We start from the raw sequence: 45,785 nt of genomic DNA, 5'->3' as shown, positions 1-45,785 counted from the left end.
AACGCCGAGACGATGACTTCGTCATCGCCTACCGTGAATACCTGCTCGCCGCGTAGGCCACCTCGCCATGGTCGATCACCACCACCATGATCACGACCGGGCTTGACAACCTATAGGAGCATCACGGACCGAGCTGTGAAGAATATCATCGCCGCGGCTTCGGGTGGGGATCAGCGGCCTGCCGAATCGGACAATTCCATGCGTTTAGAATGAACGTATGGTGAACGCCGGTTGTAGCAGCCGGGCCCGCGCGCACCGCGCCAGGCCCGGAGTCCGTCGAACGGTCGACGCGACCCAGTGGAGTCTGGGACCCCAGCACGAAGGACGCCCGTGGATTTCATAGTTCTGGTCGTCATCCTGGTCATCGTCTTAGCGCTGTTCTTCGATTTCACGAACGGATTTCACGATACGGCCAATGCGATGGCCACACCCATCGCGACGGGAGCGCTCAAGCCCAAGGTAGCCGTCACCCTGTGCGCGGTCCTCAACCTGGTGGGCGCCTTCCTGTCCACGGAGGTGTCCAAGACGGTGTCCGGCGGCATCATCAAAGAGGATCAGATAGGCGCGGGACTCCTACCCGAGCTCATCTTCGCCGGACTCATCGGCGCCATTTGCTGGAATATGCTCACCTGGCTGTTCGGCCTTCCCTCGTCCTCATCCCATGCCCTGTTCGGAGGGCTCATCGGGGCGACCCTGGTGGGCTTCGGGGCCTCCGGGATCAACTTCGCCATGGTCGTGCAGAAGATCGTCCTGCCGGCCCTGCTCTCCCCTGTGATCGCGGGCATCGTCGCCTTCGTCGCTACGAAGATCGCCTACCAGATCACGCGCCGCTACGACAACAAGCCCGATGGTCGTGATGGGTTCCGAGTCGGTCAGATCCTGACCTCGTCGCTGGTCGCCCTGGCCCACGGCACGAACGATGCGCAGAAGACCATGGGCATCATCACGCTGGTGTTCATCGCGGTGGGCTGGCAGTCACCTGCCCACCATGAGCCACACATCTGGGTGGTCGTGTCCTGCGCCTCGGCGATCGCCCTGGGCACCTATCTGGGCGGTTGGCGCATCATCCACACTCTGGGCAAGGGCCTGGTCGAGGTCAAGCCGGCACAGGGCTTCGCAGCGGAGTCCTCGACTTCGGCGACCATCCTGGCCTCCAGCGCCCTGGGCTTCCCCCTGTCGACCACCCAGGTCGCCTCGGGCTCCGTGATCGGTTCGGGCCTGGGACGCCGAGGTGCCGAGGTCCGCTGGTCGACGGCCGGCAAGATCATCGTCGGCTGGGTACTGACCCTGCCGGCTGCCGCGATCGTAGGAGCCCTGGTCGCGCTGATCGTCGTGGGCATGGGCCACTGGGGGGTCCTGGTGGCGTTCGTCCTCGCCGCCATCGTCGTCCTGGGGATGTTCCTGATCTCCAAACGCCAGAAGGGCCACCCGGCCGATGCGATGAAGAGCGATGTGGCGGAGTCCGGCCATGCGGTGAAGGTCCCGCACCAGCTGCCACCCACTCCGCGCCAGGCACGTGCCGCGCGCAGACGGGCCGAGGCCAAGGCTGCGAGGAAAGCCGCCTCGCGTAACGCGCAGGCCGCTCACGCTGACGAGAGAGAGGGCGCCTGATGCACATCGCCTGGATCGATTTCATCCTCGTCTTGTGTGCTGCCCTGGTGGGGGCGAGCATGCTGGTCTTCTTCTACGGCTTGGGATTGCGCCTACTGGTCGAGGGCGGCCGTCCGCCGGTCGTCCACCCCGTCGACTTCCCCGATGCGATCACGAAGTTAACCCCGAAGCAGATCAGGAAAGCGGAGAAGAAGGCCGCGAAGGCTGCCAAACGCAATCCGCTGACACATCTGCAGAAGCGCGCCAGACTGACCGGGGCCTACGCCTGTTTCACCCTGTGCGGCCTGACGATTCTGGGGGCGGTCATTCTGATCGTGGCCCACTGAGCGATCGGTTTCCACGGCTACATGCGATGCTGGATTATGATGCCGCTCACGCTCAGCCGGCGATCGGGCTCCCCGACTTGGCAAAGGCGCTCGAACTGGACTAGAGTTAACGTCGTTGCCCGAACGTTCGGGTGATCCTTTCGGGGGTATGGCGCAGTTGGTAGCGCGTCTCCATGGCATGGAGAAGGTCAGGGGTTCGAATCCCCTTACCTCCACGGAATGTCCAATCGCAGACATATGCGGTCAGGGCGTCCGGACAATCGAATACAGACTCTTCGGGGGTATGGCGCAGTTGGTAGCGCGTCTCCATGGCATGGAGAAGGTCAGGGGTTCGAATCCCCTTACCTCCACCGAAGGTGACTAGACTGAAAACGTCCTGCCATGCGGCAGGACGTTTTCAGTTTATCTTGCGGGATTTCCGTGCGAAGAAGAGGAAGCCTCCCCATGATCGATCAGAACGTCACCGATGCACGAACACTGCGATTGGTGTGGCCTCAATGGCAAGGAGCCGGCCGTGACACCGTCGCAGAGCTACTGCCGGAGGTGCCCATAGACCGCGCACGGCGCTCATATGCTCTCGGTACCCGTGTGCTCCAGGCGATCCTTCCCGATCATCCAGGACCGACCGAGGTCGTCCCCGTCGATGGTGGAAACCCGGACGAAGGCTCGACCGGAGGCGTCGAATCGCGTTCGGCCATCCTCGCATCCTTGGCAGCCGCGCAGCGTGCGCTTGCCCGCCATGACTTCGACCGCGTGCTCACCCTTGGCGGCGAGTGCTCGGTCAGCGTAGCCCCATTCGCTGAGCTGGCTCACAAGTACGAAGACGATCTTGCCGTCATCTGGATCGACTCCCATCCCGACACCGATACACCGGATACCGGTTACGACGGTTTCCACGCTATGGCCGTCAGCGCGCTGACTGGACACGGCGACGGGGAAATCCTCAACCGGCTACCCGCCCACGTCGATTCCTCCCGTCTTGCGCTCGTAGGGCTGCACGACTGGGTCCCGGACGCATATGCTCACGTCGACCAGTGGGGACTGCGGGCATTCACCCCCACCGATCTTCGCAAGACCAGCTCCGGCCTGCTCGACTGGCTCGCGAGTACCGGAGCCGGCAAGGTGGCCGTCCACCTCGACGTCGACACAGTCGACTCCGCTGAAGCCGTCCTAGGCCTCGGGCAAGTTCCCGACGGGCTCAATCGAGCCCAGATCCGCCGTGTGATCGGCGATATCGCAGAAGTCGCCGATATAGTCGGACTGACCATCGCGGAGTTCATTCCGCGCGATGTGCTCGCCATTGAGGAACTCATCGACGGTCTACCCCTCACCCGGTAACGCTACCGGCCGCCTGGGCCCACGTAGGATGGAGCCATATGGATTTCATCGATTCAATGCGCCACGATCTGACCATCGCAGTCAACGGTGCCCCGCTCCAGGTGGCCACCTGGCATCATCACCGAGACCGCTCAGGCGCCCGTCCGGTCCTCCTGATCCACGGATTCCGCGGCGATCACCACGGGATGGATCTCATCGCCCACTACCTGCGACACCGGCCGGTCATCGTCCCCGACCTGCCAGGGTTCGGCAGCACCCCCGCCCCGGAGGGCGAACTGGATCTGGATTCCTATCTGGAGTGCCTCGACGGCCTGCACAGTGCGGTGGCCGAAGAGTACGGAGCGCCGCCCGTGGTGGTCGGGCATTCCTTCGGCTCGATTCTGGCCGCCCACTGGGCCGCCGCCAGGGCGAATGCGGGGAGTGCCCCCGATCGTCTGGTGCTGATCAATCCGATCGCCTCGGACCCGCTGGCCGGTCCCGCCAGTCTGCTGACCCGCGCGACCGTCGCCTATTACCGGGCGGGAGCCGCCCTGCCCGCGGGAGCCGCCCGAGCCCTGCTGTCGAGTCCGCTGATCGTGCGCGTGATGAGCGAGGTCATGGCCACCACAGACGACCCGGGGCTGCGTCGCTACATCCACGACCAGCATGCCCGCTATTTCTCCGCCTTCGCCGACCGCCGCACGCTGGCGCGCGCCTACGACGTGTCGATCTCGCACACCGTGGCCGAGGCCGCGGATGCCCTGACCATGCCGGTGGCGGTGATCGCCGGCTCGGCCGACCAGATCGCGCCGCTGCCCGCCACCGAGGCGTTCATCGCCTCCCTGCCCGCCGCCTCGGCCACGATCGTCGACGGGGTGGGCCATCTGATCCACTACGAGGCCCCTGAGACCGCGGCCGAAGGAATCGAGGCGTTCGTGGCATGAGACTGTTCTTCGACTCCCGCTTCACGCGCACGGACCGGCACGATGGGATCTCCCGGTACGGCGCCGAACTGCTGCGCGCCCTGCTGGATCTGACCCGCGGCACCGACGTGGAGGTCACGGCGATCATCAACGATCCCGCCCAGCTGGCCATGCTGCCGCAGACCCCCTACGTGCTGTTGAACGATCCGATCAGCCCGGCCGAGCCCTTCATCGCGCGCCGGCTCAACCAACTGGGCGCGGACGTCGTGTTCTCGACCATGCAGGTGATGGGGTCCACCGGGCGGCACTACAAGCTGATCCTGACCCTGCACGACCTCATCTACTACGACCACCCGACTCCCCCACGGGATCTGCCGGCCGTGGTGCGCGGCGCCTGGCGCCTGTATCACAAGGCGTATTGGCCACAACGCGTCCTGCTCAACCGGGCAGATGCCGTGGCCACGGTCAGCCGAACCACCGCCGAACTCATCGCGGAGCACCGGCTGACGCGTAAACCGGTCCACGTGATCGGCAATGCCGCCACTCCCCCGGCCGCCCTGCCACAGCGGGCCCAGGGTGATACGGCCAGGTCATTGGTCTACATGGGCGCCTTCATGCCGTACAAGAACGTCGAGACCATCGCCATGGCGATGCCCTTGTTGCCGGGCTGGACATTGCACCTGACGTCGAAGATCTCCCCGGTCCGGGAGGCCGAGTTGGCCCGCCTGGCCGGCCCCGCTGCCCACATCGAGTTCCACCACGGGGTCAGCGATGAGGAATACCATCGGCTGCTCGATTCCGCCACGGCGCTCGTCAGCGCCTCCCGCGCCGAGGGTTTCGGCCTGCCGGTGGTCGAGGCGCTGAGCCGAGGACTACCCGTGCTGTTGAGCGAACTGCCGATCTTCCGTGAGATCGCCGGTCCGGCCGGCGTCTACTTCGACCCGGACTCGCCCCGGTCCCTGGCCGCCGGCGCCAGACGCCTGGCCGATGCCGAAACCTGGTTACGGCTCTCGCAACTGGCGCCGGGGCAGGCTGCCACCTTCTCCTGGGAGGAATCGGCCCGACGACTGCTGGACCTGGCGCGCGAGCTCACGAACGGATAATGGGAGTAACGGCATCTTCGGATTCCGGCCGCAGCCGGCTCCGAACCCGGCAGCTCTCGAGTATCGAACTGGAAGTGGGAATATGGTCAAGCGCGACTCCGAACGCCGCAGAAGGATAGAGAGCGTCCGTGGGGCATCGGGGGCCGGTGCGACTCCCGATGTCAGTGGGGATCCTGACGACTCCGCCCGACGTGGTCCGTCCGCTCCCAGCCAGGTCGAGATCTGGAAGTCCGCCATGGTCAACAGCGCAGTGGAGCAGGCCATCGCCCGTGGAGAATTCGATGACCTGCCCGGACTCGGAAAGCCGTTGCCCGGCCTCGACGGGCGTCGTGACCCGGACTGGTGGATCAAGGGAAAGCTCGCCGACGAGGACATCCGTGGCGTCGGCCCCGCCGCACTCACTCTGCGTCAGGAGGCCGCCGATCTTCGCGGCAGGCTCGACGCGGTCGACGACGAAGACGAGGTCCGCAAGCTGCTCGAGGACTTCAACCGGAGGGTCCGCGATGCAGGGCTCGATCCGCACACCGGGCATCTGGTCGTCACCCCGATGCGTCGGGTCGAAGAAGAGATCGCAGCCTGGCGCAGTAGGCGCGCCTGAACCCCGGCCGCTCAGTCGACCGACCAGCCCCAGGCGTCTAAGTACCAGTGCTCGGAACGGTACTGCAGGGATGCATAATTGCAGTTCTTCAAGGCGCCCAACTGCCCCAGGGGTCCGTCGGAGTCCAGTCCCAGGAACATCTGGGTGGCGCCGCGAATCACCGCGCCGTGAGCCACGATCGCCACCACATCGTCATCGGCGCAGGTCTTGAGCAGGGTCCCAACCGTCGAGTAGACACGGCTGCCCGCCTCCTGCAGGGATTCCCCACGCGGCGGTCGAACGTCGCGCCCGGCGTTCCACAGCGCGAATTCCGCAGGCCAGCGCGGCGCGATCTCATCGCGGGTCAGGCCCTCCCAATCGCCCACTCCCACCTCACGCAGACCTGCATCGGTCACCGGCTCCAACCCGATGGCCCCGCCGATCGCCCGGGCGGTCTCATGAGCGCGGGACAGATCGGAGCTGAATAGGCGGGTGATACCGCGCCCCGCCAGATGGGTCGCGACGGCTTGGGCCTGGCCCCGGCCCGTCGCGTCCAGCGGGATATCCGCCTGGCCCTGGAAGCGACGCTGGAGATTATATGCGGTCTGCCCGTGACGGACCAGGAACACACGCTTAGGCATGATCGTCCGCTTTAGTCTGCGGTAGCCCCAGATCGGCGGTGACGTCGATCGTCGGGCAGTCCTTCCACAGGTTCTCCAGGCCATAGAACTCCCTATCCTCGGCAGCGAAGACGTGGACGATCAGGTCGCCGAAGTCCAACAGCACCCAGTGTCCCTCGCCCTTGCCCTCGCGCAGGCGCGCACGCTGCCGGCATTCCTTCAGCAGCGCTTCCTCGATCCCATCGACCACGGCGTTGACCTGCCTGTCGTTGTCGGCCGAGGCGATGAGGAAAACATCTGTGATGTAGAGCTGGTCGCTGACGTCGATGGCCACGATTTCGGTGGCGAGCTTGTCGGCAGCTGCCCTGGCTGCGATATGCGTCAGTTCCAGGGCGTTTTCGGTCGCGGTCACGCGATACCTTCCGGTTGTAGAGTCATTCGGTTCCGATACCCGGTCTGGGTCCGGCGGTTTACGGGTTAGAAGAGCATGGTCAGGGCCACCACGATGAGAGCGATCGCGACGACCAGGGCCGCGCCGAGGAAGATGAACGGTGTCCAGCTGAAGTGTTCGCCCATCAGGACCTCACCATCGGCATGTGTGACATCCGAGGCCCGCATGGGAGTGCCGGGAATCGAACCGGCGGGTGCGTCTTCCGGCCAGACCTCGTCCGTGATCTCGGCCTCGTCGTCGGAATGCTGGGCTGCGCGTACCGTCTCAATCGGCATCGTCTGCGGATGCGAGCCCAGGTCGCGCAGCCCTCCCGGCTCACCGGCTGTGTTCTTCTCGTCGCCCGAGACTACCTTGATCGCTTGAGATGAGGGAGGAGCGACGACGGGTGCTCTGCGCGGTTTGCGCGGTCCGCGGTCCATTCCGGCGGCGGTCTGCGCCTTCTTCGGTGCCGGCTCTTCTGACGGACGACCGGCAGCCGAGGCCTCCGGCTCGCTCGCCTTCTCCACCGGATCCGGCGCCTGCTGCGCCGGTTTGGGTGCTGGTTTCGGCGTGGGAGCCGGGTCGGGCTCGGGGCGTGCCGGCTCCGGCTGCGCCGCGGGTTTCGGTGCCGGCTTTGAAGTCTCCGCCTTCGGTTCGTCCACCGGGGCCTTCGCAGCCGCGGCGGGAACCGCCTTCGATTCTGGAGGGATAACCGGCTGAGCGGGTTTGGACGCGGTGGGTTCGGCCGGCTTGACCGATGGCTTCGGCTTGGCCTGTTGCTTGGGCGTGGCCGGCTCGTCCCGGCCGCTCGGCTTCGCCGGTTGCGCGGGCTCGGCCGACTTGTCGACGGGGGCTGCGGCAGGTGTTGCCGCCTTCCCCTTCGGACCAGGGGCCTGCGCCGTACGAGGCGCCGGATCGACCGGTGCATCGGCATGCGTGGCGATGGGCCGCAGGGTGTTCACCGGCGGGAGGTCGCCGGTTGCGACATCACTCGGATCCTCGGCCAATCCGTGCTCGCGCAGATAGCGGCGTCGCTCCGCGCGGCTGGCGAACACCGGTTCCTCGGCGGGTACCGCGGGTTCTGCAGGGTCAGCCGGAGCTGCGGGCGCGGCGGATGCTGCCGGCGATACGAACTCGGCACGGCCGGTCGGAGTGTCCCCGGGCATGGCAGCCGGAGGCTCGGCGGGGGCCGTGGGCTTCGCCTCCTCATGGCTCACCAGGGGTCGGGCTGCCGAGGGAGGGACCGATGTCCCGCCTGGGGCCTCGGCGACGCCTGCCGTCGAGTCCCCGTGTGTGGCGTCGAACTCGGCCTCAGCGGCCCGACGCTCTGCTTCGCGTCGTTCCCGGCGCGTCAAGAACTGCTCAGCCATGGGTACTCCTGTTGTACAGATTGTGTTTGGCGATGTGCTGTACCACCCCGTCGGGCACCAGGTACCAGACCGGCAGTCCCGCCTCCACCCGGTCTCGACAGTCCGTCGACGAGATGGACAGCGCCGGGATCTGCAGCAGGCTCAATCGTTCGCTGGGCAGACCATGACCGTCGAGTTCATGACCCGGCCTGCTCACCCCGACGAAATTGGCCAGTTCGAACAACGCCTCCACGTTCTTCCAGGTCAGGATCTGCGCCAGGGCGTCCGCTCCGGTAATGAAGAACAGTTCGGCATCGTCCCCGTAGACACAGCGCAGATCGCGCAGGGTGTCGATGGTATACGTCTGGCCGGGCCGCTCGATGTCGACGCGTGACACCGTGAAACGCGGGTTCGAGGCGGTGGCGATCACCGTCATGAGATACCGATGTTCCGAGTCGGTCACATTGCGGTCCGCCTTCTGCCACGGATGGCCGGTGGGCACGAAAACGACCTCGTCCAGGTCGAATCTTGCCTGGACTTCGCTGGCGGCCACGAGGTGTCCGTTGTGGATCGGATCGAACGTCCCGCCCATCACCCCGATCCGGCGTTTCCTGTCTGTCATATCAGTGACGGTACGAGATGCCCTTCCACGACATCGTCACAAACAGGCTCAGCAGGAAAACAGCGGCGGCTACACCGGCATAGACATACGGGGACACGGGCAATTCGACGGCGTGTTCACTGTGTTCGGCTGCTGCCAGCAGGATCGCGGTCTTCACGTGGGGCTCCTCTTTCGGTTACGGTCGCCCGCACGGTGCGGGCTTCATATCGATCTTATTGTGTCACCGACGAGATTACGAACGCCGGGGCGGGTGTCACTCGCGGACTTGGCCGGAACCGCGCATGACCCATTTCACAGTCGTCAGGGCGCGCAGGCCCATTGGCCCGCGCGCGTGCAGCTTCTGGGTCGAGATCCCCAGTTCGGCTCCCAGTCCGAACTCCTCTCCATCGGTGAAGCGGGTGGAGACATTGACTCCCACTGCGGCGGCGTCGACCGCGGAGACGAAAGCGTCGGCATTGGCCATATCGTTGGTGACGATGACCTCGGTGTGTCCCGAGGAATACGACCGGATGTGTTCGATCGCCTCATCCAGCCCCGCTACAATCTTCACCGCGATCTCCAGCCCCAGGTACTCCTTGGCCCAGTCCCGCCGTGCAACCCTGCGGATCGCGACCCCGTCCGGAGCCAGCTCGGCGACATCGGGCCCCGCGTGGACGACGACTCCGCGTTCACTCAGCGCGCCCAGGAGCTTGGGCAGCACGCGCTTCGCCGCCTTCTCGTGGACGAGCAGGGTCTCGACCGAATTGCACACGCCCGGCCGTTGCGTCTTCGAGTTGACGACGATGTTCGTGGCCATGCGCACAGGTGCCGACTGGTCAACGAATATGTGGACGTTTCCGACCCCGGTTTCGATGACCGGCACGATCGATTCGCGCACGACAGTGGAAATCAACTCGGCACCGCCACGGGGAATCAGCAGATCGACGTAGTCGCGTGCCGTCATCAACACCCTGGCGCCGTCCCTGCCCCATTCATCGACCGAGGACAGCGCCTCCTTCGGCAGACCCACCGCAACGATCGCCTGACGCATGAGTTCGAGCAGCAGGGAATTGGACGACTTCGCAAGATTGCCCCCGCGCAGCACTGCCGTGTTCCCAGATTTCAGGGCGAGTGCGGCGATATCGACCGTGACGTTGGGCCTGGCCTCGTAGATCGCGGCCACCAGCCCCAACGGAACCCGCTCCTGATAGAGCTGGATTCCATTGGTCAGGGTCCGGCCCTCCACCAGTTCTCCCACCGGATCGGGCAGCGCCGCCACGGTGCGCACCGAGTCGACGATGTTGGCGATCCGCTGTTCGTCGAGTGCCAACCGGTCCAGCGACGACTGCGGAATCTCCTTGCCCCTGGCCATGACCAGGTCCTCGGCGTTGGCCGCCAGCAGATCCTCGGTGTGTTCCTCGAGGTTGACCGCGATCGCCTCCAATGCGGCATCGCGCACCTTCGCCGAGGTTCCGGCGAGCACCGGGGCGACCGCTTTGGCCGCGGCGACCACCCGAGTCACCGCGCGCACGGTCTTCGGATGAATCTCCGCCTGGGTTGAAGTCATCGCATCCCCTTCGTCTAGAACACTGCGTCGGTCAGGACCAGATCGTTGCGGTGCACGACCTCCTTGCGGTAATCGCCCCCATACGCCTGGCCCAGTTCGTCTGTGGACATGCCGTACATCCGCGGCAGTTCCACCGCGGCGAAGTTCACCATACCGCGGGCCAACAACTGTCCGCGAGGCCCGACGATGTCAATCGGGTCACCCGCTTCGAAGGCCCCGTCGACGTCTGTAACACCGGCCGCCAGCAGCGAGGAACCATTGTGCAGGGCCTTTGCCGCGCCCGCGTCGACTCGCACGGACCCGTGGGTGTCGGCCAGGTGCGCCAGCCACAACAGCCGCGTCTGGCGTCGCTTGTGGGTCACACCGAAATAGGTTCCCAAGTCGGCTCCGGTCAGCGCCCCCTCGAGGTTGGCAGCGCTGGTGAGCACTGTGGGGATACCGGAGTCCGCGACCATGGTCGCAGCCCGCACCTTCGAGGTCATTCCGCCCGATCCGACGCCCGCACGCCCCGTTCCCCCGATCCGCAGACCGGAGGTCGCTGCGGCATCGGCAACGAATGGCACCCGGGCCGAGCCCGGGACCTCCGGCGGTGCGGTGTAGAGGGCGTCGACGTCCGAGAGCATGACGAGCGCATCCGCATGGGCCAGCTGAGCAACCAGTGCGGAGAGCCTGTCGTTATCGCCGAACCGGATCTCCTGCGTGGCCACCGCGTCGTTCTCGTTGACGATGGGCTGGACTCCCATTGCCAGCATCCGGTCCAGGGCCCGCTGGGCATTGCGGTACTGCGTGCGGCGGATCAGTTCGTCGGTCGTCAACAACACCTGGGCCGTGACGGTGCCGAATTCGTCGAAGACCCGGCGGTAGGCGCTCATCAGCTGGGTCTGTCCCACTCCGGCCGCCGCTTGTTGCGTGGCCAAGTCCTTCGGCCGGGCGGCCAGCCCCATCGGCTCCAGGCCCGCGGCGATAGCACCGGAGGACACCACGATGATCTCGCGTCCCGTGGCCGCAGCCCGGCCCACGCTGCGGGCGAATGCCTCGAGCAGACCGACGTTGAGGCCGCCGGCCAAGCTCGTCAGGGAGGACGAGCCGATCTTGACGACCAATCGCTTGGCCTGCGCGATGGCCCGCCTGGCTCCGGTGTAGTCCACCGGGGTCACAGCCGGTCGTCCCCGTCCGTGTCCGGCCCCGTGACGATCGGCACGCCGTGCTCGTCGCGGGCGCCATTCATATCGGCGGTATAGCCGCCCCGGCCCAGCTTCTGATCCTCCTGGCGCTCGCCTTCGAGTTCCGCGCGGGCCGCGGCCTTGGCGTCCATCCTCTCGTGGAAGGCCTCCTTGCGCTCGCGGCGGGAGGCCCTGGCCGTCTCGTGGTCCTCAACGCGCAGATCGGTCCCGCGCGAACCCAGCAGTTCGGCCCCTCCGACCATCGTGGGATCCCAGTCGAAGACGACGCCGTCGCCCTCGCCGATGACCACGGTGGATCCGGCGATCGCACCGGCGCGGAACAGCTCGGTCTCCACGCCCAAGCGCTCCAGGCGGTCGCCCAGATAGCCGACCGCCTCGTCATTGGCGAAATCGGTCTGGATGACCCAACGCTCCGGCTTATCCCCCAGGATCCTAAACAGCTCACCGTCGGAGGTGTGTTCACGGTGCACTTCGAAGCCCTTGTCATCCACCGCGATCGGTCGGATCACGGTGCGCACCGGCTCCGGCGCAGTCTCCTCGCGGCGCTTGCGCTCGGCGGCGACCAGTTCCGCCATGGCGAACGACAGCTCCCGCAGGCCCAGGTGGCTCACGGCCGACACTTCGAAGGTGCGCCACCCGGCGGCCTCGAGTTCGCCGCGGACCATATCGGCCATGTCCCGTCCATCGGGCACGTCCACCTTGTTCAGGGCCACCAGCTTGGGCCGCTGCGTCAGCGGCAGCAGCTCCGATCCCTCGGCTGCGATATCGACGGAGTACGCCGCCAGTTCATCTTCGATGGTCTGCAAATCGCCCACCGGGTCGCGTTCGGGGTCCCAGGTCGCCATATCGATGACGTGGACCAGCGCCGCACAGCGTTCGACGTGGCGCAGGAATTCCAGACCCAGGCCCTTGCCCTGGCTGGCACCCGGAATCAGTCCGGGCACGTCGGCCACGGTGAACCGGACGTCGCCTGCCTGCACCACGCCCAGATTGGGCACCAGTGTGGTGAATGGGTAGTCCGCGATCTTGGGCCGGGCCGCGGACAGGGCCGCGATCAGGCTGGATTTGCCCGCCGAGGGGAAGCCGATCAGCGCGACGTCGGCCACGGACTTGAGCTCGAGGACGATATCGGCCTCTTCGCCCGGCTCCCCGAGCAGGTGGAACCCCGGGGCCTTGCGCTTGGTCGAGGCCAGGGCCGCGTTACCCAGTCCCCCGTGGCCCCCTGCCGCGGCCACATAGCGGGTGCCCGGCTCCACCAGGTCGGCGAGGACATCTCCGTCCAGGGTCTTGACCACGGTGCCGACGGGAACCGGCAACACCAGGTCGGGGGCGTTGGTGCCGTGGTAGAAGCCACCGCGACCGATCCCACCGTGTTCGGCCTTCTTATGTGGGCTGCGGTGGTAGGGCAGCAGAGTCGTCGTCTGGTCATCCACGACCAGCACGATGTCACCGCCGTTGCCGCCGTTGCCGCCATCGGGTCCGCCCAGGGGCTTGAACTTCTCGCGCTTGATCGAGGTGCACCCGTCCCCGCCTCGTCCGGCGAAGATGTGCAGGGTCACTCGGTCGACGAATTCTGTGGCCACCGTTGTCACTTCCGTTGTGCTGCGGATACAGCGTGGATTGCTGGAGAATAAAGAAGTGTGGGGTGAGACGCCCGCGGCGACTCACCCCACACTGAAACCGTTATGGCCGAGTTGTTCAGCCCGCGGCGTTGATGTTGACGATCTTGCGACCGTTGCGCGCGCCGAATTCGACGGTGCCCGCGGACAGGGCGAACAGGGTGTCGTCGCCGCCACGGCCCACGTTCTCACCGGGGTGGAACTTGGTGCCGCGCTGACGGATCAGGATTTCTCCGGCCTTGACGGTCTGGCCGCCGAAACGCTTGACGCCCAGGCGCTGTGCGTTGGAATCACGACCGTTGCGAGTGGAGCTCGCGCCCTTCTTATGTGCCATTGTGTCTAACTCCTCGGATGAAAAACTTACTTGATGTCGGTGATCTTCAGGCGGGTGAGGTCCTGGCGGTGGCCCTGACGCTTCTTGTAACCCGTCTTGTTCTTGTACTTCTGGATCACGATCTTGGGACCGCGAAGTTCATCGACGATCTCAGCGGTGGCCTTCATCTTGGCGAGCTTGTCGGCCTCGTGCGTGACGGTCTCACCGTCGACGTGCAGGACCAGGTCGAGTTCGACCTTGTCACCGGCTTCGCCCTTGACTCGGTTGACTGTGATGATGTCGCCAACGCTCACCTTTTCCTGGTGACCGCCGGCACGGACGATAGCGTATGCCATGTTCGAACCCTTCCGTTCTCTGCGCGCAGCCGGGTGCTGCTCACGACTTCGTTGTTCGGCGACTCTGGCTTGGCCCCGTCCACCAGATGGCGGGCGGCCCCATTACGAGACAGAAATCAGCCAGGTGTTATCCACACCAGCACCCTATTTTAGCCGGATCCCCGACACCGAGTCAAAGGCTTCATGTGTGCCGAGTATCACGCAGACGTCGGATTCGAAAGCTGCCCGGCGCTCAGCCGGCGCGCTTGGCCTCGGCGATGCGCTCATGACGGTGAATGACCTCCGCGACGATGAACGCAAGGAACTTCTCCGCGAATTCGGGGTCCAGATCGCTGTCCTCTGCCAGCCTGCGCAGGCGCGCGACCTGGCGCGCCTCGCGCGCGGGATCGGCCGCAGGCAACTCAACCGTCGCCTTGAGCTCTCCCACCGCCTCAGTGAGCCGGAAACGCTCGGCCAGGATGTGGATGAGGGCTGCATCGATATTGTCGATGCTGGCGCGCAGGGCCAACAGTTCCGCGGGGATCTCTTCACTCATGGTCCCATCCTAATGCGGCCGGCCCGCCCGGTCCGTCCACATGGTAGACGGTCCGGGCGGGCCGGGCCAGCGGCGACCGCGGTCACTCACCGCAGGCGGCGCATCGGTCAGTCCTGGCCGATGATGAGGAAGCCCGTGGTGACGGGCTCGGATTCCGGAGCAGCCACCGGCTGCTTGCGCGGCGCGCGCTTGACGGGCCTCTTCGGCGCCGCCTCGGCAACCTGCACCTTCGTGGTCTGCTCCCCGCCGATCATCAGCGGAGCCGGACCCTTCGGCTGCTCGGGCTCGGGTTCCGCGACCGGCTCGGGCGTCGCCTCGACCACGGGCGCCGATTGCTCGGCCGGTGCCGCATCCGCAGCGGGCGTGGACTCGGACACTGGAGCGTCGAACAGCGGTGCCGGAGCCTCGTCCGCCTTCTTCCTACGCGAGCGGCGGGTCCGCTTGGGCTTCGCCTCCGCCTGCGGTGCAGCGGGTTCCTCTGCGGCAGGGGCGGCCGGTTCCCCGCCCGCGTCCTCTGCCTTCTTGATCGTCGCCTTGGCGATCGCCGCCATTGCATTGCGCGATTCCGCGCTACGGCTGGCCTCGACCTCGTCATGCACGGGTTCCGGCGCGGGCTCCGCCTGCTTGCGCTCGTGCTTCTTGTCGTGGTGGCCGTCCTTGGCCTTGCGGGACTTGAACTTCTTGGCATTGGGATCCGGTTCGGTCCCCGGCAGCATCAGACCCCGCCCGGTGAAGTCCTCGCCGGCTGCTGCGAAGCCCTCCGCCAGCCCGGTGCCGATGCGCTTGCGGGTCATCTGCACCAGCCCCAGCGAGGTGACCTCGGCGACCTGGTGCTTGGTCCGGTCGCGGCCGAGGCACTCCACCAGCCGGCGGACCACCAGGTCGCGGTTGGCCTCGAGCACCATGTCGATGAAGTCGACGACGATGATCCCGCCGATGTCGCGCAGGCGCAGCTGGCGGATGACCTCCTCGGCCGCCTCCAGGTTGTTCTTCGTCACCGTCTCCTCGAGGTTGCCTCCCGAACCGGTGAACTTGCCCGTGTTGACGTCGATGACCGTCATCGCCTCGGTCCTGTCGATCACCAGGGATCCGCCGCTGGGCAGATGAACGAGCCGGTTGAGCGCCTTCTCGATCTGTTCGTCGACGCGATAGTGAGCGAAGATGTCCTCCTCGCCCTCATAGTGCTTGAGGCGTTCGGCCAGATCGGGGGCGACCGTCTCGACGTACTCGTGGATCTCGTCCTCGACCTTGTCACCCGATACCACCAGTTCGGCGAAGTCCTCGTTGAACACATCGCGGACGATCCGCAGGATCATGTCCGGTTCACTGTAGAGCAGCGCAGGCGACAGCACCTTCGTCGACGTCGTCTTCGCCTCGATCTTCTCCCAGCGCTTCGAGAGCCGCTCGACGTCGTGGCGCAGTTCCTCCTCGGCCGCGCCCTCGGCCGCGGTGCGCACGATGACACCGGAACCGGTGGGCACGATCTCCTTGAGCAGCTTCTTGAGGCGGTGGCGTTCCACATCCGGCAGTTTGCGCGAGATACCGGTCATCGTGTTGCCGGGTACGAATACCAGGAAGCGCCCCGGCAGGGAGATCTGCGCGGTCAGGCGGGCCCCCTTGTGCCCGATCGGGTCCTTGGTCACCTGTACCAGCACGGAATCACCGGGTTTGAGCGCCAGCTCGATCCGACGCGGCTTGCCGTCCATTCCGAGGGCGTCCCAGTTCACCTCACCGGCGTAGAGCACGGCATTGCGGCCCTTGCCGATGTCGATGAATGCCGCCTCCATGCTGGGCAGCACGTTCTGCACCTTGCCCAGGTAGACATTGCCGATCAGCGATGCCTGGGCCCGGTCCTCGGATAGGTAGTGTTCAACCGCGATACCGTCTTCGAGCACGACCAGCTGGGTCCGACCATCCTGCCGACGCACCAGCATCTTGCGCTCCACGGATTCACGCCGGGCCAAGAACTCGGCCTCCGTGATCAGCGGGCGGCGCCGACCGGCGGCCCTGCCCTCCTGGCGGCGCTGCCGCTTGGCCTCGAGGCGGGTCGAGCCCTTAACACCGGTGACCTCGTCACTGCGGGCCGAGGCGCCGCTGCGGTCGCGTTCGCGCCGACGGTGCCGGCGGCGACCCGAACCACTGTCCTCCTCGGAGGGCTTGTCCGCCTTGGAATCCTTATCGCCCTTGCCGTCCTTGGCCTCCGCGGAGTCCTTGTCCGCGTGGTGTTCGGCGGCGGGCTCGTCCCCGTCGCCGGTATTCTCACCCTGGTTCTCGTCCTCGGCGCGATCGCGCTTGGACCGCCGCCCACGACCCCCACGGCGACGCTTCTTGGCGCCCAGGGAGTCCTCGGCGTCGTCTTGTCCGGCACTTTCGGCGTCCTCGCCCTCGTCGGTCTCGACCGCGGGCTCCGTTTCCTCCTCCGCCGGCGACCAATCGGGGTCGGCGAGCTCACCGAGCTCGACCTGCGGGGCCTGGAACAGCAGTCCAGGGTCGGCTACAGTCGGCGCGGGTGCCTCCGGCGGTTCCGGCGTCTGGGCCCGGGCAGCGGAGAACGAGAAGGGGTTGTAGTCATCGAAGGACTCCGGCTGGAGCACTCCACCGGCTTCCTCCGTCTCCTCGTCCACCCGCTGTGGGGTCGGGGCCGCCGAGAAGTTCAACATACCCACCCCGAAGGCAGGACCGGAATCCGCGTCGGGCAGTGTGATCCCGGCGGCGCGCTGCGCCCGTTCATCGGGCTGCGCATCCGGTTCCATGTCATCGTCGTCTTCGCGCAGCGTCGCCGCTGCAGCGGAAATGCGGTCCAGTCTTGCCCGCACATCATCGTCGACCTGGTGTTCGTCGGCTGCCTGCTGTGAGTGGGCCTTGAGGTCCGCAAGGTCGGCCAAGATGCCCGCCGTCGGGTCCTGGATCTCTTCGTCATTCGACATTCAATTGCTCCTGTCCCCCATGCGGATCCCCGCCCGCACCGATGCGGATCATCCGGGAGGATGCCTACGATCCATCGGCCGATGGATCAAAAGTCAAGTCTGCGGCCGCAGCTTTCATCAAGCTCGCGCCAACGTGAGTCTGCGCGGTAGCCCTGCGGCCCGCCTCGGCTTCGACCTGTCGTGGACAACCACGGCGAGGTGGAGACGGTCTGCCCCGCGGTGCGTGCGGAGCCGATGCACCAATTATTGCACAGTGGTCCCTTAGCGTTCCCTAAGAGTGGCGCGTGTCATTGTGTGAGAGGACCGCCAGGGACCACAATGGGATGGTGAAAGACGAACCCGCGACATCTGCACCGGCCGCTGAACTCAGCGATGAAGAACTCGAGGAACTGATCCGTCCCAGGGCCTGGTTCCTGAACCAGCGGGCCATGGGCTGGTTCCTCATCGTCACCGCCATGATCGGTTTCTACTCCTCATTCGACCTGTCTGTGGAGAAGGTCAAGAAGCTCGAAGATCCCGGCCGTATCCTGTCCTGCGATTTCAATCCGTTCTTCTCGTGCGGCTCCGTGATGACCCATCCCGGCGCCCAGCTCTTCGGCTTCCCCAACCAGTTCCTGGGAATCGCAGCCTTCATCTTCCCGCTGCTGCTCGGAGTCCTGCTGGTATCCCGGACCACACTGCCCTCCTGGGTGATGGTCGGGCTGAACATCGGGCTGTTGGGCGGAACGGCGCTGTGCACTTTCCTGTTCATCTACTCGATCTTCATCATCGGGGTGGGTTGCCCCTGGTGCATTGTCGTGTGGACCGTGACGATTCCCCTGTTCTGTGTGACCACCGGCTACAACACCCTGACGGGCGCCTTCGGCCAGGGCCTGCGCGACAGCCTGACCGCCCGCATGTTCGCCAAGCACTCCCTGGAGATCGGCGTTCTGTGGATGGTCGTCGTCTATGGACTCATCGTCGTGAAGTTCTGGCAGTTCTTCTCGAATCTGTTCTGATTGCCAACGGCCCGGGCCGTTGGTTGCTGTGATGCCCGAAAAGGGCCGGGGCCCGGTCGGGCGAGGTCTCCCCTCGCCCGACCGGGCCCCGGCCCTTCATTCTGTTCGCTCAGGCGAACCAGATCGCGATCTCACGTTCAGCGGCCTCTGGCGAGTCGGAACCGTGGACGATGTTCTGCTGCACGTTCAGGCCCCAGTCGCGGGCCAGATCGCCGCGGATCGTCCCGGGCGCTGCTGCCGTCGGATCGGTCGCCCCCGCCAACGAACGGAAACCGGGGATGACGCCCTCGCCTTCGGCGATGAGCGCGACCACGGGGCCCGAGCTCATGAACTCGACCAGCGGAGCGTAGAAGGGCTTGCCCTCGTGCTCGGCGTAGTGGGCGGCCAGTTGCTCGGAAGTCGCGGTGACCATGCGCAGATCTGCCAGGGTGTATCCCTTGGTTTCGATCCGGCGCAGGACCTCTCCGACCAGTCCGCGGCGGACGCCGTCGGGCTTGACGAGTACCAGGGTGCGTTCTGTCATGTGTTCTTTCCTTTACAGTCGTTTTACTCTGTTCGGGCAGCCGAAGGGGCAACCCGATTGTCCGTACGGGCCCTTCAGCCCTCCATATCAGCCGGCGGTTGGACGTACCCGTGTTCGGCGATCCAGGCGGTCGCCTCACGATCGATCCGTCTGCCCCAGTACACGGCCGTGCCCCACATGATCCCGAAGACCACCAGGACGACCAGCAGCCCGGGCATCACGATCGCCGACAGGCCGATGAGCACCTGTACGGCCCAGCCCAGCGCGATTCCGATCCCGGGTGCGCCCGCTTTCTTGGGCATGGTGATCATCGCCAGAATGCACACGACCGTGATGAGGACGGCCCCGCCGATGATCCAGCTCAGCGGCACCGGCCGCAGGCCATAGCCCACCAGGACCGCCAGGTAGAGCACCAGGACCTCGCTGACGAGCACGGTGCCCCCGAGCATCGGCAACTTGGATTTCAGCGGTTTGCGCAGCTTGCCACCCGTCGGCTGTGCGCCGTCTGCGGTGTCGCTCATACCTCGTCCGCCTTGCCCAGTAGGGTGCGTGCCTCCGCAACCGTGGCCAACGAGCCGGTGACCACGATGCCCGTGCCCGGTTCGGCGTCCGCCGCGACGATGTCGAGGGCGCGCATCAGTGCCTCATTCATGTTTCCCGCCACGACGATATCGTCCTCGTCCCACCATTCGGCGGCGAAGACGGCCAGTTCGTCCGCCGGCAGCGCCCGCGGATTCAGCGCCGCGGTGACGACGACGGTGTCGGCGAAGCGATGGACGTACTCCAGCACGCCATGGGGGTCCTTATCGGCGAACATCGCCAAGACCGCCACCACCCGGCGGAAGTCGAAGGCCTCCTCCAGGGTTTCGGCCAGCACTGCGGCCGCCTGCGGATTATGAGCGCCGTCGACGATGATCGTCGGGTCCGCGCGCACCGTCTCGACCCGCCCCGGCGAGGTCACCTGGGCGAAGCCACGGCCCACCAGCTCGAGGTCCAGCGGCTGATCCACGGTGAGGAAGCGTTCGACGATCGCCAGGGCCACCGCAGCGTTCTCCGCCTGGTGTGCTCCGTGCAGGGGCAGGAAGATGTCCTCGTAGACGCCGTGGGTCGTGCGGATCGTGATGAGCTGGCCATCCACGGCCCGCTGCCTGTCGGCCAGTTCGAAATCCCGGCCCAACCAGGCCGATTCCACTCCGCGCTCGGAGACCTGGCGAGCCAGTTCCGCCGTGGCCTCCTCGTCCTGACGGCCGATCACCGCGACGGGCTCCGGCGCGGGACTCGGGTCGACGGTCCGGTCGAGGATCCCCGCCTTGGTCGCGGCGATCTCGGTGACGGTATCGCCCAGGAACTGCATATGGTCCAGTCCGATGGGCGTGAAACCGCAGACCTGTGCATCGGCGACGTTCGTCGAATCCCACTGGCCCCCCATTCCGACCTCGAGCACGTAGACGTCGACGGGGGTGTCGGCGAAGACGGCGAAGGCCAGGATCGTCAGTACCTCGAAATAGGTCAGCGGCGGGCGCGCGGCCTCGGCCAGTTCACCGTCGACGATGAGCAGGTAGGGCTCGACCTCGTCGTAGATCCGCACGAAGTCCGCGTCCGCCACGGGCGCGCCGTCCACGCTGATCCGTTCGGTCAGCTTGTGCAGGTGCGGGCTGGAGAACCGGCCCACGCGGATGTCGGCGGCGGCCAGCAGGGATTCGACCATGCGCACGGTCGTGGTCTTGCCGTTGGTGCCGGTGACGGTGATCGCCGGGGCCGCGGTGTGGATATCGCCCAGTAGCTCGCAGGCCCGCCGGGTCGCGTCCAGGCGCAGTTCGACCTGGGTCTCCCCCGCCCTGGCCTGCAGTGCGGTGAGCACCCGGACCAGCTCGGCCTCGCCGGGCTCATCCACGGAGTTCTCAGTCATTCTTCTCCACCTTGATCTGCACCCCGGAGGCCACGTCCTTGGCCTCGAACACACCGGTGCCGGAGGGTTCCTCTGTGCTAGTCGTCAGCTCCACGGCCAGGGTCTCCTCGCGGATCAGCCCAGCGTGCGCCTCGACGGCCGCGCGGATCTGCGCCGGCCCGGACAGCACCACGCGGATCCGGTCTGAAACGTTGAGGTCCAACTGCTTGCGCACGTTCTGGATCGCCCGCACGGTATCGCGGGCCACGCCCTCGGCCTCGAGTTCCGGGGTCAGCTGCGTGTCCAGGGCGACGAAGCCCGAGTCGGTCGTGGCCATGACGGTACCCTCGGTGGCAGCCGAGGCGACGGACTCCAGGGTGTATTCGCCCTCGACCAGTTCGATCCCGCCGGAGGTCACGGTGCCATCCGCGGCGATCTGCCAGTCGCCGGTCTTCGAGCCCTTGATCGCGTGCTGGACGTTCTTGCCCAGTCGGGGGCCGGCGGCGCGGGCGTTGACTGTCAGCTTGGTCTCCAGGCTGAAACCGGCCTCGGCGGCCTGTTCGAGTGCCATCACCGTGACGTTCTTGAGGTTGAGCTCATCGGCGATGATCGTGGTGAAGTCGGCACCCAGCTCCAGATCGCTGGCCACCGTCAGGGAGTTCAAGGGCAGGCGCACGCGCAGCTTCTGGGCCTTGCGCAGGCTCGAACCCACCGAGCACGCGGAGCGGGTGGCGTCCATGGCTGCGACCAGGTCCTCATCGGGGGCGAACAGCTGCGCATCCGGGTAGTCGGTCAGGTGCACGGACTCGGCGCCGGTCAGACCCCGGTAGATCTCCTCTGTGACGAAGGGCAGCAGAGGTGCCGCCACCCGCAGGAAGGCCTCCAGGCAGGTGTAGAACACGTCGAAGGTCTCGTGCGTATCCGCGGTGCCGTCCCAGAACCGGCGACGGGACCGGCGGACATACCAGTTGGTGAGCATGTCGAGGTATTCGCGCAGCGTCTGGCAGGCGGCCCAGACGTCGTACACGTCCATCTGCGCTTGGAAGTCGACGATCAGATCGTGGGTCTTGGCCAGCAGGTAGCGGTCCAGCACCTGGCTGGACTCATGGCGTTCCTTCGCCTGGTAGCCCTTGCCGCCGCCGACCGCATCCGCGGTGTTGGCATAGGTGGCGAAGAAATGCCAGGCATTCCACAGCGGCAGGATGACCTGGCGGACGCCGTCGCGGATCCCCTGTTCGGTCACGATCAGGTTGCCGCCGCGCAGGATCGGGCTGGACATGAGGAACCAGCGCATCGCATCGGAGCCGTCACGGTCCAGCACCTCGTTGACGTCCGGGTAGTTGCGCAGGCTCTTGGACATCTTCTGACCGTCGGAGCCCAGCACGATGCCGTGGCAGATGACGTCCTTGAACGCCGGCTTCTCGAACAGGGCCGCCGCCAGCACGTGGAGCATGTAGAACCAGCCACGGGTCTGGCCGATGTACTCGACGATGAAGTCCGCCGGGTAGTGGTCCTCGAACCACTCTTTGTTCTCGAACGGGTAGTGGACTTGGCCGTAGGGCATCGAACCGGAGTCGAACCAGACGTCGAGGACGTCGGGGACGCGCCGCATCATCGACTGGCCTGTCGGGTCGTCGGGATTGGGCCGGACCAGGTCGTCGATATAGGGCCGGTGCAGATTCGGCTGTCCGTCCGGACCGGTGGGGATCGTCCCGAAGTCGCGTTCGAGGTCCGCGAAGGAGCCGTAGACGTCCAGCCGCGGGTAGCGCGGATCGTCGGACTTCCACACCGGCACGGGCGAGCCCCAGAAGCGGTTGCGGGTGATCGACCAGTCGCGTGCGCCTTTGAGCCATTTGCCGAACTGGCCGTGCTTGACGTTGTCGGGGACCCAGGTGATGTCCTCGTTCGTCTTCAGCATCGTGTCCTTGAACGCGGTGACACGCACGAACCAGGAGGACACGGCCCGGTAGATCAGGGGGTTGCGGCAGCGCCAGCAGTGTGGGTAGCTGTGCTCGTAGGTCTCATGGCGCAGCAGCACCGCGTGGCGCCCGGCCATCGGACCGGTGTGGTGTTTGAGGTCGGCGATGATCGGCTTATTGGCCTCGAACACCTGCAGCCCGGTGTAGTCGGCGACGGTGGAGTCGAACTTGCCGGCGTCGTCGACGGGGCGCGCGGCCTCGATCCCATAGGTGTCGGTCAGCGCCTTGTCCTCTTCACCGAAGGCCGGTGACTGGTGGACGATACCGGTGCCGTCGTCGAGCGTGACGAAGTCGGCCGACAGGATGGTGTGCATGGCGGAGCCGTAGCGCTCCTGTTGTCCTTCGAAGTAGCCAAAGGGCGGCTCATAGGACTTCCCCAGCAGTTCGGTGCCCGTGTAGTGCCGCAGCACGGTGGGCTCCTCGCCCAGTTCGCGGGCGTAGTGGCCCAGCCGGGCCTCCGCCAGGATGAAGGTCTTGCCCGCGAATTCCTCCGGGGCACCCTCGCCGGGCTTGACCGCAACGTAGTCGAATGCCGGGTTGACGGCCACCGCCTGGTTGCTGGGCACCGTCCACGGGGTGGTCGTCCAGATCAGGACGTATTCGTCGTCCCCATCGGGTCCCGGCTCGCTCAACTTGTAGCCGATAGTCACGGCGGGGTCCTGGCGCAGCTTGTAGACGTCGTCGTCCATCCGCAGTTCGTGGTTCGACAGCGGGGTCTCATCGGACCAGCAGTAGGGCAGGACGCGATAGCCCTCGTAGATGTAGCCCTTGTCGAACAGGGTCTTGAAGACCCACAGAACGGATTCCATGAAGGTGGGGTTGAGCGTCTTATAGTCGTTCTCGAAGTCGACCCAGCGGCCCATCCGGTTGACGTAGGCCTGCCATTCGTCGGTGTAGCGCAGCACGGAGGCGCGGGCCGCCGCGTTGAACTTCTCGACGCCCATCTCCAGGATCTCGTCCTTGGTCTTCAAGCCCAGCTGGCGCATCGCCTCGAGTTCGGCGGGCAGGCCGTGGGTGTCCCAGCCGAAGCGCCGTTCGACGCGCTTGCCGCGCATCGTCTGGTAGCGGGGCACGACGTCCTTGACATAGCTGGTCAGCAGGTGGCCGTAGTGGGGCAGGCCGTTGGCGAAGGGCGGACCATCGTAGAAGACGAATTCGTTTTCCCCATGGTCGCCGGCATCACGCTGGGCGATGGACTTCTTGAAGGTGTCCTCGGCCTTCCAGTAGTCCAGGATGCCCTCTTCCAGCTTGGGGAAGTCGGGGCTGGCTGCCAGGCCGAAGGCCGAAGTGCCGGCCTTGGGATAGTTGGTCTCAGTCATGAGCGTCCTTTGAGTTTGCGGGGCGACCGGGGCCGCCCCGTTTACGGTTATACCGTGCGAGGACGACATTGCTGCCGCGGTACCACCCCGCTTATCCGCCCCCGGACCCCATGGGGCCCGCGCACGGATCGCTCAACAGGCTGTCACGGGCCCACCCGTCCGGTTCTACTGGGCAGGCGGCTCATTCGAGTCATCGACCCGCCCGGGATCCGCCCACCGTTCTTCCGAATGCTCCCCGGTGATGGCCGGATCACTGCACTCCTACTCTACTCCACTCGTTCAAGTACCCGTCTCAATCACCCAGCAGTTCCTCCCAGCGGCCGGCGTCGAAACGTCTGGCCTGAGCCGTGCCCGACATGTGCCTGACCGCATTGTCGATCTTCGCCCGCCAGGCGGCGACGGCCGCGGCCGGGTCGCCGGCGCGCAGCGCGGTCAGTATCCGGGTGTCGTCGTATGCGATTCGTGCGGCCGCCGCCGCATAGTTCATCTTCAGGATCGCGATGAACACGTGCAGCCGCAGGCTGATGGCCGCGAAGGCCGCTCCAGTGTGGCCCAAACCCGCGGCCCGGGCACAGGCGGATTGGAAGGCCAGATCTGCACCGGCCACATGGTCCGGCCGGGACAGCGCCAGATGCCTCACCCGACCCAGCTCCGCTTCCAGCACCGCCAGGCTCCGCCCCTGCTCGGCGACCGACCGCGACCCGGTGTGCAGACCGGCGGCCAGGGCACGCAGCAGGACTGCACCCAGTTCGCGGCGGGCCGCATAAAGGTCAAGCACCTCCGCCGAGGTGACGGCGGGCAGGCGGACTCCGGCCGCGGTCTCCCGCACGATGGATTCGGCGCCCAGTTCAGTGATCGCCGCGGCCAGCTCCGCCCGGCCCAGCCCCGTCAGCGACCGGAGCCGGGACCTGCCGATCAGGTCCCCGGCCTCCAGCCCGGCGTCGCGGATCTCGCGTTCCAGGGCTCGCACCAGGACCTGGGTCCGGGGCTGTCCGGACACACCTTCTGAGTCTGAAATAGCGACTCCGGAAGTGGTGGGTGCCGCCGAGGCCGGTTCCACCGAGTCGGCCCGCCAGACGAAGACGCCGCGCGTCGACCTGCTGCCGCGGGCCACGGCGTTGAACAGGGCGGCCGGAATATGCCCGCATCGTCCCAGTTCCCCGGCCCAGGCCACGACCTCCACCCACGGCGCGCCCCGGTGCAGCAATACGGCGCCCAGCCCGCTTCGCATTCGGGCCAGGTGCGCAACGGAATCCGGGGCCTCGGCCAGGGGCTCGAAGGCCAGCGCCACGCGTGGTCCGCGCACACTGACCCCGACCAGTGCCGTGGCCCCGGAGCCGCCGTTGTTCTTACCGGCCCCTTGCAGGACCGACGAAGCAGCAGGAGCAATGGTCGGCGCGAGGACGGCCCGGCCGGGCACAGCGGAGACGGGCACTCGGCAGGGATCCAGGTCCCGCATGGCCCGGCTGACTGCGGATTGGGAGGCGCCGATGCGGTGAGCCAGAGCCCTGGTCGAATACCCGGGCCCCAGCAGCCCGGAGCCCGCCCGCACCAGTTCGGCCATGACCAGGGCCCGGATCTCCGCGCGTTCGGCCGAACGACCCGCCCGTGGCGCGTCGGCCAGGGGCCCGCCGTCCCGGCTGCGCGCCACCCATCTCCGCACGGTCGAGGGCGACACGCCGAAGGCGGCGGCGACCTCGGCCACGTCCGCGCCACCGGTCACCGCCTCGACCAGCGCCGCGCGCTGCATCATGTCCAATCGCACCCGTGGCCTCCTCCCCCGAAAACGTTGCTTCCGACTCATTATGCCCGGTCTCGGGCCCGCATATCTGGCGTGATGGAACAGACAATTCCAGACTGGAGGACATGACCCATACCACTGAAACCACCCCCGCGAATCCGACCACGGCGTTGGCGGACCTGTCCGCTGCTGCGATCGCCCGCGTCCGCCGTTGGCTGCGCATGTCTTCTGCACAGGCGCAGCCCGATCCTGCAGCCGCCCGCCTGGCCGCCGTGCTCCAAGACCCCACCGGGCTCGACTTCACAGTCGGCTTCGTCGACCGGGTCATCCGCACCGAGGACACCAGGGCGGCGGGCAGAGCACTCAAAGAGGTCGCCGCACTGGCCCCGGCGTCCCTGCCCGCGCTGGACCGCGCGCAGATCAGGGCCGGTGCCGCACTGGCCGAGATCGCCCCCGATGTGGTCGTGCCGATCGCCCGGAACCGACTGCGCTCAATGGTCGGGCACATGGTCGTCGACGCCCGCGAGCGCCAGTTGGGCTGTACGCTGGCGAAGATCCACGAACAGGGCCACCGGCTCAATATCAACCTCTTGGGCGAGGCCGTCCTGGGCGAGGACGAGGCCGATCATCATTTGGCCGAAACACACCGGCTGGTGGCGCGCGAGGATGTCGACTATGTCTCGATCAAGGTCTCCTCGATCGCCTCGCAGCTGAACATGTGGGCCTATGACGACACCATCGAATACGTGCTGGACCGCCTGCGTCCCCTGTACCGCGAGGCAGCGGCCGCACCCGCCGGCAAGAAGTTCATCAACCTGGACATGGAGGAATACCGTGACCTGGAACTGACCATCGCGGTGTTCACCCGCCTGCTTGACGAACCGGAGCTCAAGCAGCTGGAAGCAGGCATCGTGCTGCAGGCCTATCTACCGGACGCTCTGGGCGCGATGCAGCGTCTCAGCGACTTTGCCTCCAAACGCGTGGCCGCAGGCGGCGCCGGCATCAAGGTCCGCCTGGTCAAGGGGGCGAACCTGGCAATGGAGCGGGTCGCCGCTGAAACACACGATTGGCCTTTGACGACGAATCCGTCCAAGCAGGCAACCGATGCGAACTACAAGCGGGTGCTGTACTGGCTGTTCACCCGTGAACGGATGGCGGGCCTGCGGATCGGGGTGGCAGGACACAATCTGTTCGATATCGCCTTCGCCCATGAGCTGTCCCTGGCTCGCGGGGTGGCCGATCGGGTGGAGTTCGAGATGCTCCAGGGAATGGCGCGGGAACAGTCCGATGTGGTCTCCCAGGACGTTGGGCAGCTACTGCTGTACGTACCGGCGGTCAAGCCGGCGGAGTTCGATGTGGCGATCTCCTATCTGGTGCGCAGACTGGAAGAGAATTCGGCTAGCGAGAACTTCATGTCGGGGATCTTCGAACTGGCCAACGGCAACGAGATGTTCGACCGCGAGTGTACGCGGTTCCGCTCCGCGGTGGACGATCTGGCCACTCTGCTCGATGCGCATGGAGAGACTGCGCCGCCGGCCAATCGCCGGCAGGATCGCTCTGCCGAGGCCGCTGCTGGGCCGCGCGAGCTGTCGGCCCAGGAGGTCGAATCGCGCCTGGCCGACTTCGTCAACGAGCCGGACACGGACCCGTCCCTACCCGCCAACCAGAGGTGGACCGCTGAGGCGATCGCGTCCTCGGCGGCTCAGGACTTCGCTCCTGCGGGTGCAACCGCCACGCCGTTGGCCTCCTCGGCCGATGTGGACGAACTCGTCGGGCGGGGCCGCGCCGCCGCCGCCGATTGGTCCGCTCTGGGTGCCCGTGGGCGCGGCGAAGTGTTGCTGCGTGCCGCCGAGGTGTTCGGCGCGCGCCGTGGCGAGTTCTTGGCCGTCATGGCCGCCGAGGCCGGGAAGACCCCCGCGCAGGCCGACCCGGAGGTATCCGAGGCCATCGACTTCATCCGCTACTACGCACACCGCGCGGTGGAGTTGGAGGAGTTGCAGGCCCGCGACGGCGTGACCTTCGCCCCCGACCGGCTGGTGCTGGTGACTCCCCCGTGGAACTTCCCTGTGGCCATCCCGACCGGGTCAACGGTGGCGGCGTTGGCAGTGGGTGCCGCGGCCGTGCACAAGCCGTCCATGCCCACACCGCGGTGTTCGGCGCTCATCATCGAGTGCCTGCACCAGGCCGGCGTGCCGACCGACGTGCTGCAGCTGGTGGCCCCGGTCGAAGGTGAGATCGGCCAGGCACTGGTGGCCCACCCTGGCGTGGACCGTGTGATCCTGACCGGTGCCAGCGACACCGCAGCCCTGTTCCGCTCCTTCAACCCGGAACTGGCCATCAATGCGGAGACCAGCGGCAAGAACGCGCTCATCGTCACTCCATCGGCCGACCGCGACCTGGCTGTGGCGGACCTGGTGACATCCGCTTTCGGGCACGCCGGACAGAAGTGTTCCGCGGCCTCACTGGCCATCATGGTGGGCCCGGTCTACAAGTCCGAGCGCTTCCGTCGGCAGCTGGTGGACGCAGTGTCGTCACTCGTCGTGGATTACCCTGCGGACCTGCGAAGCGTTGTGGGACCGCTGACGGAGGATCCGTCGGACAAGTTGCGCCGCGCGCTGACCGCGCTGGAGCCCGGCGAATCCTGGCTGGTGGAGCCCAAACAGCTCGACGACACGGGCCGGTTGTGGTCCCCCGGTGTCAAGGACGGGGTCAAGCCCGGGTCCTTCTTCCACCTCACCGAGTGCTTCGGCCCGGTGCTGGGGCTCATGGATGCGCGCAGCCTGGATGAGGCGATCGAATTGCAGAACGCAGTGGACTACGGGCTGACCGCCGGTATCCACTCGCTGGACACCTCCGAGGTGGGCACCTGGCTGGACCGGGTGCAGGCCGGCAACCTGTACGTCAACCGCGGGATCACCGGCGCGATCGTGCGCCGCCAGCCCTTCGGCGGCTGGAAGAAGTCTTCGGTGGGTCTGGGTTCGAAGGCCGGCGGGCCGAACTACCTCATGTTGTTCGGGTCCTGGGCCGATGGGGAGTCCGGCGCGCAGGATTCGGCCGGCCAGGCCGCTTCCTGGCTGGCCGCGGCTGCAGCGTCCGATTGCGACGCGTGGGTAACCGAGTTCGGCGTTGGCCACGACCCGGCGGGTCTGAGGTCGGAGGCCAACCTGTTCCGCTATGTGCCGCGTGCCGTCACGCTGCGGGTGGGCGCGGACGCGAGCGCCGCGGCTGTGGCCCGGTCGGTGCATGCCGGCGGCGTCGCAGGGGCACCCGTGGGCGTCGTTGCCGATCCGGCCGCCAAGGAGGTGGTCGCCGCGGCGGCCGAGTTGCTCAAGGGTGAAGGCCTGGCCGGCGAGGCCGCTCGGGCCGCCGCTGCCATGCTTGGCTCCGCTCGTTTCCAGGGCGCCGAGGAGTTCGCCAAGGCGCTCGTGGCCGGCACCTATGACGACACGGTCGGTGCCCGGGTGCGCGTGCTGGGTAGGGTCGAGCCCGGCCTGTACGAGGCCGTTACCGGCCGTCCCGAGGTCGCACTGATCACCGATGACGCGACGGTATCCGGCCGGGTGGAGTTGAGGTACTACCTGAGTGAGCAGGCGATCTCCATGACCCTGCACCGCTTCGGCAATCCCAGCCCGGACTTCCACCGGCTGGCCGATGCCCTCTCGCCGAACCGCCGCAAATGATCGATTCCGCCGCGCTGAGTCGAAAGTCTGTGATGGCTCGGCGCGGCGGTCCTATAGGGTAGGTATGCCTGCCTTCTCGGCACTGCCGGGTCGACCCGGCAGACCCATCGAACGACCTACCGAGGATTGACGCATGTCCGCCAGTACCCCGTCCCCCACCACCGCCATCGCACCTGCCGGTTCGGCCTTCCGACTGCTGTTCCGTTCGGCCGCCATCATCGAAGCCTGCACCTGGGTGGGCATGATCACCGCCCTCATCGTGAAGTATCCGCTGGCCGGCAGCCCGATGGGAGTGACGGTGTTCGGGTGGATTCACGGAATCGCCTGGATCCTCTTCGTCCTGGCGTGTCTGGCCGCGGCAGTGCGCTTCCGCTGGACCTGGTGGGCATTGCCGCTGGGACTGGTCATGTCCGTGCTGCCGTTCCTCACGGTGCCCTTCGACATCTGGATGGAGCGCACGGGCCGGCTATCGACCCGCCGCAACTGAGTATTTCTCCGCACGGCCACCCACTCGCAACAGCAGCAGACCAACGCCGATGGTCACGATGAGCGAGACGCCAAGGCCCACGAGTGACTCCGACTCCGCATTCATGTCAGCAAGGCCTACCGCACCCAGGGCGAATATCGTTACGTTGTTCACAACATGTAAGGCGATTCCCGCTTCAATCCCTCCGGTCCGATAGGCCAGTACCCCGGTCACAACGGCGAATACGGCCACGTCGACCAGGCCGGTCCAATCATAGGTATGGCCCAGCACGAAAATGGGCACCGGCAACAGAATCGCCCAAGCCGGGTGGCGCAGCCAGGAACCGATGATCTGGGCTAAGAAACCGCGAAACAGATATTCCTCCGCCGCGGCCTGGAGGGGAACCAGCACGATGATCACAACCAACAACACGACAGCGTGCGCGTCAAACATGATCTGTGGACCCCGGCCGGCCAGCAAGGCATAAGCCAGAAGCACCGGCACAATGACGGCCGCAGCGATGCATAAGGATACCCAGACCCGCCGCCACCGCAGCCGGCCGGCCACCGATGACAGTTGTCCCGCTGGACGCCGCCAGGCAATCCGGGTGGCCACGAGGCAACACGGCAAGAACATGAAAAGCGAGAGACACAAGAGCAACAGCGTCAGCGGGTTGCCCATGTCTTCAAGGTCCGAGTCTGCGCCGAAATCGATACCGACGGCACTGGCGAACTCCGTAAGCGAACCGGCCAGCGAAGTCTGGCACAGCAGCTCCCAACCGACCATTCCGAGAAGAATGACGACCAGCAGGGCAACTCCCATGCCGAAGTACAAGCCGACCGCGGTTGCCAGGGCCACGAGTGGGCGCCACCAGCGGTAGTTGGGTTGGTCGTGTGCTATTCGATGATAGGCAGTCTGTGTTCGAGCGTTCATGTCTACCACTCCACACCGTCTGCGCCATAACAACATCGGCCGCCCGGCCCATTCGTCCATGGCACATCTCACGTCACGGGTCATACTTATGGCCGAGGTCCGTCCCCTGACGACTGCTTATGATCGAAGGCATGCACTCACGGTGGCTCAGAATCAGCGTGACGACGGTGGCGTGTTTCCTCATCGGGTTCTGCCTGTTCATCACGAACGTGTATCTGGCTACCGACGGCGACCCCGCAGGGTTGAGTCCGGCGGCCGAGCGGCGAATCGGAGCCCTGACTGCTGTGGACTTCTGGTCCGGTCTGCTCGCCCTCATCGCGCTCCCCGTTGCACTGTATTGCCTGGACCACATTCGCCATCGCCTGGGTGCCGTCTTCATCATCCTCATCAGCGTGTTGGCGATCGCGTCCACCTGGGCATTCCCCGGCGCGGTCGTCGCACTGCTCACCGCATACTCCCGCGGGCGCACGCCCACGGCCACGGTGGGTACTGTGGTGCTGGCCGCCGGGGGTGTCGCGTGGCCGGTCCTGACCGGAACGGCCAATGGCGCTTCCCCCGTGTCACTTGCCGCAGTCAACATGGGATTCGCGATCGTATTGTGCGCGGCCGGATTACTATCGGCCCGGCGGCGCAATACGCGCCAAAGTGTGCAGCGCCTTGCCTCTCTCAACCGGGAACAAGCCGCACGGCTGGCTGAAAAGGCCCGACGGGTCGAGCGTGCGCGAATCGCGCGTGAGCTGCACGATTCCATCGCCCATCGTCTGAGCCTCATCAGCGTTCATGCAGGCGTTCTGGAGGTCAGTCCCCAAGCCGCCCCGAGCCTCATCCGGCAGGAGTCAGCTCTGATCGGCTCGACCGCGCGTCAGGCCGTGGACGACTTACACACTGTGCTGACGGTCCTGCGTGAGGACTCGGGCATGCCCGGCCCGGCAGCATTGACACTCGTGTCCGAATACCTGAGCCAGGCCAGAGTCAGCGGCCAACGCGTTGCCTGCAACCTCAGCGACGAGGACTTCGACCGCCTGTTGGCCAGCCTGCCGGTGGTAGTCGCACAGACGGCCTGCCGCATCGTCCAGGAATCGCTGACCAACGCGCGCAAGCATGCGCCCGGCCAGGAGGTATCCATCGCTGTGGGCAGGACACGCCGCGCGATCACACTGAAAATTTCTAACCGTGCACCCGCCGCAGGTGAAGCCGCGGCCGGAGCCGCCGAAGGCACACGGCGTGGTTACGGACTGGTCGGACTACACGAACGAGCCATGCTACTAGGAGGCCGGCTCATAACTACCGGGCCCACACCCGGCCACCCATATTTCGCCTTGAAAGCCAGGCTTCCCCTGGAGGTGACGCTTTGAGCACGCGCGTATTGGTCGTCGACGACGAAGAGCTGATCCGCACCGGAATCACGCTGGTGCTGAGCAGCAGTCCACTCATCGACGTCGTCGGCCAGGCCACCAATGGTGCCGAGGCAGTCGAACTCGCCCAGATACTGCGCCCCGATGTCATCCTCATGGACATCCGCATGCCGGTTATGGACGGGATCACCGCCGCCCGGCAGATCCGCAGCGGCGCCACCCACACAGATAGCCCGGATGGCCCCGCGGTCCTGGTCCTCACCGCGTTCGACACTGAGAACTACGTCATCGAGGCAATCGCGGCCGGCGCGACAGGCTTTCTTCTCAAGGCATCGCCGCCAGCCCGCCTCATCGCCGCCGTCACATCGGCCGATGAGGGAAATGCGCCGTTAGATGCGGGCGTGCTCCGGCGGCTGGTCCGAACTACGCCACCCGACCAGCCCGCGCAGCAGCAAACAACACAGTCGACGGTCCATTCAATCTCGGAGAAGAAACTCGCAACTCTGAGCGAGCGCGAGTTGGAAATCGCCAGGCTCATCGCCGAGGGTCTGTCGAATGCCGAAATTCAGAAACGGCTGTTCATCTCTCTGGCCACCACGAAGACTCACGTCACCCATATTTTCGAAAAGCTTGGAGTCGACAACCGCGTGCGGGTCGCGGTTGTCGTCCTCCAGGCGGACGTGGAGGGTTGAAGGCCCAAGTCCTACCCATCCCTCGTCGCTTACAACCCCTGGTTGCGGGCGACCTTGTGCTGGGCGGCCTGGGCGATCGGACGGATCACCATGCGGTCGACGTTGAAGTGGTGCGGCCGGGTCAGCGTGTAGACGATCGCATCGGCGCAGTCATCGGAGGTCAACGGCTTCTCCACCCCCGCATACACCTTGTCCGCGGCCTCCTGCGAGCCCAGGCGCTTGGCGGAGAACTCCTCAGTCGCAACCATCCCCGGGTCGATCTCGATGACGCGCACGGGTTTGCCCGCCAGCTCCAAGCGCAGGGTTTCGGCGATCGCAGTGGTGCCGTGCTTGGCGGCGGTGTATCCACCGCCGCCTTCGTAGACGATCAGGCCGGCGGTCGAGGACATGACGACGATGTCCCCGCGGCCGGATTCGATCAGGGCAGGCAGCAGCGCCTTGACGGTGCGGACGGTGCCCATCACGTTCAGGTCGAGCATCCGCTGCCAGTCGTCCAGGTTCGCATCGATGATGTCGTCCTGGCCGAAGGCCGCGCCGGCATTGGCCACCAGGGAATTCACCGGTCCGGCTGCCGTGACCTCCGCTGCCATCCGGGCCATGTCCTCGTCACTGGTGACATCGGCGGTGATCGGATGGCAGCCGGTCTCAGCGGCCAGTTCCGCCAGGCGGTCGGCGCGCCGGGCCACGGCGAATACGTCCCAGCCCAGTGCGCACAGCCGGCGCACCGTTGCCGCGCCCATCCCCGAGCTGGCGCCGGTGACCACCGCGCGCAGGGTCTCGGCACCGCGCTCGGCGCCGGCGTCCTGGCCCGTGGTCTGCTGTCCGTGGATCTGCTCCGTCATCTGTGAGTCCCCTCTCCGTAGTGTTTCGGTCCGGCCGGTGGCGCTCGCATTCGCACCGCCGGGTCTGTGATTCTCGTCCCACCCTACTGGTTCCCCTACCGTCTCCGACCGGGTGCACGCCGGTAGGATTGGCCGGAGTCGCTTTTTGGTGAGAAAATCGGCCCATGGACTACACCCCCAGCACACATGACTCGGTGCATCTTCCGGACAAACCGGCCCTCGAGGGCCTCAAGGACAAATGGGACCGGAAATGGGGTGAGGACCAGGTCTACGCCTTCGACCGCGAAACCACGCGGGAGGCGGTCTACGCGATCGACACTCCCCCGCCCACGGCTTCGGGCTCCCTGCACGTCGGCCACGTGTTCTCCTACACCCAGACCGATGTGATCGCGCGCTACCAGCGCATGAACGGAAAGAACGTCTTCTACCCCCTGGGCTGGGACGACAACGGCCTGCCCACCGAACGCCGCGTGCAGAACTACTTCGGCGTCAAGTGCGTGCCCTCGCTGCCCTACGACCCGGACTTCCAGCCGCCGGCCAAGGCGCCCAGGAACGCCCGCGATTTCGTCCCGGTCTCCCGCCAGAACTTCATCGAACTGTGCGAGCGCCTGGCCACTGACGATGAAAAGGTCTTCGAGGACCTGTTCCGCTCCGTCGGCCTGTCGGTGGACTGGAAGTACACCTACCGGACGATCGACGACACCTCGCGTGCCGTGTCCCAGCGCGCCTTCTTGACCGACCTGGCAGCCGGCCACGCCTACTCGCAGGACGCCCCCACGATGTGGGACGTCACCTTCGGCACAGCCGTCGCGCAGGCCGAACTCGAAGACCGTGAGCGCGACGGCGCCTACCACCGGATCGCCTTCTACCCCGAGGGCGCCAACGGCCTGGCCGACACCTCGGCCGAACCGGTCGTCATCATGACGACCCGGCCCGAGCTCATCCCGGCAGTGGTCGCCCTGGTCGCCCACCCGGACGATGAGCGCTATCAGCCGCTGTTCGGACGTCGGGTCGTCTCCCCGCTGTTCGGCGTCGCGATCGACGTGCGCGCACATCAGCTGGCGAAGATGGACAAGGGCACCGGCATCGCGATGGTCTGTACCTTCGGCGACCTGACCGACGTCACCTGGTGGCGCGAACTGGATCTGCCGACGCGTGCGGTCATCACCCGCGACGGCCGGCTGGCCCGCGACACCCCGGAGTGGATCACGGACTCCCCCAAGGCCGACGCTAACGAGCAGTACCAGCAGCTGGCCGGCAAGACGAGCTTCTCGGCCAAGGCCGCGATCGTGGATCTGCTGCGCGAATCCGGCGATCTGCTGGCAGAGCCGGAGCCCATCAAGCACCCCGTGCCCTTCTACGAGAAGGGCGATAAGCCGCTGGAGGTCGTCACCAGCCGCCAGTGGTACCTGCGCAATGGCGGGCGCTCCGCCGAGATCCGCGAACAGCTGCTGGCCCGCGGCCGTGAGCTGACCTGGCACCCCGCGTTCATGCAGTCGCGCTACGAGAACTGGGTGGAGGGCCTCAACGGGGACTGGCTGGTCTCCCGCCAGCGCTACTTCGGCGTGCCGATCCCCCTGTGGTACCGCCTGGACGCCTCAGGCGAACCGGATTACGACAATCCGATCGTCCCGGACGATGCGCAGCTGCCGGTCGACCCCGCCGCGCAGGCGCCCGCCGGATTCGATGAGTCCCAGCGGGATCAGCCCGGTGGCTTCACGGGCGACCCCGATGTGCTCGACACCTGGGCGACGTCCTCGCTGACCCCGCAGATCGTCGGCGGCTGGAGCCGGGATGAGGACTTGTTCAACAAGGTCTTCCCGATGGATCTGCGCCCGCAGGGCCACGACATCATCCGCACCTGGTTGTTCTCCACCGTCGTCCGTGCGAATTCGCTCAACGGCTCCCTGCCGTGGACCGACACGGCGCTGTCGGGATGGATCCTGGATCCGGACCGGAAGAAGATGTCGAAGTCCAAGGGCAATGTGGTCGTGCCCAGTGACATCCTGGCCGAGCACAAGCCGGGCTTCGGCCCCGACGCGGTGCGCTACTGGGCTGCCTCGGCCCGTCTGGGCGCCGACACGGCCTACGACGTCTCGCAGATGCAGATCGGCCGCCGTCTGGCGATGAAGCTGCTCAACGCCTCCAAGTTCGCGCTGGCCCAGGGCGTGCATGGCGGACTGGTCGGCCAGTTCGACTCCGTCACGCACGAGATCGACCGGGCGCTGCTGGCCAAGCTGGCCGCGACCGTCGAGTCCGCGGGCAAGCACTTCGCCGACTACGACTACGCCCATGCCCTGCGTGTGAGCGAGTCGTTCTTCTGGGACTTCGCCGACGACTACGTCGAACTGGTCAAGGACCGTTCCTATGGAGCCCAGGGCGAGGCCGGCCAGCTGTCAGCGCACGTCACCCTGGCCACGGCACTGCACACGCTGCTGCGCCTGTTCGCCCCGTTCATGCCGTTCGTCACCGAAGAGGTGTGGTCGTGGTGGCAGTCCGGTTCGGTCCACCGTGCCGCATGGCCGCAGGCTGACGAGCTGTCCGGCATCCAGGGCGATCCGCGCGTCATCGCACTGGCCGGCCAGGTGCTCGGGTCGATCCGCGGGAAGAAGACTGAGGCCAAGGCCTCGCAGAAGACCCGCATCGCCTCCGCGCGCCTGACCCTGGCGGCTGCTGACCTGCCGTTGGTCGAGTCCGCTGCCGGTGACATCCAGGCTGCGGGCCGGGTGGACGCCTGGACCCTGGTGTCCGCCGAGGCCGCCGAGCCGGTGCTCGACGAGGTTGAGTTCACCACTGCGGACTAGGCTTCAACGTCCGAAAAGGGCCGGGCCCGTACAGTCGGTGACTGTACGGGCCCGGCCCTTTCACTTGAAAGCGAGGGCGCGGTGGCCGAGGCTCGGGCCCCGGACTCCGGAGCCCTCCTGCCTGGGTGTTCAGGCGCTCTTGCGCCGCCGCTGAGTGATGCCCCTGGCAGAGGTCTTGGGCACCAGGGTGGGTGCCACGTTGTTCTCCACAACCTCCCTGGTGATCACCACCCGCTCGACGTCGTCCCGACTGGGGATCTCGAACATGACCGGCTGGAGCACCTCTTCCATGATGGACCGCAGGCCACGGGCGCCCGTCCCGCGCAGCAGCGCCTGGTCCGCGATCGCCTCCAGGGCGTCGTCGGCGAATTCCAGGTTCACCCCATCGATGTCGAACATCTTCTGATACTGCTTGGTCAGAGCATTGCGGGGTTGGGTGAGGATTTCGATCAGCGCTTCCCGATCCAGATCACTGACCGTGGCCAGCACTGGGAGACGGCCGATGAATTCGGGGATCAGACCGAACTTGTGGAGGTCTTCTGGCAGAACTTCCGAATAGACGTCGTCGGTATCCTGCTTGGAAGCGATGAGCGCTCCGAAGCCGATCCCGTGCTTGCCCTTACGGGAGGCGATGATCTCCTCCAAACCGGCGAAGGCGCCGGCCACGATGAACAGGACGTTCGTCGTATCGATCTGGATGAACTCCTGATGCGGGTGTTTACGGCCGCCCTGCGGCGGGACCGAGGCCTGCGTGCCCTCCAGGATCTTCAGCAGGGCCTGTTGGACGCCCTCGCCCGACACGTCCCTGGTAATCGAGGGGTTCTCCGATTTGCGGGCGATCTTGTCGATCTCGTCGATGTAGATGATGCCTGTCTGCGCGCGCTCCACGTCGAAGTCCGCGGCCTGGATGAGCTTGAGGAGGATATTCTCCACGTCTTCACCGACATAGCCCGCCTCCGTCAATGCAGTCGCATCCGCCACCGCAAAGGGGACGTTGAGGCGTTTGGCAAGTGTCTGGGCCAGATAGGTCTTGCCAGAACCCGTAGGACCGACCATGAGGATATTCGACTTGGCGATCTCCACCTCACTGTCGTCCACCCGGTCCTTATGCGCCCGAATCCGCTTGTAGTGGTTGTAGACCGCTACGGACAGGGCCCGCTTGGCGGCGTCCTGGCCGATGACGTATTCGTCGAGGAAGTCGTAGATCTCCGCGGGTTTGGGCAGGGTGAAATCCGCTACCTCTTCGCTTGCGACCTGGTTGAGTTCCTCTTCGATGATCTCGTTGCACAGCCCGATGCACTCATCACAGATGTATACGCCTGGGCCGGCGATGAGTTTGCGGACCTGCTTCTGCGACTTCCCACAGAAGTTGCATTTGAGGAGGTCTGCGCTCTCAGAACTGCGTGCCACAGTGTCTACCTTTCTTGATGAGGTTCCGGATCTGCATGTCGTGCTCATCATAGCCGGGGCGTCTGACACGCCCACTCATCGTATTCGAAACACGACGGGCGGGTCAGCCCGATTACTCGCGTAACCACTCTAACCCGCCCGTCATCTCACGGCCTAACTACCGCGCCCGCCGCAAGGGCACTACGATCTCACGCAATGCCCCGGCCGCGCGCGTAGAGGATCACTGCGCCTTGCGCGAGGCCAGCACCTCGTCGACCAGGCCGTAGTCCTTGGCCTGAGCGGCGGTCAGGAACAGATCGCGTTCGATGTCGTTCGAGACCTGCTCGGGCGTCTTATTGGAGTGACTCGACAGGGTCTCCTCCAACCAGGTGCGCATGCGCAGGACCTCGGCGGCCTGGATCTCCAGGTCGGAGGCCTGGCCCTGGCCCTGGCCCTGCATCGCGGGCTGGTGGATGAGCACGCGGGCGTTCGGCAGTGCCAGGCGCTTGCCCGGCGCCCCGGCTGCCAGCAGCACGGCCGCTGCACTGGCCGCCTGGCCCAGGCACACCGTCTGGATCTGCGGCTTGACATACTGCATCGTGTCGTAGATCGCCGTCAGCGCGGTGAAGGAACCACCGGGCGAGTTGATGTACAGGGTGATGTCGCGGTCCGGGTCCTGCGATTCCAGGACCAGCAGCTGCGCCATGATGTCATCGGCGGAGGTGTCGTCGACCTGGACACCCAGGAAGATGACGCGGTCCTCGAACAGCTTGGTGTAGGGGTCCGTGCGCTTGAAGCCGTAAGGAGTGCGCTCCTCGAACTGCGGCATGACGTAACGGGCACTGGGCATCGCGGGACCGGCAGCCATCGGCGTCAGGTTGCCCGCCGTGGACAGCGGATTGATGATGGTCATGGTGTCCTTCCTGATCAGGCCTGGGAGCCCAGCTCGTCGGCGCTCGTGACGACCTTGTCGATGAAGCCGTACTCCAGGGCCTCGGCCGCGGTGAACCAGTGGTCGCGGTCGTTGTCCTTGAGGATCTGCTCCAGCGACTTGCCAGTCTGCTGTGCTGTCAGCTCCGCCATCTCCTGCTTCATCTTCAGGATCAGTTCGGCCTGGATCTTGATGTCCGTGGCCGTGCCGCCGATCCCGCCCAGGGGCTGGTGCATGAGCACCCGGGTGTGGGGCAGGGCGAAGCGCTTGCCCTTGGCCCCCGAGGACAGCAGGAACTGTCCCATCGAAGCGGCCATACCCATCGCCACGGTGCCGACATCGGGCTTGATGTACTGCATCGTGTCGTAGATCGCCATGCCGGCGGTCACGGAACCGCCGGGGGAATTGATGTAGAGCCAGATGTCCTTGTCCGGATCCTCGGCCGCCAGCAGCATCAGCTGAGCGCAGATGACGTTCGCATTGTCGTCACGCACGTCCTCTCCCAGCCAGATGATGCGTTCCTTCAGCAACCGGTTGAAGATGTGATCGTCCAGGCCCATGCCACCGCCGTTGCCGGCGGCCACGGGGCGGGAGTCGAGGTCTTTTCCTGCCACGCTTGTCTCCTGTGGGTTGATCGTTGCTTTCTTGGAACTCTAACCGGACCATCCCCCGTTTTAGTCCCACAACCGCCGGTGTTCGCTGGCAGCTTGAGAACCGGGCGGGGCCGGATACGCCAGGGGCGGGGCTCCTCCGGTAATCGGAGGGCCCCGCCCCTGCTCACCGGACCAATGGTCCGGCGTCGCAGAACTCAGGCGTCCTTGGACTCAGCGTCTTCCGCTGCTTCGTCCTCGGCGGCGTCGTCTTCGGCCTCTGCGGCTTCCTGGGCGGCCAGGCCGCCGGGAGTCGTGAAGGCGGTCATGTCGACGACATTGCCCTCGCCGTCCTTGACCACGGCACCGGCCAACACAGCGGCCAGGCCCTTGCGGCGGGCGACCTCACCCATGATCGCGGGGATCTGGCCCTGCGAATCGATGGCCTGTGCGAAGTCGTTGGGGTTCATGCCGTACTGCTGCGAGGCGGAGATGATGTATTCGATCAGCTCGCCCTGGCCGACCTCGACGTTCTCCGCGGCCACGACCTTGTCGAGGATGAACTGCGTGCGCAGTGCCTTCTCGGTGTCGGCGGTGACCTCGGTACGGTGCTCCTCGTCGTCCTCACGGCCCTCGCCCTCGAGGTGGCGCTTGACCTCGTCCTCGACCACGCGGGCCGGGACGGGCAGGTTCAGCTGCTCGAGCAGGGCCTCGAGGACCTTGTCGCGGGCTTCGACCCCCTGGTCCAGTTCCTTCTGCTGCGCGGCCTGCTTCTTCAGGTCCTCGCGCAGTTCGGCGATCGTGTCGAATTCGCTGGCCAGCTGGGCGAAGTCGTCGTCGGCCTCCGGCAGTTCGCGTTCCTTGACCGCGGTCAGCTTCAGCTTCACGGAGCCGGTCTCGCCGGCGTGCTCGCCACCGGCGATCGTGGTCTCGAAGGTGGTCTCCTCACCCGCGGACAGGCCCTCCAGGGCCTCGTCCTGGCCGTCGAGCATGGTACCGGCGCCGACCTGGTAGGAGATGTCTGAGGCGTTGTCGATCTCTTCGCCGTTGACCGAGGCGACCAGGTCGATGGTGACGAAATCGTCCTTGGCGGCCGGACGCTCGACGGACTTCAGAGTGCCGAAACGCGAACGCAGTTCGTCCAGCTGGGCATCGACGTCCTCATCGGTGACCTCGAAGGTGTCGACCGTGACCTCGATGGAGTCATAGGCCGGCAGTTCGAATTCAGGGCGGACGTCGACGTCGATCGTGAACTTCAGATCGCCGGATTCGGTGCCGTCGAGGCCGGGGACCTCGGTCACGTCGACCTCGGGGGTGCCCAGCGGTTCGAGCGACTGCTCGTCGATGGCCTTGCGGTAGAAGTCGTCGAGGCTGTTGTTCACGGCCTCCTGCAGGACGACCGGACGGCCCACACGCTGGTCGATGATGCGCGCAGGCACCTTGCCGCGGCGGAAACCGGGAACGTTGACCTGCTTGCCGATCTCCTTGTAGGCCTCGTCGATGCTCGGCTTGAGTTCGGCGTAGGGAGCTTCAATGCTGAGCTTGACGCGGGTCTCATCGACCCGCTCGACGGAGCTTTTCACTGTTTACCTCTTCGTTTCGGACATGGGTGAGCCGTTTGGCTCGGATATTCACCTGCCGTCACGCCCGCGAGGACTCCGCGGACACACCACGACAGGGCACGGTCAATGATTCTACTTGTCGCGGCCGGACTTTTGCACATCGGGTAGGGAACACTGGTGCATTCGACGACAAAGGCCCCGCCATCATGGTGCTGATGACGGGGCCTCGACGAATCTGGAGGGGATGACGGGAATCGAACCCGCGTAATCAGTTTGGAAGACTGAGGCTCTACCATTGAGCTACATCCCCGAAGGACGAGCTCAACTCTACTGGACGATCCGGCCATGCGCAAAACGGCCCCCGCAGCGTAGGTCCATAAGCCGGATTCGGCACCGCACCAACCGGGGATTAGGCGCCCCACCGGTGATGACATATACTCGATCACGGTCACGGGACGTGGCGCAGCTTGGTAGCGCGCCTGCTTTGGGAGCAGGATGTCGCAGGTTCAAATCCTGTCGTCCCGACCGAATGAACAGGGCCCCGGAGTTGAACTCCGGGGCCCTGTTCGTGTGCCGGGGGCAGTCACCCCGGCTCAGCGCATCACTTCTCTTCGTACGCGCCGATCTTCGCGATTCGGCGGGCGTGACGTTCATCACCGGAGAATGGTTCGGCCAGGAAGGCGTCGACGATCGCCAGAGCCTCGTCCTGCGGATGCTGCCGGGCGCCGATGGACACGATCCATGCATCGTTGTGCTGCCTGGCCAGCTGGGCTGTGTCGATGTTCCAGGCCAGGGCGCAGCGGGCGCCCTTGACCTTGTTCGCCGAGATCTGCTCGCCATTGCCCGAACCACCGACGACCACGCCGAGCGAGTCGAGGCCCTCCGCGCGGTCGGCGACCGTCGCCTCGGCCGCTGCGATGCAGAAGGACGGGTAGTCGTCGAGCGCATCGTATTCCAGCGCTCCGTGGTCCACGACCTCGAAGCCGGCTTCACTCAGATGCTGCTTGAGGATTTCCTTGAATTCGAAACCGGCATGATCGGTTCCCAGGTGCACGCGCACTGTCAGACTCCTAGTCGTAGGGTGTTCAGTCGAAGATCGGGCCGGATGTCCGGGTGCGCTTCAGTTCGAAGAACCCGGGGGTGCCGGCCACGAGGACGAGGCCGTCGAACAGTTTACCCGCGGCCTCGCCCTTGGGAGCGGGGGTGACGACGGGACCGAAGAAGGCGACATCGCCCACGGCCACGACCGGAGTGCCCACGTCCTCGCCGACCTTGGAGATCCCCTCCTGATGGGAGGCCCGCAGCGCATCGTCCCACTCAGTCGAATCAGCGGCCTGTGCCAGTTCCGCCGGCAGCCCGACCTCGGCCAGGGACTCGGCGATGACCTGCGGATAGTCCTTGTTGCCGCCCGGGTGAATGCGAGTGCCCATGGCCGTGTACAGCGGTTCGATGACCTGCTTGCCGTGACCGGCGGCCGCAGCGATGATCACCCGCACGGGGCCCCAGGCCCGCTGCATGGCGGCTTTGTAGTCCTCCGGCAGCTCCTCCCGGCCCTCGTTGAGCACTGCCAGGCTCATCACATGGAATTCGACCTCGACGTCGCGGACCCGCTGGACCTCCAGCGCCCAGCGCGATGCCATCCAGGCCCAGGGGCAGCTCGGATCGAACCAGAAATCTAGGGTTTGCGTGGCCATATCATCCTCCGAGGAATCGACGGTGCCCGGTGGCTGCCCGGGCCTCACATGAAAGAATACTTGCAAGTCACACGGACATTGCAAGAGGGAAGAAGGACCAATGGCCCAGCACAATCTGACCCGGCTGGAGGCCGCCGCACGCGCGGCGGCCCTGCGAGTCGACTCCTATGACGTCACCCTGGTGCTCAACGGAAAGGGACCGACCTTCCGCAGCCGCACGGTGGTGGCCTTCACCGCAGAAGCGGGCACGCAGACGTTCATCGATGCGATCACCTCCTCGGTTCACGAGCTGCGGCTCAACGGCGAAATCCTGGACCCGGCCAAGTACGTGGGCCCCGGACGCATCCGCCTGCCGGAACTTCAGGAGCGCAACGAGCTGGTCGTCGACGCCGAGTTCTTCTACATGAACACCGGCGAGGGCCTGCACCGCTTCGTCGATCCGGCCGACGGCGAAACCTACCTGTACTCCCAGTTCGAGGTCCCCGATTCGCGCCGCGTCTTCTCCGTGTTCGAACAGCCCGACCTCAAGGCCACCTTCGCCTTCACGATCGTCGCGCCGGCCCGGTGGGCCGTGGTCTCCAACTCCCCCACCCCCGCACCCACCGACTCCGTGGACGATGTGCTCGGCGGTCTGGCAAGCGCGCCCCGGGACATGCCCGAGGACTCCGCCGAGGCCATGGCGGTCTGGCGCTTCGCCCCCACCCCGCGGATCGCCAGCTACATCACCGCGATCGTCGCCGGGCCCTACAAGTCGGTGCACTCCTCGCTGCAGTCGGCCGACGGCGAGGCCGTGCCGCTGGGTGTCTATACCCGTGCCTCGCTGTTCGACTACATCGATGCCGACAACATCTTCGACGTCACCCGCGCCGGCTTCGCCTTCTACGAGGACCTGTTCGACACTCCGTATCCCTTCGAGAAGTACGACCAGCTGTTCGTCCCGGAGTTCAACGCAGGCGCAATGGAGAACGCCGGCGCGGTGACCTTCGTGGAGAAGTACGTATTCCGTTCCCGGCCCACCGGCGCCACGGTGGAGCGTCGCGTGGTGACGATCCTGCACGAACTCGCCCATATGTGGTTCGGCGATCTGGTCACCATGAAGTGGTGGAACGACCTGTGGCTCAATGAGTCCTTCGCCGAATTCATGTCCACCCTGGCGACCGCCGAAGCCACCGAGTTCACCGAGGGCTGGACCACCTTCGCCTCCCTGGAGAAGGCCTGGGCCTACCGCCAGGACCAGCTGCCCAGCACCCACCCGATCGTCGCCCCGATCGAGGATCTGGCCGATGTCGAGGTCAACTTCGACGGCATCACCTATGCCAAGGGCGCATCCGTGCTCAAACAGCTGGTCGCCTGGGTCGGCCGCGAGCAGTTCTTCACCGGCATCAAGGCGTACTTCGACAAGCACTCGTGGTCCAACGCGACCCTGGCCGATCTGCTGGCCGAACTGGCGGTGGCCTCCGGCCGCGACGTCGACGCCTGGACGAAGCTATGGCTGCAGGAATCGGGGGTGAACCTGATCCGGCCGATCGTCGAATCCGGTTCCGACGGCACGGTGGAGCGCATCGCCCTGCTGCAGGAGCCCTTTGCGCTCGCCGGCCGGCCCGTGCCCTCGCTGCGCCCGCACCGCCTGGCCGTGGGCTACTACGATCTGGTCGGCGGGCAGCTCGAACGCACGGCGTTGCACGAGCTCGATCTGGACGGCGCATCGGTCGAACTGCCCGTGCCCGCGCAGCGCCCCGCGGTCATCGTCGTCAACGATCAGGATCTTACCTACGCCAAGGTCCGATTCGATCCGGAGTCGTTGCAGGTCGTGCTGGAGCATCTGGACGGCTTCTCCGATGTGCTCACGCAGACTGTGGCGTTGACGACCCTGTGGGACATGGTGCGCGACGGCGAACTGGCCCCGGCAGCCTATGTGCACGCCCTGGAGAAGCACCTGCCATCGGTCGTCCATTCGACCGCGCTCAATGTGCAGATGCGCAATCTGGCCACGGCCCTGGGCGCCTACACCGCCCCCGCCGACAGGCCGGCCGGCCGGACCGAGGCCGCAGCAGCCCTGTGGACGATGGTCCAGCAGGCGCCGGCGAACTCCGATCAGCAGTTCCAGCTGTTCCAGGCCTTCGTCAAGCACGCCGCGAGCGCCGAACAGCTCGACACCCTCGAGGCGATTCTGGCCGGCACCACCGAGCCGGGACCGGGGCTGAGCGTGGATACCGATCTGCGCTGGGAGATCATCATCGCGCTGGCAGCCGCCGGCCGCCTCGACGATGCTGCCATCGATGGCTGGTTGGCCGCCGACAACACCGCAGACGGACATTACGCGGCGGGCACGGCCAAGGCCGCGCGCGCCGATTCCGCGGTCAAGACTGCTACCTTCGTGCGACTCCTCACCGACACCTCGGTGCCCAATACGATGGTCGACGCCATCACCCGCGGATTCGGCCACGGGATCGAGAATCCGGATGGCTCGCTCATCGCAGCGGGTGAGGGACTGGGCGACTTCCGCTCTGCCTACTTCGAGCGGATCGAATCGGTCTGGGCCGACCGCACCCTGGAGATCGCCCAGACCCTGACCCTGGGCCTGTACCCGCCGGCTTCGGCTGCCACCGTCGAGGCGACCCGCAGCTGGCTGGACGGGCACGCCGAGGCCCACAAGGGCCTGGTCCGCCTGATGAGGGAGAACCTGGACTCCGCGGAGCGGACCCTGCGGGTGCGCACAGCCGAATAGGCGGCTCATCCGCCCGGCATGCGCGACAGCGGCCTGCCGACCGTCCGCCGGCCCCGACCCTCCAGAGGGGTCGGGGCCGGCGGCGCTTCCGGCCGACCGTGTCTGCGGCCGCCTATGCGACCATCTGACTTTATAACGTTTCGGTATCGGATTTTCGGGAGGAACTCAGCGGGGTCCTGGGAACCGTTCAGCGGCCTCCACTAGCCTGGAGTGCATATGAACGCTCAGTCCGTCTTCGCTCAGTCCACCCCGTCCCCTTCCTCGGTCTCCCCCGGGCCTGCGGACGGGACGACCTCACCCACCCCGACGCCCA

39 protein-coding genes and 4 tRNA genes (1 of these 43 only partly in view) are annotated in these 45,785 nt (G+C 66.1%); 17 read left to right on the top strand and 26 right to left on the bottom strand.

The window, feature by feature from the left end; genetic code table 11:
* Positions 1-330: 330 nt before the first annotated feature.
* The 8 genes from NQ036_RS08955 (at position 331) to NQ036_RS08920 (ending at position 5,878) form a co-directional block, all read left to right on the top strand.
* Positions 331-1,611, top strand: coding sequence for an inorganic phosphate transporter (locus NQ036_RS08955; protein ID WP_257058413.1), 1,281 nt, complete (start codon positions 331-333; stop codon positions 1,609-1,611).
* Positions 1,611-1,937, top strand: coding sequence for a peptidase (locus NQ036_RS08950; RefSeq protein WP_257047319.1), 327 nt, complete (start codon positions 1,611-1,613; stop codon positions 1,935-1,937). Before NQ036_RS08955 ends, NQ036_RS08950 begins: the two co-directional genes overlap by 1 nt.
* Before the next feature lie 142 nt (positions 1,938-2,079).
* A tRNA-Ala gene (locus NQ036_RS08945) sits at positions 2,080-2,152 on the top strand.
* Between the two features lie 62 nt (positions 2,153-2,214).
* Positions 2,215-2,287 (top strand) — tRNA-Ala (locus tag NQ036_RS08940).
* Between the two features lie 94 nt (positions 2,288-2,381).
* Entirely contained in the window at positions 2,382-3,275 is an 894-nt protein-coding gene (locus NQ036_RS08935; protein WP_257058411.1) for an arginase family protein, read from the top strand.
* A gap of 38 nt (positions 3,276-3,313) precedes the next feature.
* Positions 3,314-4,198: an alpha/beta fold hydrolase gene (locus NQ036_RS08930; RefSeq protein ID WP_257047312.1), complete on the top strand. Its 885-nt coding sequence runs from the start codon at positions 3,314-3,316 to the stop codon at positions 4,196-4,198.
* The gene (locus NQ036_RS08925; protein WP_257047310.1) at positions 4,195-5,280 is read left to right on the top strand and encodes a glycosyltransferase family 1 protein; all 1,086 of its coding nucleotides are present in this window, start codon (positions 4,195-4,197) and stop codon (positions 5,278-5,280) included. The genes NQ036_RS08930 and NQ036_RS08925 overlap by 4 nt, the downstream gene beginning before the upstream one ends.
* A gap of 82 nt (positions 5,281-5,362) precedes the next feature.
* Positions 5,363-5,878 carry a DUF1992 domain-containing protein gene (locus NQ036_RS08920; protein ID WP_257047309.1) on the top strand — a complete coding sequence of 172 codons (516 nt, stop codon included), beginning with the start codon at positions 5,363-5,365 and terminating at the stop codon, positions 5,876-5,878.
* A gap of 11 nt (positions 5,879-5,889) precedes the next feature.
* On the opposite strand, the gene NQ036_RS08915 is transcribed toward NQ036_RS08920, so the two are convergent.
* From NQ036_RS08915 to NQ036_RS08860, 12 genes are all read right to left on the bottom strand, one after another.
* Positions 5,890-6,498, bottom strand: a complete 609-nt coding sequence (locus NQ036_RS08915) for a histidine phosphatase family protein (protein ID WP_257047308.1) — start codon at positions 6,496-6,498, stop codon at positions 5,890-5,892.
* The gene (gene rsfS / locus NQ036_RS08910) at positions 6,491-6,889 is read right to left on the bottom strand and encodes a ribosome silencing factor (protein ID WP_257047307.1); all 399 of its coding nucleotides are present in this window, start codon (positions 6,887-6,889) and stop codon (positions 6,491-6,493) included. The genes NQ036_RS08915 and rsfS overlap by 8 nt, the downstream gene beginning before the upstream one ends.
* A 65-nt stretch (positions 6,890-6,954) precedes the next feature.
* Positions 6,955-8,277, bottom strand: coding sequence for a hypothetical protein (locus NQ036_RS08905; protein ID WP_257058408.1), 1,323 nt, complete (start codon positions 8,275-8,277; stop codon positions 6,955-6,957).
* A complete protein-coding gene (nadD, locus tag NQ036_RS08900; protein ID WP_257047304.1) occupies positions 8,270-8,878 on the bottom strand; it encodes a nicotinate-nucleotide adenylyltransferase in 609 nt (202 codons plus the stop codon). The genes NQ036_RS08905 and nadD overlap by 8 nt, the downstream gene beginning before the upstream one ends.
* 1 nt (position 8,879) lies before the next feature.
* On the bottom strand, positions 8,880-9,035 hold the full coding sequence (locus NQ036_RS08895; protein WP_257047303.1) for a hypothetical protein: 156 nt from the start codon (positions 9,033-9,035) through the stop codon (positions 8,880-8,882).
* Between the two features lie 96 nt (positions 9,036-9,131).
* Entirely contained in the window at positions 9,132-10,424 is a 1,293-nt protein-coding gene (locus NQ036_RS08890; RefSeq protein WP_257058406.1) for a glutamate-5-semialdehyde dehydrogenase, read from the bottom strand.
* 14 nt (positions 10,425-10,438) lie between these two features.
* A complete protein-coding gene (gene proB / locus NQ036_RS08885; RefSeq protein ID WP_257047301.1) occupies positions 10,439-11,581 on the bottom strand; it encodes a glutamate 5-kinase in 1,143 nt (380 codons plus the stop codon).
* Positions 11,578-13,191 carry a GTPase ObgE gene (gene obgE / locus NQ036_RS08880; RefSeq protein WP_257047300.1) on the bottom strand — a complete coding sequence of 538 codons (1,614 nt, stop codon included), beginning with the start codon at positions 13,189-13,191 and terminating at the stop codon, positions 11,578-11,580. Before obgE ends, proB begins: the two co-directional genes overlap by 4 nt.
* 115 nt (positions 13,192-13,306) lie before the next feature.
* Positions 13,307-13,561 (bottom strand): 50S ribosomal protein L27, encoded by a 255-nt coding sequence (gene rpmA, locus NQ036_RS08875; protein WP_257047299.1) that lies wholly within the window; start codon positions 13,559-13,561, stop codon positions 13,307-13,309.
* Positions 13,562-13,587: 26 nt separating this feature from the next.
* Positions 13,588-13,896, bottom strand: a complete 309-nt coding sequence (gene rplU / locus NQ036_RS08870; RefSeq protein ID WP_257047298.1) for a 50S ribosomal protein L21 — start codon at positions 13,894-13,896, stop codon at positions 13,588-13,590.
* Positions 13,897-14,128: 232 nt separating this feature from the next.
* Positions 14,129-14,431 carry a chorismate mutase gene (locus NQ036_RS08865; protein WP_257047297.1) on the bottom strand — a complete coding sequence of 101 codons (303 nt, stop codon included), beginning with the start codon at positions 14,429-14,431 and terminating at the stop codon, positions 14,129-14,131.
* A gap of 107 nt (positions 14,432-14,538) precedes the next feature.
* The gene (locus tag NQ036_RS08860) at positions 14,539-17,358 is read right to left on the bottom strand and encodes an Rne/Rng family ribonuclease (RefSeq protein ID WP_257058404.1); all 2,820 of its coding nucleotides are present in this window, start codon (positions 17,356-17,358) and stop codon (positions 14,539-14,541) included.
* A gap of 326 nt (positions 17,359-17,684) precedes the next feature.
* On the opposite strand from NQ036_RS08860, the gene NQ036_RS08855 reads away from it, so the two are divergent.
* Positions 17,685-18,356, top strand: a complete 672-nt coding sequence (locus tag NQ036_RS08855) for a vitamin K epoxide reductase family protein (RefSeq protein WP_257058402.1) — start codon at positions 17,685-17,687, stop codon at positions 18,354-18,356.
* A gap of 109 nt (positions 18,357-18,465) precedes the next feature.
* Here the strand turns inward: NQ036_RS08855 and ndk are convergent, their stop codons facing one another.
* The 5 genes from ndk to NQ036_RS08830 all read right to left on the bottom strand — a co-directional run bounded on the left by ndk (position 18,466) and on the right by NQ036_RS08830 (position 25,830).
* Positions 18,466-18,879, bottom strand: a complete 414-nt coding sequence (gene ndk, locus NQ036_RS08850) for a nucleoside-diphosphate kinase (protein WP_257047293.1) — start codon at positions 18,877-18,879, stop codon at positions 18,466-18,468.
* 74 nt (positions 18,880-18,953) lie between these two features.
* Positions 18,954-19,400: a DUF4233 domain-containing protein gene (locus NQ036_RS08845; protein WP_257047292.1), complete on the bottom strand. Its 447-nt coding sequence runs from the start codon at positions 19,398-19,400 to the stop codon at positions 18,954-18,956.
* On the bottom strand, positions 19,397-20,788 hold the full coding sequence (locus NQ036_RS08840; RefSeq protein ID WP_257058399.1) for a folylpolyglutamate synthase/dihydrofolate synthase family protein: 1,392 nt from the start codon (positions 20,786-20,788) through the stop codon (positions 19,397-19,399). Before NQ036_RS08840 ends, NQ036_RS08845 begins: the two co-directional genes overlap by 4 nt.
* Complete coding sequence (gene ileS, locus NQ036_RS08835) at positions 20,781-24,065, bottom strand: isoleucine--tRNA ligase (RefSeq protein ID WP_257058396.1); 3,285 nt, start codon at positions 24,063-24,065, stop codon at positions 20,781-20,783. Before ileS ends, NQ036_RS08840 begins: the two co-directional genes overlap by 8 nt.
* 292 nt (positions 24,066-24,357) lie before the next feature.
* Positions 24,358-25,830 carry a helix-turn-helix domain-containing protein gene (locus NQ036_RS08830; RefSeq protein WP_257058394.1) on the bottom strand — a complete coding sequence of 491 codons (1,473 nt, stop codon included), beginning with the start codon at positions 25,828-25,830 and terminating at the stop codon, positions 24,358-24,360.
* A 101-nt stretch (positions 25,831-25,931) separates the two neighbouring features.
* Here NQ036_RS08830 and NQ036_RS08825 point away from each other — a divergent pair, with 101 nt between their 5' ends.
* The gene (locus NQ036_RS08825) at positions 25,932-29,486 is read left to right on the top strand and encodes a bifunctional proline dehydrogenase/L-glutamate gamma-semialdehyde dehydrogenase (protein ID WP_257058391.1); all 3,555 of its coding nucleotides are present in this window, start codon (positions 25,932-25,934) and stop codon (positions 29,484-29,486) included.
* A 133-nt stretch (positions 29,487-29,619) separates the two neighbouring features.
* Positions 29,620-29,973: a DUF3817 domain-containing protein gene (locus tag NQ036_RS08820; RefSeq protein WP_257047287.1), complete on the top strand. Its 354-nt coding sequence runs from the start codon at positions 29,620-29,622 to the stop codon at positions 29,971-29,973.
* Here the strand turns inward: NQ036_RS08820 and NQ036_RS08815 are convergent.
* A complete protein-coding gene (locus NQ036_RS08815) occupies positions 29,953-30,810 on the bottom strand; it encodes a type II CAAX endopeptidase family protein (protein ID WP_257058389.1) in 858 nt (285 codons plus the stop codon). The two genes, NQ036_RS08820 and NQ036_RS08815, sit on opposite strands and share 21 nt — an antisense overlap.
* A gap of 194 nt (positions 30,811-31,004) precedes the next feature.
* Here NQ036_RS08815 and NQ036_RS08810 point away from each other — a divergent pair, with 194 nt between their 5' ends.
* Complete coding sequence (locus NQ036_RS08810) at positions 31,005-32,240, top strand: sensor histidine kinase (protein WP_257058387.1); 1,236 nt, start codon at positions 31,005-31,007, stop codon at positions 32,238-32,240.
* A complete protein-coding gene (locus tag NQ036_RS08805; RefSeq protein WP_257058386.1) occupies positions 32,237-32,932 on the top strand; it encodes a response regulator transcription factor in 696 nt (231 codons plus the stop codon). Before NQ036_RS08810 ends, NQ036_RS08805 begins: the two co-directional genes overlap by 4 nt.
* 29 nt (positions 32,933-32,961) lie before the next feature.
* Here the strand turns inward: NQ036_RS08805 and NQ036_RS08800 are convergent, their stop codons facing one another.
* Complete coding sequence (locus tag NQ036_RS08800) at positions 32,962-33,774, bottom strand: SDR family oxidoreductase (protein ID WP_257047283.1); 813 nt, start codon at positions 33,772-33,774, stop codon at positions 32,962-32,964.
* 164 nt (positions 33,775-33,938) lie between these two features.
* Between NQ036_RS08800 and valS the strand changes: the two genes are divergently transcribed.
* Complete coding sequence (gene valS / locus NQ036_RS08795; RefSeq protein WP_257058384.1) at positions 33,939-36,578, top strand: valine--tRNA ligase; 2,640 nt, start codon at positions 33,939-33,941, stop codon at positions 36,576-36,578.
* 129 nt (positions 36,579-36,707) lie between these two features.
* Here the strand turns inward: valS and clpX are convergent, their stop codons facing one another.
* From clpX to NQ036_RS08770, 5 genes are all read right to left on the bottom strand, one after another.
* On the bottom strand, positions 36,708-37,988 hold the full coding sequence (clpX, locus tag NQ036_RS08790) for an ATP-dependent Clp protease ATP-binding subunit ClpX (protein ID WP_257047281.1): 1,281 nt from the start codon (positions 37,986-37,988) through the stop codon (positions 36,708-36,710).
* 220 nt (positions 37,989-38,208) lie between these two features.
* Positions 38,209-38,835, bottom strand: coding sequence for an ATP-dependent Clp protease proteolytic subunit (locus NQ036_RS08785; protein ID WP_257047334.1), 627 nt, complete (start codon positions 38,833-38,835; stop codon positions 38,209-38,211).
* A 59-nt stretch (positions 38,836-38,894) separates the two neighbouring features.
* Positions 38,895-39,458 (bottom strand): ATP-dependent Clp protease proteolytic subunit, encoded by a 564-nt coding sequence (locus NQ036_RS08780; RefSeq protein ID WP_257058416.1) that lies wholly within the window; start codon positions 39,456-39,458, stop codon positions 38,895-38,897.
* Positions 39,459-39,706: 248 nt separating this feature from the next.
* Entirely contained in the window at positions 39,707-41,071 is a 1,365-nt protein-coding gene (gene tig / locus NQ036_RS08775; RefSeq protein ID WP_257058381.1) for a trigger factor, read from the bottom strand.
* 215 nt (positions 41,072-41,286) lie between these two features.
* A tRNA-Gly gene (locus NQ036_RS08770) sits at positions 41,287-41,360 on the bottom strand.
* Positions 41,361-41,501: 141 nt separating this feature from the next.
* On the opposite strand from NQ036_RS08770, the gene NQ036_RS08765 reads away from it, so the two are divergent.
* Positions 41,502-41,575 (top strand) — tRNA-Pro (locus tag NQ036_RS08765).
* A gap of 76 nt (positions 41,576-41,651) precedes the next feature.
* Here NQ036_RS08765 and NQ036_RS08760 read toward each other — a convergent pair.
* Together NQ036_RS08760 and NQ036_RS08755 are read right to left on the bottom strand one after the other, a co-directional pair.
* Complete coding sequence (locus NQ036_RS08760; protein ID WP_257047279.1) at positions 41,652-42,110, bottom strand: ribose-5-phosphate isomerase; 459 nt, start codon at positions 42,108-42,110, stop codon at positions 41,652-41,654.
* Between the two features lie 25 nt (positions 42,111-42,135).
* Entirely contained in the window at positions 42,136-42,744 is a 609-nt protein-coding gene (locus tag NQ036_RS08755; protein ID WP_257047278.1) for a DsbA family protein, read from the bottom strand.
* A 100-nt stretch (positions 42,745-42,844) separates the two neighbouring features.
* Here NQ036_RS08755 and pepN point away from each other — a divergent pair, with 100 nt between their 5' ends.
* Complete coding sequence (gene pepN, locus NQ036_RS08750; protein WP_257058378.1) at positions 42,845-45,472, top strand: aminopeptidase N; 2,628 nt, start codon at positions 42,845-42,847, stop codon at positions 45,470-45,472.
* A 216-nt stretch (positions 45,473-45,688) separates the two neighbouring features.
* On the top strand, positions 45,689-45,785 hold the start of the coding sequence (locus NQ036_RS08745; RefSeq protein WP_257058376.1) for a mechanosensitive ion channel family protein. The gene runs 1,004 nt beyond the window's last position; only the first 97 of its 1,101 coding nucleotides appear in the window; it begins with the start codon at positions 45,689-45,691; its stop codon lies off the right edge, out of view.

Origin of the sequence: Brevibacterium sp. 91QC2O2, from assembly GCF_024580695.1 — a bacterium.
Classification (GTDB): domain Bacteria; phylum Actinomycetota; class Actinomycetes; order Actinomycetales; family Brevibacteriaceae; genus Brevibacterium; species Brevibacterium moorei.
Note: the sequence above shows the minus strand (reverse complement) of the source record. Positions and strands in the feature narration are given on the sequence as shown.

Bases quoted from the DNA above. Each gene is read 5' to 3' on its own strand.
- NQ036_RS08950 (WP_257047319.1), top strand. From the start codon at position 1,611: ATGCACATCGCCTGGATCGATTTCATCCTCGTCTTGTGTGCTGCCCTG.
- NQ036_RS08935 (WP_257058411.1), top strand. From the start codon at position 2,382: ATGATCGATCAGAACGTCACCGATGCACGAACACTGCGATTGGTGTGG.
- NQ036_RS08930 (WP_257047312.1), top strand. From the start codon at position 3,314: ATGGATTTCATCGATTCAATGCGCCACGATCTGACCATCGCAGTCAAC.
- NQ036_RS08925 (WP_257047310.1), top strand. From the start codon at position 4,195: ATGAGACTGTTCTTCGACTCCCGCTTCACGCGCACGGACCGGCACGAT.
- NQ036_RS08920 (WP_257047309.1), top strand. From the start codon at position 5,363: ATGGTCAAGCGCGACTCCGAACGCCGCAGAAGGATAGAGAGCGTCCGT.
- NQ036_RS08915 (WP_257047308.1), bottom strand. From the start codon at position 6,498: ATGCCTAAGCGTGTGTTCCTGGTCCGTCACGGGCAGACCGCATATAAT.
- NQ036_RS08905 (WP_257058408.1), bottom strand. From the start codon at position 8,277: ATGGCTGAGCAGTTCTTGACGCGCCGGGAACGACGCGAAGCAGAGCGT.
- nadD (WP_257047304.1), bottom strand. From the start codon at position 8,878: ATGACAGACAGGAAACGCCGGATCGGGGTGATGGGCGGGACGTTCGAT.
- NQ036_RS08890 (WP_257058406.1), bottom strand. From the start codon at position 10,424: ATGACTTCAACCCAGGCGGAGATTCATCCGAAGACCGTGCGCGCGGTG.
- rpmA (WP_257047299.1), bottom strand. From the start codon at position 13,561: ATGGCACATAAGAAGGGCGCGAGCTCCACTCGCAACGGTCGTGATTCC.
- rplU (WP_257047298.1), bottom strand. From the start codon at position 13,896: ATGGCATACGCTATCGTCCGTGCCGGCGGTCACCAGGAAAAGGTGAGC.
- NQ036_RS08865 (WP_257047297.1), bottom strand. From the start codon at position 14,431: ATGAGTGAAGAGATCCCCGCGGAACTGTTGGCCCTGCGCGCCAGCATC.
- NQ036_RS08860 (WP_257058404.1), bottom strand. From the start codon at position 17,358: ATGTCGAATGACGAAGAGATCCAGGACCCGACGGCGGGCATCTTGGCC.
- ndk (WP_257047293.1), bottom strand. From the start codon at position 18,879: ATGACAGAACGCACCCTGGTACTCGTCAAGCCCGACGGCGTCCGCCGC.
- NQ036_RS08845 (WP_257047292.1), bottom strand. From the start codon at position 19,400: ATGAGCGACACCGCAGACGGCGCACAGCCGACGGGTGGCAAGCTGCGC.
- NQ036_RS08840 (WP_257058399.1), bottom strand. From the start codon at position 20,788: ATGACTGAGAACTCCGTGGATGAGCCCGGCGAGGCCGAGCTGGTCCGG.
- ileS (WP_257058396.1), bottom strand. From the start codon at position 24,065: ATGACTGAGACCAACTATCCCAAGGCCGGCACTTCGGCCTTCGGCCTG.
- NQ036_RS08825 (WP_257058391.1), top strand. From the start codon at position 25,932: ATGACCCATACCACTGAAACCACCCCCGCGAATCCGACCACGGCGTTG.
- NQ036_RS08820 (WP_257047287.1), top strand. From the start codon at position 29,620: ATGTCCGCCAGTACCCCGTCCCCCACCACCGCCATCGCACCTGCCGGT.
- NQ036_RS08810 (WP_257058387.1), top strand. From the start codon at position 31,005: ATGATCGAAGGCATGCACTCACGGTGGCTCAGAATCAGCGTGACGACG.
- NQ036_RS08800 (WP_257047283.1), bottom strand. From the start codon at position 33,774: ATGACGGAGCAGATCCACGGACAGCAGACCACGGGCCAGGACGCCGGC.
- valS (WP_257058384.1), top strand. From the start codon at position 33,939: ATGGACTACACCCCCAGCACACATGACTCGGTGCATCTTCCGGACAAA.
- NQ036_RS08785 (WP_257047334.1), bottom strand. From the start codon at position 38,835: ATGGCTGCCGGTCCCGCGATGCCCAGTGCCCGTTACGTCATGCCGCAG.
- NQ036_RS08780 (WP_257058416.1), bottom strand. From the start codon at position 39,458: ATGGGCCTGGACGATCACATCTTCAACCGGTTGCTGAAGGAACGCATC.
- NQ036_RS08755 (WP_257047278.1), bottom strand. From the start codon at position 42,744: ATGGCCACGCAAACCCTAGATTTCTGGTTCGATCCGAGCTGCCCCTGG.
- pepN (WP_257058378.1), top strand. From the start codon at position 42,845: ATGGCCCAGCACAATCTGACCCGGCTGGAGGCCGCCGCACGCGCGGCG.